Annotated in this window: 51 protein-coding genes, 1 tRNA gene and 2 pseudogenes; 26 read left to right on the top strand and 28 right to left on the bottom strand. The window is 44.1% G+C overall.

From position 1 onward, the window contains the following. From ACE1CD_RS27360 to ACE1CD_RS27350, 3 genes and pseudogenes are all read left to right on the top strand, one after another. Nucleotides 1-260 (top strand): annotated as a pseudogene (locus tag ACE1CD_RS27360) (hypothetical protein); the annotation flags it as partial. Between the two features lie 10 nt (nucleotides 261-270). Then, nucleotides 271-669: a hypothetical protein gene (locus tag ACE1CD_RS27355; RefSeq protein ID WP_374791186.1), complete on the top strand. Its 399-nt coding sequence runs from the start codon at nucleotides 271-273 to the stop codon at nucleotides 667-669. A 148-nt stretch (nucleotides 670-817) separates the two neighbouring features. Next, entirely contained in the window at nucleotides 818-1927 is a 1110-nt protein-coding gene (locus ACE1CD_RS27350; protein WP_374826864.1) for a radical SAM protein, read from the top strand. A gap of 103 nt (nucleotides 1928-2030) precedes the next feature. Here ACE1CD_RS27350 and ACE1CD_RS27345 read toward each other — a convergent pair whose 3' ends face one another. Continuing rightward, the gene (locus ACE1CD_RS27345) at nucleotides 2031-2165 is read right to left on the bottom strand and encodes a hypothetical protein (protein WP_374791190.1); all 135 of its coding nucleotides are present in this window, start codon (nucleotides 2163-2165) and stop codon (nucleotides 2031-2033) included. 12 nt (nucleotides 2166-2177) lie between these two features. Beyond that, nucleotides 2178-2441 carry a hypothetical protein gene (locus ACE1CD_RS27340; protein ID WP_374791192.1) on the bottom strand — a complete coding sequence of 88 codons (264 nt, stop codon included), beginning with the start codon at nucleotides 2439-2441 and terminating at the stop codon, nucleotides 2178-2180. Nucleotides 2442-2580: 139 nt separating this feature from the next. Here ACE1CD_RS27340 and ACE1CD_RS27335 point away from each other — a divergent pair, with 139 nt between their 5' ends. Further along, the gene (locus ACE1CD_RS27335) at nucleotides 2581-3195 is read left to right on the top strand and encodes a Uma2 family endonuclease (protein ID WP_374826863.1); all 615 of its coding nucleotides are present in this window, start codon (nucleotides 2581-2583) and stop codon (nucleotides 3193-3195) included. Nucleotides 3196-3593: 398 nt separating this feature from the next. Here ACE1CD_RS27335 and ACE1CD_RS27330 read toward each other — a convergent pair whose 3' ends face one another. Together ACE1CD_RS27330 and hpnH are read right to left on the bottom strand one after the other, a co-directional pair. Beyond that, complete coding sequence (locus tag ACE1CD_RS27330) at nucleotides 3594-4730, bottom strand: glycosyltransferase (protein WP_374826862.1); 1137 nt, start codon at nucleotides 4728-4730, stop codon at nucleotides 3594-3596. Between the two features lie 178 nt (nucleotides 4731-4908). Continuing rightward, nucleotides 4909-5931: an adenosyl-hopene transferase HpnH gene (gene hpnH, locus ACE1CD_RS27325; protein ID WP_374826861.1), complete on the bottom strand. Its 1023-nt coding sequence runs from the start codon at nucleotides 5929-5931 to the stop codon at nucleotides 4909-4911. 127 nt (nucleotides 5932-6058) lie between these two features. On the opposite strand from hpnH, the gene tgt reads away from it, so the two are divergent. From tgt to ACE1CD_RS27300, 5 genes are all read left to right on the top strand, one after another. Further along, nucleotides 6059-7195, top strand: coding sequence for a tRNA guanosine(34) transglycosylase Tgt (tgt, locus tag ACE1CD_RS27320; protein ID WP_374791200.1), 1137 nt, complete (start codon nucleotides 6059-6061; stop codon nucleotides 7193-7195). 46 nt (nucleotides 7196-7241) lie between these two features. Beyond that, complete coding sequence (locus ACE1CD_RS27315; RefSeq protein WP_190469060.1) at nucleotides 7242-7379, top strand: photosystem II reaction center protein K; 138 nt, start codon at nucleotides 7242-7244, stop codon at nucleotides 7377-7379. Nucleotides 7380-7614: 235 nt separating this feature from the next. Then, nucleotides 7615-7845, top strand: a complete 231-nt coding sequence (locus tag ACE1CD_RS27310; protein WP_374791203.1) for a DUF433 domain-containing protein — start codon at nucleotides 7615-7617, stop codon at nucleotides 7843-7845. Further along, nucleotides 7842-8222 (top strand): DUF5615 family PIN-like protein, encoded by a 381-nt coding sequence (locus ACE1CD_RS27305; RefSeq protein ID WP_374826860.1) that lies wholly within the window; start codon nucleotides 7842-7844, stop codon nucleotides 8220-8222. Before ACE1CD_RS27310 ends, ACE1CD_RS27305 begins: the two co-directional genes overlap by 4 nt. A gap of 138 nt (nucleotides 8223-8360) precedes the next feature. Next, nucleotides 8361-8762: a hypothetical protein gene (locus ACE1CD_RS27300; RefSeq protein ID WP_374826859.1), complete on the top strand. Its 402-nt coding sequence runs from the start codon at nucleotides 8361-8363 to the stop codon at nucleotides 8760-8762. A gap of 108 nt (nucleotides 8763-8870) precedes the next feature. On the opposite strand, the gene ACE1CD_RS27295 is transcribed toward ACE1CD_RS27300, so the two are convergent. Continuing rightward, nucleotides 8871-9359, bottom strand: a complete 489-nt coding sequence (locus tag ACE1CD_RS27295) for a helix-turn-helix transcriptional regulator (protein WP_374826858.1) — start codon at nucleotides 9357-9359, stop codon at nucleotides 8871-8873. A gap of 356 nt (nucleotides 9360-9715) precedes the next feature. Here ACE1CD_RS27295 and ACE1CD_RS27290 point away from each other — a divergent pair, with 356 nt between their 5' ends. Genes ACE1CD_RS27290 through ACE1CD_RS27275 form a run of 4 tightly spaced genes read left to right on the top strand, consistent with a single transcriptional unit; the run spans nucleotide 9716 to nucleotide 11781 of the window. After that, nucleotides 9716-10405, top strand: a complete 690-nt coding sequence (locus tag ACE1CD_RS27290) for a hypothetical protein (protein WP_374826857.1) — start codon at nucleotides 9716-9718, stop codon at nucleotides 10403-10405. 59 nt (nucleotides 10406-10464) lie between these two features. Beyond that, nucleotides 10465-10854 carry a hypothetical protein gene (locus ACE1CD_RS27285; protein WP_374826856.1) on the top strand — a complete coding sequence of 130 codons (390 nt, stop codon included), beginning with the start codon at nucleotides 10465-10467 and terminating at the stop codon, nucleotides 10852-10854. A gap of 3 nt (nucleotides 10855-10857) precedes the next feature. Next, nucleotides 10858-11208, top strand: coding sequence for a hypothetical protein (locus ACE1CD_RS27280; RefSeq protein WP_374826855.1), 351 nt, complete (start codon nucleotides 10858-10860; stop codon nucleotides 11206-11208). A gap of 30 nt (nucleotides 11209-11238) precedes the next feature. Continuing rightward, nucleotides 11239-11781 carry a hypothetical protein gene (locus tag ACE1CD_RS27275; RefSeq protein ID WP_374826854.1) on the top strand — a complete coding sequence of 181 codons (543 nt, stop codon included), beginning with the start codon at nucleotides 11239-11241 and terminating at the stop codon, nucleotides 11779-11781. Between the two features lie 200 nt (nucleotides 11782-11981). Here ACE1CD_RS27275 and ACE1CD_RS27270 read toward each other — a convergent pair whose 3' ends face one another. The 5 genes from ACE1CD_RS27270 to ACE1CD_RS27250 form a co-directional block, all read right to left on the bottom strand. Continuing rightward, on the bottom strand, nucleotides 11982-12275 hold the full coding sequence (locus tag ACE1CD_RS27270) for a hypothetical protein (RefSeq protein ID WP_374826853.1): 294 nt from the start codon (nucleotides 12273-12275) through the stop codon (nucleotides 11982-11984). A 14-nt stretch (nucleotides 12276-12289) separates the two neighbouring features. Then, nucleotides 12290-13090 carry a hypothetical protein gene (locus ACE1CD_RS27265; RefSeq protein WP_374826852.1) on the bottom strand — a complete coding sequence of 267 codons (801 nt, stop codon included), beginning with the start codon at nucleotides 13088-13090 and terminating at the stop codon, nucleotides 12290-12292. Between the two features lie 3 nt (nucleotides 13091-13093). Then, a complete protein-coding gene (locus tag ACE1CD_RS27260; protein WP_374826851.1) occupies nucleotides 13094-13480 on the bottom strand; it encodes a type II toxin-antitoxin system HicB family antitoxin in 387 nt (128 codons plus the stop codon). Between the two features lie 201 nt (nucleotides 13481-13681). Continuing rightward, nucleotides 13682-14245, bottom strand: coding sequence for a glutathione S-transferase family protein (locus ACE1CD_RS27255; RefSeq protein WP_374826850.1), 564 nt, complete (start codon nucleotides 14243-14245; stop codon nucleotides 13682-13684). A 16-nt stretch (nucleotides 14246-14261) separates the two neighbouring features. Beyond that, entirely contained in the window at nucleotides 14262-14726 is a 465-nt protein-coding gene (locus tag ACE1CD_RS27250) for a hypothetical protein (RefSeq protein WP_190469090.1), read from the bottom strand. A gap of 415 nt (nucleotides 14727-15141) precedes the next feature. On the opposite strand from ACE1CD_RS27250, the gene ACE1CD_RS27245 reads away from it, so the two are divergent. Beyond that, nucleotides 15142-15882 carry a tetratricopeptide repeat protein gene (locus ACE1CD_RS27245; RefSeq protein ID WP_374791223.1) on the top strand — a complete coding sequence of 247 codons (741 nt, stop codon included), beginning with the start codon at nucleotides 15142-15144 and terminating at the stop codon, nucleotides 15880-15882. A gap of 142 nt (nucleotides 15883-16024) precedes the next feature. On the opposite strand, the gene ACE1CD_RS27240 is transcribed toward ACE1CD_RS27245, so the two are convergent. Both ACE1CD_RS27240 and psaM read right to left on the bottom strand, forming a co-directional pair. Then, the gene (locus tag ACE1CD_RS27240; protein ID WP_190469097.1) at nucleotides 16025-16444 is read right to left on the bottom strand and encodes a hypothetical protein; all 420 of its coding nucleotides are present in this window, start codon (nucleotides 16442-16444) and stop codon (nucleotides 16025-16027) included. Between the two features lie 351 nt (nucleotides 16445-16795). Next, nucleotides 16796-16891: a photosystem I reaction center subunit XII gene (psaM, locus tag ACE1CD_RS27235; RefSeq protein ID WP_190469100.1), complete on the bottom strand. Its 96-nt coding sequence runs from the start codon at nucleotides 16889-16891 to the stop codon at nucleotides 16796-16798. A 269-nt stretch (nucleotides 16892-17160) separates the two neighbouring features. Here psaM and ACE1CD_RS27230 point away from each other — a divergent pair, with 269 nt between their 5' ends. The 4 genes from ACE1CD_RS27230 (at nucleotide 17161) to ACE1CD_RS27215 (ending at nucleotide 19327) form a co-directional block, all read left to right on the top strand. Further along, nucleotides 17161-17895 carry a TerC family protein gene (locus ACE1CD_RS27230; RefSeq protein WP_374791226.1) on the top strand — a complete coding sequence of 245 codons (735 nt, stop codon included), beginning with the start codon at nucleotides 17161-17163 and terminating at the stop codon, nucleotides 17893-17895. Between the two features lie 153 nt (nucleotides 17896-18048). Beyond that, the gene (locus ACE1CD_RS27225; protein ID WP_374826849.1) at nucleotides 18049-18366 is read left to right on the top strand and encodes a hypothetical protein; all 318 of its coding nucleotides are present in this window, start codon (nucleotides 18049-18051) and stop codon (nucleotides 18364-18366) included. After that, nucleotides 18363-18608 carry an aspartyl protease gene (locus ACE1CD_RS27220; RefSeq protein ID WP_374791230.1) on the top strand — a complete coding sequence of 82 codons (246 nt, stop codon included), beginning with the start codon at nucleotides 18363-18365 and terminating at the stop codon, nucleotides 18606-18608. The genes ACE1CD_RS27225 and ACE1CD_RS27220 overlap by 4 nt, the downstream gene beginning before the upstream one ends. Before the next feature lie 206 nt (nucleotides 18609-18814). Then, a complete protein-coding gene (locus ACE1CD_RS27215; protein ID WP_374791232.1) occupies nucleotides 18815-19327 on the top strand; it encodes a hypothetical protein in 513 nt (170 codons plus the stop codon). A 137-nt stretch (nucleotides 19328-19464) separates the two neighbouring features. Here ACE1CD_RS27215 and ACE1CD_RS27210 read toward each other — a convergent pair whose 3' ends face one another. Beyond that, nucleotides 19465-20541, bottom strand: a complete 1077-nt coding sequence (locus ACE1CD_RS27210) for a family 10 glycosylhydrolase (RefSeq protein ID WP_374791234.1) — start codon at nucleotides 20539-20541, stop codon at nucleotides 19465-19467. Between the two features lie 1072 nt (nucleotides 20542-21613). Between ACE1CD_RS27210 and ACE1CD_RS27205 the strand changes: the two genes are divergently transcribed. From ACE1CD_RS27205 to ACE1CD_RS27195, 3 genes are all read left to right on the top strand, one after another. Further along, on the top strand, nucleotides 21614-22909 hold the full coding sequence (locus tag ACE1CD_RS27205; protein WP_374826848.1) for a hypothetical protein: 1296 nt from the start codon (nucleotides 21614-21616) through the stop codon (nucleotides 22907-22909). A gap of 257 nt (nucleotides 22910-23166) precedes the next feature. Next, entirely contained in the window at nucleotides 23167-25605 is a 2439-nt protein-coding gene (locus ACE1CD_RS27200) for an AAA family ATPase (protein WP_374826847.1), read from the top strand. Between the two features lie 500 nt (nucleotides 25606-26105). After that, nucleotides 26106-26513 (top strand): hypothetical protein, encoded by a 408-nt coding sequence (locus ACE1CD_RS27195; protein ID WP_374826846.1) that lies wholly within the window; start codon nucleotides 26106-26108, stop codon nucleotides 26511-26513. Between the two features lie 513 nt (nucleotides 26514-27026). Here ACE1CD_RS27195 and ACE1CD_RS27190 read toward each other — a convergent pair. Then, a tRNA-Ser gene (locus ACE1CD_RS27190) sits at nucleotides 27027-27113 on the bottom strand. Nucleotides 27114-27139: 26 nt separating this feature from the next. After that, nucleotides 27140-28084, bottom strand: a complete 945-nt coding sequence (locus tag ACE1CD_RS27185) for a TIGR04168 family protein (RefSeq protein ID WP_374791236.1) — start codon at nucleotides 28082-28084, stop codon at nucleotides 27140-27142. 186 nt (nucleotides 28085-28270) lie between these two features. Between ACE1CD_RS27185 and nadA the strand changes: the two genes are divergently transcribed. From nadA to ACE1CD_RS27170, 3 genes are all read left to right on the top strand, one after another. Then, on the top strand, nucleotides 28271-29236 hold the full coding sequence (gene nadA, locus ACE1CD_RS27180; RefSeq protein WP_374791238.1) for a quinolinate synthase NadA: 966 nt from the start codon (nucleotides 28271-28273) through the stop codon (nucleotides 29234-29236). An 82-nt stretch (nucleotides 29237-29318) separates the two neighbouring features. Further along, entirely contained in the window at nucleotides 29319-29921 is a 603-nt protein-coding gene (locus ACE1CD_RS27175; protein ID WP_374791240.1) for a TIGR04282 family arsenosugar biosynthesis glycosyltransferase, read from the top strand. A 19-nt stretch (nucleotides 29922-29940) separates the two neighbouring features. Continuing rightward, the gene (locus tag ACE1CD_RS27170) at nucleotides 29941-30636 is read left to right on the top strand and encodes a TIGR04283 family arsenosugar biosynthesis glycosyltransferase (protein WP_374826845.1); all 696 of its coding nucleotides are present in this window, start codon (nucleotides 29941-29943) and stop codon (nucleotides 30634-30636) included. A gap of 21 nt (nucleotides 30637-30657) precedes the next feature. Here ACE1CD_RS27170 and ACE1CD_RS27165 read toward each other — a convergent pair whose 3' ends face one another. From ACE1CD_RS27165 to ACE1CD_RS27145, 5 genes are all read right to left on the bottom strand, one after another. Then, a complete protein-coding gene (locus ACE1CD_RS27165; RefSeq protein ID WP_374791244.1) occupies nucleotides 30658-31389 on the bottom strand; it encodes a Uma2 family endonuclease in 732 nt (243 codons plus the stop codon). A 200-nt stretch (nucleotides 31390-31589) separates the two neighbouring features. Then, nucleotides 31590-33377: a M61 family metallopeptidase gene (locus ACE1CD_RS27160; RefSeq protein ID WP_374826844.1), complete on the bottom strand. Its 1788-nt coding sequence runs from the start codon at nucleotides 33375-33377 to the stop codon at nucleotides 31590-31592. A 43-nt stretch (nucleotides 33378-33420) separates the two neighbouring features. Then, nucleotides 33421-34104: a Crp/Fnr family transcriptional regulator gene (locus ACE1CD_RS27155; protein WP_374791246.1), complete on the bottom strand. Its 684-nt coding sequence runs from the start codon at nucleotides 34102-34104 to the stop codon at nucleotides 33421-33423. 286 nt (nucleotides 34105-34390) lie between these two features. Then, entirely contained in the window at nucleotides 34391-35638 is a 1248-nt protein-coding gene (locus ACE1CD_RS27150; protein WP_374826843.1) for a hypothetical protein, read from the bottom strand. Nucleotides 35639-36246: 608 nt separating this feature from the next. Then, nucleotides 36247-37377 (bottom strand): HetZ-related protein 2, encoded by a 1131-nt coding sequence (locus ACE1CD_RS27145; protein WP_374791249.1) that lies wholly within the window; start codon nucleotides 37375-37377, stop codon nucleotides 36247-36249. A 35-nt stretch (nucleotides 37378-37412) separates the two neighbouring features. Between ACE1CD_RS27145 and ACE1CD_RS27140 the strand changes: the two genes are divergently transcribed. Further along, complete coding sequence (locus tag ACE1CD_RS27140; RefSeq protein ID WP_374791251.1) at nucleotides 37413-37628, top strand: hypothetical protein; 216 nt, start codon at nucleotides 37413-37415, stop codon at nucleotides 37626-37628. 178 nt (nucleotides 37629-37806) lie between these two features. Continuing rightward, complete coding sequence (locus ACE1CD_RS27135; protein ID WP_374826865.1) at nucleotides 37807-40026, top strand: ATP-binding protein; 2220 nt, start codon at nucleotides 37807-37809, stop codon at nucleotides 40024-40026. Between the two features lie 13 nt (nucleotides 40027-40039). Here ACE1CD_RS27135 and ACE1CD_RS27130 read toward each other — a convergent pair whose 3' ends face one another. The 8 genes and pseudogenes from ACE1CD_RS27130 to ACE1CD_RS27095 all read right to left on the bottom strand — a co-directional run. Further along, entirely contained in the window at nucleotides 40040-41443 is a 1404-nt protein-coding gene (locus ACE1CD_RS27130) for a serine/threonine protein kinase (protein WP_374826842.1), read from the bottom strand. 14 nt (nucleotides 41444-41457) lie between these two features. Next, complete coding sequence (locus ACE1CD_RS27125) at nucleotides 41458-42774, bottom strand: protein kinase (protein WP_374826841.1); 1317 nt, start codon at nucleotides 42772-42774, stop codon at nucleotides 41458-41460. Between the two features lie 100 nt (nucleotides 42775-42874). After that, nucleotides 42875-43747, bottom strand: coding sequence for a 6-carboxytetrahydropterin synthase (locus ACE1CD_RS27120; protein WP_374826840.1), 873 nt, complete (start codon nucleotides 43745-43747; stop codon nucleotides 42875-42877). Between the two features lie 173 nt (nucleotides 43748-43920). Continuing rightward, complete coding sequence (locus tag ACE1CD_RS27115; RefSeq protein WP_374791270.1) at nucleotides 43921-44622, bottom strand: DnaJ domain-containing protein; 702 nt, start codon at nucleotides 44620-44622, stop codon at nucleotides 43921-43923. A gap of 121 nt (nucleotides 44623-44743) precedes the next feature. Beyond that, entirely contained in the window at nucleotides 44744-45712 is a 969-nt protein-coding gene (gene cysK, locus ACE1CD_RS27110) for a cysteine synthase A (protein ID WP_374826839.1), read from the bottom strand. Between the two features lie 108 nt (nucleotides 45713-45820). Then, a complete protein-coding gene (locus ACE1CD_RS27105) occupies nucleotides 45821-46258 on the bottom strand; it encodes an Rrf2 family transcriptional regulator (protein ID WP_190475414.1) in 438 nt (145 codons plus the stop codon). Nucleotides 46259-46686: 428 nt separating this feature from the next. Further along, complete coding sequence (locus ACE1CD_RS27100; protein WP_374826838.1) at nucleotides 46687-48840, bottom strand: iron uptake porin; 2154 nt, start codon at nucleotides 48838-48840, stop codon at nucleotides 46687-46689. Nucleotides 48841-50237: 1397 nt separating this feature from the next. After that, nucleotides 50238-50475 (bottom strand): annotated as a pseudogene (locus ACE1CD_RS27095) (photosystem II D2 protein (photosystem q(a) protein)); the annotation flags it as partial.

Raw genomic sequence — 50475 nt, 5'->3', positions numbered from 1 at the left:
ATCACGATAGGGATGGGAATGCGACGAAAAATTTGAGGGAAGAGGGGATTAGGATTCTATCAACATATACCGATGGGCAATCGGAATTTCAAGCTTGTGGAGAGCAAGTAAGTCTCGTTAGTAATTCTGCTAAAAAGCGTTTCTCTGTGAAACAAGAATCCCCCGTTATAGTGTTAGCGAGAGCGGGGGAGTGTCAACAATCCGCTACTGCAATTGCTGGCAAAATTCAAGGGAAAGAAAAAGGGTTGTCCTTTAGTTAAGGATTCTGCTTTGCAGCAGCAACGCTATCCGCTCAAGCTTTTGTTAGGAGCATTAGGTTTTGTAGTGCTGCGAGGCGCGGGATTTTTGCTCACATTTATGGCTCTGCACCCAGTTAGTCCCAGTCAAATACCAATGCTAATCAATACTTTTAGTTTAGCTTGGTTGGCGGCTCTAGTTCTACCGGGAGCACCGGGGGGAGTGGGAGTGTTTGAAGCTACAGCGATCGCACTCCTCGATCGATCGTATTCTACCGGGCTGGTACTGAGTGTTGTCGCTGTTTTCCGTCTGGTTACTATCCTGGCTGAAGCGATCGGTGCTGGGTTATCTTGGGTAGACGATCGTCGCTTTTCGCACAAATACAATCTGGATAACACCGCTACAGCAGCAGAACTTGTTCGCATCGACTGAGTAAACGACTATACATTTTATTTGCAGAAACTAACATTAAAGTTTATGCTGATGGCGTCATTAGTCATTATTCTATTGTTCGTCGTAGTTCCTAGCAAAGAACTACGAACAATGAGCGATGCCCTATGCCCCATTCTCCATAAAATTTATGTCTGTTTTGTCACAAGCGATCGATACTATCAAACTGTTACCAACTGGTGGGCCTGGTGTATGCACGATTTTAATCACTAACGCCTGCAATGCTAATTGTGATTTTTGTAACTACGCACGGGAAAAAACCTTCGTTACAGAACACAAGTGGATCGATGCAGACAAATTGTGCGAAGCGATCGATATTTTGTACGATCGCAGCGTTCGCTACCTGACATTTGTGGGAGGGGAACCGACTTTGCACCCCAGGCTGAAGGATATTATCGCCTATGCCACCAAGAAGGGTATGCGTTCAACTGTGGTAACAAATGGCTCCAAACTTACACCGACGCTGTTAAAAGAACTCAAAAACAGCGGTCTGAAAAATTTGTCTATTTCTATCGATTCGCCATCAGCTGAAAAACACGAAAAAAATCGAGGTTTACCCAAAGTTTGGGAACGCATCAAAGCCGCCAATGAAGAATGCAAACGCTTATCAATAAAAACTGCGGCATCGGTAACAATCAACAAGCTGATCGGGGACTTTCGAGAACTTTTAGCTGTCGTCAAAGCACTTGGCTTTGAAAGTGTCACTTTCGCTTATCCAAAAACTTCATCGGGTGCGACTACATCCCTCAGTTTTTCTGAGACTTCGCCACTAATTGACTACACGCCAGACGAGTTAATCGCCGCACTGGAAACAGTGAAATCGCTCAAAGGAGAATTTGGCATTCTCAATCCAGGCGAATCTTTAACAGAATTGGTGCGTTTTCTCAAACAAGAGAAGCAGATGTATCCCTGTTATGGTGGATACAAATATTTTTATTTAGATTACAATTTCGATGTGTACAGGTGCGATCGCTGGCCAACAAAGATGAGTTCGATTTTTGATTTCCGCGACCAACCTTTTATCCGCGATAACTGCACCCAATGTATGAGTCAATGCTATCGAGATTCTAGCGTTTTATTGCACACTTCGGTGTCGGTTGGCGATGCGATCGAACATTTGCGCGAAGGTAAGATTTTAAGTGCTGTACAGGATATAGCGAAACCGAGCAATTTCTCTTCGCTGAAAACTTTGATTGAGGATTGGGGTACGCTTAAGAAGCTGGCAAAAATTGAGAAATGAACCCCACCCCCAACCCCTCCCCGTCCACGGGGAGGGGAGCGAAACTCCCCTAACTTTTGACAAGTTTTTGTGGCGATAATAAAAGGTCTAATCGTAGGGTGGGTTAGGCACGGGCGACAATTTCAGCACTTTCGATCGATAATTTAGTTGCCGTGCCGTAACCCACCAGCGCACACATCTGTAAGATATACAAACATTTTCTACCATAAACCCAAAACACCCGATTTTCTTTCATCATATCTCCGTATTTTTAACTTGAAATGTCATATTTCTGCTGCATTTCTTGGATAAAATCCCCGATGGGGCGAGTTTGTCCGGCGTTAAGTTCCTCGAAGCCTTGTTGGATACCTGCGATCGTTTCCAATTTGTCGATCAGTTCGCGCACTTTGGTAGGATCGACTTTGCCCGGTTCAAGAAAGGTGACGAGAACTTGGGCGCGATCGCTAATATTTTGCGGTAGTTCATTTAGCTCGATTTGCCCATTCTGATAAATACCTTCAACAGTTGTTAGCATAGGTTGTATTCGATCGGTTAGCGTTACTCACCTAATTTAATGATATGCGATCGCATCCTGTTTGCTCACTGGACAAGAGGGTGCGATCGCTCCTCTGCTGTCCCAATCTGCTATCTTTGAAGAAAACTCGGTATAAATTATGCTTCAATCCTTACAAAAACCAATAACATTTGCTGAATTTATTAAATGGAAGCCGGATAACAAACGCTACGAGCTGCATGATGGAGCAATTATTGAAATGCCACAGCCTACAGGCGAACATGAAGATATTGTCGGATTTTTATCCGAAAAACTCACTTTAGAATACGTCCGCATCAATCAACCCTATTCTATCCCTAAAACGGCGCTGGTTAAATCAGCCGAAAGTGAATCGGCTTATTCGCCAGATATCTTGTTGCTGAACCGTTCTAATTTGCTAAATGAACCACTTTGGCAAAAAGAATCTACTGTGACTATGGGTGCATCAATTCCCTTAGTTATTGAAGTGGTTAGCACTAACTGGCGCGACGATTACTACAAAAAATATGGAGAATACGAAGGCATAGGAATCCCAGAGTATTGGATAGTAGATTATCTGGCTCTTGGCCCTCGTAAGTTTGTTGGAAGTCCCAAGCAACCGACTATTTCTATCTACTATTTAGTCGATGGAGAATACCAAGTCAGCCAATTTAGAGAAACAGATTGCATCCAGTCGTTAATTTTTCCAGAGTTAAGTTTAACTGCCGAAGAAATATTTCAAGCTGTCAGCATTTGAATTATCCTAACGCAAGTTCCTAATTAGATTAAGTAGGTGTGTCATATCATATCCCGTACCATCGATTGCCTAAAAAATGCCTTCTTATCCAATTTCTTATCTGCGTTAATCTGCGTTAATCTGCCTACATCTGCGGTAAAAATTTAACCCCCGATCTCCACAGATAATCTTTCGCATCAGTCTTACATTAGAGCGCCAGTCCAGTAAAATGGTTTTACAAAATAAATGGGTCTTTCGGGTTTATGGTGGAAAATGTTTGTTTATGTTACAGATATGATGGTGGGTTACGGCACGGGAACTAAATTATTGCTTGAAAGTACTGAAATTATCGCCCGTGCCTAACCCACCCTACAATTAAATAAGTTTTTATTATCACCACAAAACGGAGATTCTTTTCCCTAATCAGTCAGTATTCCACCAGATTGAATTCGCAGTCGTCGTCCGCGCCAATATACGCTTTGCCCGAAAGCACCACCTACCCAAATAACAAAATTCATCAAATCGCGAATAGGTAGCGCCCAAACCCACCACAAAAGTTGAGGACGACCCATACTATAAATAGCTGTTAGCGCTTGCACAAATCGGATTATAAATGTGGCAATGCTTACCATTATTGCCCAACTTTGAAAACTGGATAACAAAAGTAGAGCAATACAATAAATTGTGCCGTAAGATAATCCCATACCGTAATAGTCAGAGCCACGGTTGATCCGAATTGTTCTCGCCCAACGCAATTCCCGCATAAAAACTTGCTTGACTGTTTCGCGTCCGCAATCATTATCGAGGATGTATTTAGAGAGTTCGACTCGATAGCCTACTTCGGTTGCCATTTTACCGATATGGTAATCCGAACCGATGCGATTGACTACTTTTTGTAAGCCGCCGAATTTTTCTAGAACAGATTTGCGGGTGGCAATAGTTGGGCCTAAAGAAAATTTTAAACCACCATCCATACTTCGCGCTACTAACACGCTGGGTATGAAGTCGGTACACCTCCCCAAAGACGCCAAAGCTGCACCGAGAAATTTGGGAGCGCGATCGCAATATCCGCAAGTTACCACGCCGATGGCCGGATCTGCAAGCGGGGAAGTCACATTGCGGAGGTAATCTGGGGTAACGCGAATATCGCTATCGGCGAAAATGACGATTTCGTTGTTTGCTTTTTCTAGTAAGTGCCACAAATTGCTGATTTGATGATTAATCCCACGCGCTTCTAAGCCGTAAAATAGTTTAGCGCGATCGGGAAATTTTGCTACCACTTCTTTTAATACTGGTATCGCCGGATCTGACGGACTCATCACACCGAACAGCACTTCGTATTGTTCGTAGTCTTGGGTGCAAAAAGATGTCCAGTTTTCTCTTGCGCCTTCATCTACTCCGCAAACTGGAATTAAGATTGATACCCCTTGCTTATTAACACCAGTTTCTCCTTTGCGATCGGAGAAAAAGCGAATGGTGCAGAAAGCGCAAATTGCGTAAAAAATCAGCGCTATCGCAATGAGAAACAAGAAAGTTAGTTCTACCGCAATAATCATTTATAATAATCTCTGAGCGTAAATTTTTACTTGGGTATTCCAAATGAAAAATTTCAAATTTCAATTCTAAATCTAAAATTTGAAATTTGAAATCTTCAATCAGGATAATAAACCGGGTTTCTTTCGCTTAAAGCAACGAATATCGACTTTTACAGCCAAAGAAACCCGGTTTCTGGGATTAACTAACCATTCCGAATACGCTGCCGATCGCACGCACCACATTACTCGGCTGCATCGCATCCGTTGCTGCTGTCGGTTCGTAGCCGCAATGTACCATACAATCCGCACACTTGGGATTGCCGCTATTGCGACCGTAGTTACTCCAGTCTGTATTTTCCAGCAATTCTTGGAAGCTGGAATAATGACCTTCATTGAGAAGATAGCAGGGTTTTTGCCATCCTAAAACGCTGTAGCTGGGACTACCCCAAGGCGTACAATCGTAATCTTTTTCGCCGATGAGAAAGTCCAAAAACAACGGGTTGTGGTTGAAGTTCCAATTTTTCTTCCCTGCTTTGTAGGGCGCTAGAATTTCTCGGAATAGCGCTTTTGTCTGTTCTCGTTTGAGAAAATGTTCTCGATCGGGTGCCCATTCATAACTGTAGCCGGGGGAAATCATCATGCCATCGATATCTAATGTGGCGAGAAAATCAAAGAAATCTTGCATTTCTTTGGGGTCTGTGCCGTCAAACACGGTAGTATTGGTGGTGACGCGAAATCCTTTCGCTTTGGCGGCGCGAATCGCTTTCACGGCAGTATCGAAAACGCCTTTGCGATCGACACATTTGTCGTGCAGTTCTCGCAAGCCATCCAGGTGTACGCTGAATGTGAGGTAAGGCGAAGGTTCAAATTTATCCAGGCTTTTTTCTAGCAACAAGCCATTCGTACACAGATAAACAAACTTTTTCCGCTCTACCAAACCCTTGACAATTTCATCAATTTGTGGGTGAAGCAGCGGTTCTCCGCCTGGAATGGAGACGATCGGTGCGCCGCACTCTTCCGCAGCGGTAAAGCACTGTTCCGGGGTGAGATTTTGCTTGAGAATTTCTGTTGGGTGCTGGATTTTACCGCAACCGGCACAAGCAAGATTGCAGCGGAATAAGGGTTCCAACATCAAGACTAAGGGATATTTTTTGCGACCGGCAAGACGTTGGGCAACTATATACTTGCCCACTTCCAGCGCTTGTAGTAAGTTGATTGCCATTAATTTCCGGTCCTCTCACCAAAGAAATTCTACATTCGGAATTTTGCATAGTTTAACTCAACTGACAAGGCGATCGCTAAAGCATCATCATGGTATAGGGCCTTTTAGCGTTTAGGTTGAATTAGTTTTGAGTTCTAATTTTAAATTTGAATGTCAGGCTTGCTGCTCTCATACTCAAGCGCGAGCGGGAGTATTTTATACACCTCACGGCTTGGTAGAAACACCTCGTTTTATGCCGGTGGGAACGTTAGCGACTGTGAAAACTTTAACCACGGCTCAGTTGCAAGCTACAGGCGCACAAATGATTCTAGCGAATACCTATCACCTGCATCTCCAACCCGGAGAAGGAATTGTCGCAGGTGCTGGCGGTCTGCATAAGTTTATGGTTTGGGATGGGCCAATGCTGACCGATTCGGGTGGCTTCCAGGTCTTCAGTTTGAGTCAATTGCGTAAAATAACGGAAGCAGGTGTAACTTTTCGTTCGCCTCGCGATGGCAGAATAATTGAGTTGACGCCGGAGCGATCGATCCAAATTCAAAACACCCTCGGCGCTGATGTGATTATGGCGTTTGATGAGTGTCCGCCTTATCCAGCGGAATGGCAATATGTGGCGGCTTCTTGCGATCGCACTTATCGCTGGTTGGAAAGATGTATAAAAGCGCACGAACGTAAGGATCAAGCGCTGTTCGGGATCGTTCAGGGAGGAGTCTATTTAGATTTGCGGCAGAAAGCAGCCGCATCTCTGGCAGAATTAGATTTGCCTGGATATGCGATCGGCGGAGTGAGTGTGGGGGAACCGCCAGAATTGATCGAAAAAATCGTCAAAGCTACCGCACCTTTGCTACCGCGAGAAAAGCCGCGTTATTTGATGGGGGTGGGTACGTATCGGGAAATGGCGCGGGCGATCGCAGGGGGTGTGGATTTGTTTGACTGCGTGATTCCGACGCGGTTCGCCCGTCACGGTACGGCGATGGTGCAGGGGGAAAGGTGGAACCTGAAAAACGCGCAATTTCGAGAAGATTTCACAGCTTTGGACGATAGTTGTCCGTGTTATACCTGTCAGAACTTCAGCCGCGCTTATTTGTGCCATTTGGTGCGATCGCGGGAAATTCTGGCTTACACTCTGCTATCGATACACAACGTCACCGAACTGGTTCGCTTTACCCAGAGAATAAGGGAGGCGATTTTGAGCGATCGTTTTGCTACGGAATTTGCCCGTTGGCTCGATCCCGCACCCAGTAGCGATGCGATCGGCTCATGTTAAGATACTATACGATTCTGAAAACTGTGTTGAAGAGGAAGGTTAAATCATGGAAGCGGCGCTCTTGCTAGCAAAACTGCCCGAAGCTTTTTCCGCGTTCGATCCCCTGGTAGACGTTCTACCCGTAATCCCCGTCTTTTTCTTGCTGCTGGCTTTTGTTTGGCAAGCAGCCATCGGTTTCAAATAAACTGATAAATAGCGTTATCCAAAAATTAAAAAGGTGGCTACTTGGTAAATTGGGTAGCTATCTTTTTTTTTGACGATCGCAACTCAATATTGTTAGCTAAGAAACCCGCTTTCGCAGGTGGCGATCGAATATATTAGGTGGTAGAGCGATCGCACTGGGATCGAAGCGTGGGTAAAAAGTGCGATCGAACTTTTGAGCAGCGATGATACAATGCAATTACAGGATATATAAAATTATGAAACAACTAACTAGAATCACCATGAATCCCGAAGTAATGGGAGGAAAACCTTGTATACGAGGTTTACGAGTAACTGTCGGAACAATTGTTGGCTTAGTCGCCTCTGGACACTTGCCAGATACAATATTGCAGGCATATCCCTATCTGGAAGAAGCAGATATTTATGAAGCGCTTGCTTATGCAGCATGGCGAGTTGAAGAAATAGAAGTACCTCTAACTTCAGTATGAAAATACTAATTGACATGAACCTTTCACCCGACTGGGTTCAAGTCTTCGCCAAATACGAAATTGAGTCTGTTCATTGGTCAAATATTGGCGATCCAAGAGCAACAGATCGCGTCATAATGAACTGGGCAAGCATTAATGGTTATGTTGTCTTCACCAACGACCTAGATTTTGGCATCCTGTTAGCAGCTACCCAAGCAGAAGCACCCAGCACGATCCAAATTCGGATTCAAGATATTCTACCTGCCAGCATAGAAAATTTAGTAATAGAAGCATTACGTCGGTTTGAATCAGAACTTGAATCGGGTGCTTTGATTACCATCGACCTCACCCGTTCCAGAGTAAGAATTCTTCCCATAAATCCACCTACAAAAGGATAAATTTAATTCGTTTTCGGATATTTTTGCTGCGGTAATGATGTCATCGGGTATGGTGAGTATCATAGTGTACATACCTGTTGCCGCATTTGAATTTTAGCATTTTTGCATAATGGGTGCGATCGCTAAGGAGGCATAATAATGGAATACCTAATAACACCGCCAGAAGAAACAGATTGGAAAATAGATCGGTCAGATTTTGTTAACAATCTTTTCAGGCAATGGGCAGATATTAAAATTCGGCATCTGACCAACCCGGATGATTATTATGATTTTGAATGGTTTACAAAAGTGTCTGGAAAGGCAGTAAGATTAGATGGAGCTTTACACAGAGATGCAAGGGGAGTAAGTTTACAGGGCTATTTAGAAGATTGTGCTAAATTTGCAATTTGGTTTCGTTCTTTCGTTCCGAAAAGCCAGAAGCTAATTTTTTATGACCAAGGATACAATTACTACATTGAATTAGAAGAAGGAATCACAGAGACAGAAATTTTAGCAGCGTTTGAAAGTAGCAATTTAGAGAGAGTTGGTGGGGCAAAGTAAGGTGAGGCTGAAAGCAAGCGATCGCACTTAGATTAAAGGATAGAAAAGGAAGTGCGATCGGACTTTTCAGCGACCTCACCTTATACACATTTCAACTGTAGCCAAAATCTAGTTAGTAGTATTATCGTCAAGCTTTAGGTCTTTTATTGATATATCTGAAACTTTTGATGTTGGTATTCTTAGGTTAATCAGAAATACTATTTGATCTTTTTCAATATTTATATTAGTTATATTTACCACACTATTTCCAGGTAGCAAACTATTAACTGGCACTTGAGCATTTGACTGAGATTTATATCCTGCATCCTCAAGCCATTCAGCAATCTTTCTCCAGTTTTCTATCTTTTCATTACATTTATCTAGCAAACTCTTAACATACCTATACACAGTGGCACAAAGATCGGTTTCCACTCCCTTAGCATTCTTACCCAGCCTTTCCGCTATTTCACCAGGACTGTAACCACAAAGCAACCCCCGCAGATGTAGCTTTTCCACAGGGGTAAGGCGCTTTCCCTTCACAGATGCCAAGTCCGTATAAAGGGTTTCCAAGTCCCAATGGTTTGCGGCTTGGGCAAACTGCTCGTCAGTAGATGCCATGCTGTCAGCCTCAACAATTCCTGATGTAATCCTAACATAAATCCTGATGTTTATCAGAGAATAGCTGAGTTTGGCTAGCTTAAAATCAGTTTAATACCTAAAAGCTTATAAACTGAGTTTGACAGAAGATACAAGGCATTAACAAGCTAAAAGTAGCAATTGTTACATTTTAGTGAAGGAGCAATCACCAAAAGCCTGTTATTTAGACAGGTAACTTCAGCGTCTAGCAAGTACAAGGGGATGACTAACTCTTTTGCTATTTGCCAAGATAGAATCCAGACGCTTACAGGGAGACTTGCTCGCAAAAAGCAGCTAATTTCTAGGTGATTTAAAAGTCTCGAAAATGCAGGTGATTTATGGGTTTATTCGATAGGCTAAAACCTAAACAAAAAACACCAGATGATATAGAAGACGAAGTTATTAAAGTTGCTGATGATATTCAATTAACAGTGAGAGGTATTCCTTCAGACTTAGCGCCAGAAAAGCGTAAGGCAATATTTGAGAGCTTAATACGCAATACGATGTCACGTCTTCCCGAACGTGCATATAATCCTGGTGAAAATATATATCAAGGTAAAGCACGTTTACGAATTAATGATGAGATGTGCGACATAGTTTATTCAATAGACGCCCTTCGCGTGTTAACTGCCTTAAAAATCTACAAAGATGCTTTCGACCATATAAATGCAGGAGCAAGAGAAGGAATTTACGATCGCGATTTGGCTGAATTAACAGCCGACTATATCAAACAATCAGCTTGGGAGGAAGTGGAGTCAGTAAAAGGCCATAATCAGCATTCGACTTTAATAGTACAGCAAGTTGACGAAAACACGGAGGTTGCGATTGAAGGACTTCCTACATCGATAATAACGCCAATAATTCGCACAGAGGTAGTTTCAAAATTAGTCAAAGATAACATTCGAGCAGGAGCTAGTAGTTTACCTTCGGCAATCATAGATCATCCAAAAACTACTACATTAAAAATAGGTGGCAAATTTTATGAAGTTGATTATGTATTTCGCACTAAACGGGACCCTTCAACTTGACTAATGCAGTTGATAATTCAAAATAAGCTAACATCATACTTAATTAAGGATTAAGCAAAATGGATAACTCTGTTGTTAGAGAGCAAATTGGCACTGGTCTTGAAGTCATAATTGAAGGACTACCTCAATCTGTAATGACACCAGCAGTTCAGGCACAAGCAGCTTTAGCATTAGTTAAGCATGGCATTCCGGCAATGGGTAGTTATACTGCCGGAGTTATAGGGGGCATACGATACGCTACGTTAAAGGTTGGCAGTCAATACTATAAACTGAAATATTCATTTATTGCTATGCGTGCCATTACTGCTCTTGAAATTTTTAGTGAAGCTACTCAATGGATTGAGTTTCAGGAATCTCAGGGAAGGGTAGATTCAAAACTGGCAGACCTAACAAAAATATATCTCTATAAACAGCTAGAGAAAGAGCAAGAAAAGTGGTTAGGGAAGTAAAATATGGTAAAAATAAATATAAAATTAGGAAATGATGCTGAGTTAATTATTGATGAACCAAAATCAGCATCTTCCGGCGATCGTGCGATAATAATCACCTCAGCAATTGCCCAAGCTTTTTCAGATTCAACAAGCCTAAGCCCTTCTACACAAACTGGTTTCTTACCTATTACAATCGGAAGTACAGTTTTCCGTATTTATTATGAATTACGAGTCAAACGGATACTTAATGCTTTAACTGCATATTCTGAAGCAATTAGGCATATTCAACAAAATCCTCATCTTTACGACCAGCGTCTGGCTCGTAAAGCAATTGAAGTCTTGCGGGAGTGTTACAATGACCGTCTGAGATGATAATTTACGTAAGGCAAGAATTATAGCAGCATGAGCGATAGAGATAGAATAAATAAACTATTAAAAGTTCTTCGAGAGGGATCGGAAGCTGTTCGTCGTAATCCCAGCGAGAATAATTATAAGCGTTTTGAAAAGCAAATTGAAAGAGCAGGTCAAAGAACGAACCCTTGGCGTTGGGTTATAGGCTTGACTGTTTCCAGCATAGTTGCTTTATTATTTATTTATATAGTGAACCAATCTCATAAAAATTATTCGCAAAAAAATAATAAAAATTATTCTTTTAATTTCCCCATGATTGCTTGCGGAGATCAAACATCTGGCGGTACTAACAGATGGTATCCTATTTATATCAATTACAATCAACAAGATTTAATAAGAGTCCGTAAGTATTTTTGCTGTGATGCGTTTTACGATCATGGTGTTGGTAAAATTCAAATAGCTTCATTCTATAATCGTTCAAGAGCCGAGCAACTGGTAGCAGAACTGAAAGCTCAAAATTTCAAAAATGCCAAAGTTGGGGCTGGCGATGTCGTAAATACGTCCCCATCTTCCAATCAGAATAATTGCAAATAGTAATTGACCAAACTCAAAATTTCTTAGTTTCCATATTGAAAAAATGCGATCGCACCATCACCACCCTACCCAATACCACTAACTTTCTCTCTCCTACCTTCCCTAATTTCCCGCATCCGCTGTTGATATTTTAATGCGATCGCATCTCACTTCTGTAGCAAAATATAAGTGCGATCGCTTTTCCACACTCACCCTACCTTCTAAGTTGTCACCGAAGCTGACATTCTTACTTTAGCCATAATTTCAGCCTCCTTAATCGCTTCCAAATCATACTGACGATAAGGATCGAACTTCATCAAATCACTTAACGTCACAAAAGTTCGCTCTTTAGCAATATCATCCATTATCAGATTGTCTATCTTTTTTCTGACGACAGTCATAATCAAATCCCCATTATAACTGCCAACTGCCCAGACACTCGACTCGTTACTTCCAGTGCTGACTTTGATAATTTTATCAAAGAAAAAATCAACATTTTCCCTACGTACTGGCATACTTTACTCCTTACTTAAGATTCATTCAAGTTAACTACAGAGATCGCGATACCTCTCTCAAGAGCCAACTGAGCGATCGAATCACTTGGAATATCTTCAATATAGATAATCTCATCAATATCCTCAATTGTAACTCCAGCGTGAATTTGAGCTTCAAAATAAAAGTGTTGCTCCTTAGCCTCCATTAAATCTGCTAAACTCGTAGAAGATGCGATAGTTTCTAGCCGCCACCGAAGATTCTCAGCATTACCTGCAATATCTTCCCACGAAACGAAAGAGGCAATGTTAGCCGCCTCAAACATAGAAGGTTGTCTAGTCATCTTTTCAAAACTTTCTCGATAAGATTGCGGTCTAAAAAGACTGTCATCTCCAGTAAAAGTAGTTCTATTTTTTAGAGGTTGTTTCAGTTTAATTCCAATTTCTCCGTAATAGGGTATTACATCACCACATTCCATTGCATTAACTGAGCTTGCCACATATCCATAGATCGGTCTTAATGCTGGCGGTAAATCTTGTGAGTAGCCAAATAATTTTTCTTCCGCTAATCGTCTTTCTATTATTCTAACATCCATTAGTTCTTCAGTGTCAACAATAGTTGACTCTACTTTAATTTCAAATATAGATTTAAATCTTCCATCTCGAAGCACTCTTTCTAAATTGTCAGCATCAAGTCTAATGAAAATCTCAGCTTCCTTCAGCAAAGACTGTAAACAACTTTCCGCTTTTAAAACTAATGTTTCTCCACATTTTTCTATTGCTTGCTCTCGGCGTAATTCTAATTCACTTACCCTAATGTAAGATTGTTCCCTGTCCACTACTTACTTTCCTAATTTTTTATCCTCCGCATCCATTTTACGGTAATACTCTTCCATTTCCGCATCAACTTCGCGCCGATAAGCTTCCATCTCAGAAATCATCTCATTAAAAAGAGGATTATCTTTATACATTCCCGCAAACTTTATCCAAGGATTTTCCGATTTAGGTAAAGCTATTTCTTGCACGACAACTTCAGCATTTTCTAACCGCGCTGTTAAAAGCTGGTTAATACTTTTTAACGCAGCTTCGCGTGTATCTCCAGTCACTTGACAATCCGGCAACCCCCACACTGTAGCTTTATATTTTCCTTCTTTTTCCATCTCAACTATTACTGAGTAAGTTAATTGAGCCAAGTTTTGCTCTGATTCATCTAATAAAGTAGTTTTCACGATCCGATTCCTCTTATTCTATCTTATAATTATAACCTATATCTCAATAATATATGTGAACGAACCTGCATCTCATCCATCCTACTCAATCCAGCTAAAAATGTTGCTTAAATAGACCGACTATTTCGGCCAAACCATAATAAAAAAAAGAGACTTCTTGGCTAGCAAGAAATCTCTTTTTTCAACCTAAAACGATCGCACTCAGGCTGTAGCGCGTGCGCCAAACACCTTTTGGAAAGCAGGTCGTTCGGAAATACGCTTCATGTAATCCAAAACGGCTGGATAAGCACTCAAATCGAGTTTCAGCATGATGGGAATGTAAGCTAAAATAGAACCGACTGCCACATCTGCAACGCTGAACTCTTGTCCGAGTACAAAAGGTTGTTGCTCAAACAATTGATTTAGTGGCCCTAACAAGCGCGGCATTTCCCGATCGCGATTCGCTTCGATAAAAATGCCATTCCCCAATGTAGAATTGGCAAACAGCACCCACTGAGCGATCGCACCCTTCTGTTCTGGGTCAGCTGACAGATTGCCATACTTCTCTGCCAAATAAAGCAGAATCGCCCCAGACTCCCAAAGCTTAAAATCCCCATCCACTATGCTGGGAACCTTCCCCATCGGGTTAATCGCTAGATATTCCGGCTGGCGGTGTTCCCCATTTTGCAAATCCAGTGTGACAAATTCGTAGGGAACGCCCAGTTCTTCCAGATACCACTGGGGAATTGTGGCCCGACTGCGACCACCACCATATAGTTTCAACATCTTTCTTAAAATTTGGTTAAAGAACTTTATGAGTGTATTCGTGCTGCTTTACATTATCCTCAGTTCTGACAATGCGCTGAGAGTTCAGCACGCGCTTGCGTTCTGTAGAGTAGTTAAAGTCCCGGCGGATCGTACCCTGGGGAATCAGAGACTGAGCCACCGGACGACGCTTGTAAGTGCGGACTGCGGCGATCGCCCGTTCGGCAAATTCATCGCAGAACTGCGCCGACTGTGGGAACTCTACTGGCTTCTGGGGTGTATCGCCCGCTAGTACCGCTCCCAAGGTTGTCGCACAAGCAATTTGGTAAGAAGTAGGAATGCCCTTGACAAGGGCTTCCAAAGCTGCTGAAGGGATAGGTTCCACAACAGGAACCTGATGAACTTCTCCGTCTTCTTTAATAAAGCAGGTTGCCAAGCCGAGTACCAGATAGTCTTCCGCCGATACATCAGGGGCATTGGGATGCAGGAAAGCAGTAGTCATGGGTGTTTCGATTTAATCGTTCAAAAGATCGACAGTCTCTATAACGTTGGATTTTACCGCTCAAAAGGGTACACTCCAACTTTCCGGATCGGCTGTGCAAAGTCGCGATAGAGATTGCTGAGGAGTTTGTTGGCGTCGAAGCGCAGTTTCGGGAATGCTCAACTTGGAGACTGTAGTTTTTACTCAGTAGACAATTTTGAAATTGACCACCCCCGCATTGCCGCTGATGAGGGGAGACGATCCAGGACTAAGCTCTGATTTGCTGTTATCTTTCCTCGAACAGATTAGCTGCAACGTCCGTTTATCTTACCTAAGACACATAAGCAAGTGACACAACAGACAGATCGACTTTGGACGAAAAATTCATAAAGTGATGGTGTAGAGCCAAACGTACCGTTAAGGATTGCAAGGTCGCATGAAAGCTCGCTCTTTTCTCAACAATCAAGACTGTTCCAAAGATGGGTGTCGCTCTTTTGTTGCGCCAGGATCGGCGGCGTCTCGCTCTAACTGCCGCGATTCCCAAAAGCCTCAAGCGAAGAAACGGCAAAAGATTGCTTCATCAGAACCTACCCGGACAGAATTAGACTGCAACCTCCTACGCCAGATGGCTCGCGCTAGGGCGCAACAAGGCGATTACGCTCACGCTATTGAAATTCTAAACTCTTTGATTGAAAGCCGTCCCAGCGATGCCAACGATTATAACAATCGAGGATTAATTTATTTCCAAAGCGGTCAGCTGGTAAATGCGATCGCAGATTACAACAAAGCGATTCAACTCAATCCCGATTTGGCAGCTGCATACAACAACCGCGCCAATTACTATGCCGATCGCGGACAATTAATGGAAGCGATCGCAGACTACGACAAAGCTCTAGACCTCAATCCCGTTCACGTCCGCGCTTGGATTAACCAAGGCATCACCTTTCGAGACCTCAAATTATACGAACGGGCGATCGACAATTTCGATTTTGCCCTACGATTGGGGCAATTAAAAAGTTATATTTGGGCCGAACGCGGTAGAACCTACCATTTGATGGGCGACTGGAATTATGCAGTCTCCGACTACCGACGCGCCTTAGAAGAATTACCAGTCGGTCGTCGCCGTCAACAAGTAGAAACCTGGTTAGCCGATCTGCTCAGTCCTTTACAACCGTAATCGCATCGATAAATTCATCAAATTATAATAGTACCAAACTTTACAAATCCCTAGCTTTATGAGGGTCAGAAAAGAGAAGATAATGCTTCCCTTTTCCAATTTGTCAGATGCAGACATAGGGGTAGTTTTTTATTGTCAAGCCTCAAGGAGATGAAGCTGCCTGCTCTGCTTCTTCAGGTTCTTGGGTATCTTTGTCTAACAGAACAATCTTGCGCCGTGCTGGATCGACTCGACTGCTGAGATCTTGCATATTAGTTTTTGCTTGCTTGGGATCGAACAAATTACCAAAGTCGGTTTGCAAGCGATTCACACGTTCTTCTTTTTGCTGTACTTGCCCTCTGATTTCCTGCAATTTGGTTTGCACAGATTTGTGATAGGGCAGCAGTTGTACCAGAGCTACAATAGCCGCTGATGAAAGCAAGATATTGACCGTCAACTTGGCGGTTGTTTCCAGAGCGATCGCAGTATTGGCCCGATTTCGCTTCTGTCGATGACGACTTTGTGCGACACGACGAGATTCTACAGGTTGCAGGGGTGGTCTTGACGGTTGAATGGCGTTCATGATCCTGAAAAGCTTTCGTCCTAAACTACAACCGGGTGCTTGTACCGGACGGGAAGTGGAAATTTGCCCTCTTCTCTGTGGCTAAGGTTTTTTAGCTCAAAGTTTGGGCAAAAAGCACACTTGCCGATCGGCAGCACCGCGCTCAGGTGGTAGCCGCGTCCATCCTAGCAGTTGAACGCGGCTCCTTCCAGACTGTTTACAACCTACTTAGGCGATCGCCTGGAAACTTTACACTTTGCTATCCAAATTAACTAGCTGCCCCATCTTGGCAGTGCCAAAAACGCACTTCCGCTTTGGAAAGGAAATGAGAGTCAAATGAGAGTCAATCGCCCCCATTCCCTTCGCAGCTGCCTATTTGTAAAGTTCTGTGGCCAAACGGAAAGCCAGGATGCCTGGAATCAGCGCCACAACAAGAGCTACTAAAACTTGGGTATCGGATAAGGACATTTGCTTGCCTCCTAGATCTAGGGCTTGTTCGTTCACCAATTTCGACCAAAGATGCCCCTTGATGGAATACCTTGTAACAAGTTGCAACAAAAGAGGAGCGGGGGGGCGGGGGAATGCGGGAGTGGGGGAATTTTTTACAACTCCTGATTCGTTTTACGATACAATAACTGTTTAACCTAAATTTTGGTTAAGATAACCGGGTTTGGCCTGGACTAGAACCATAGGTTCGTTGGTATTGTTTAATAACCGTCAGGTTCAAAAAATAGTTAATGCTCGATCAAATACTAAACTCTCCGTTCGATCGGGGAATTGAAACGCTGCTGCTACTCGTGATTTTAGTAGCTTTAGAGGCAGTGCTATCGGCGGATAACGCGATCGCGCTTGCCGCCATTTCCCAAGGTTTGCCAGATAGCAAAATGCAGCGTCAAGCCCTCAATTTTGGCTTGGTGGTGGCTTACGTGCTGCGAATGGCTCTGATTTTGACGGCAACCTGGGTCACTAAGTTCTGGCAGTTTGAATTGTTGGGCGCTGCCTACCTACTGTGGCTAGTCTTCCAATATTTTACATCGGATGAAGATGCGGAAGGAGAACACCACGGGCCTCGCTTTGCTTCGTTGTGGCAAGCTATTCCGATGATAGCTTTGACCGATTTGGCGTTTTCTCTCGATAGCGTCACAACTGCGATCGCAGTTTCTCAAGAAACTTGGTTGGTTTTGACTGGTGCAACTATCGGTATTATCGCCTTGCGTTTTATGGCAGGATTATTTATCCGCTGGCTAGATGAATTTTTGCATCTGGAAAATGCAGGTTATTTGACAGTCGGTATAGTAGGATTGCGCCTGCTTGCTAAAGCGATTAACGAAAACTTAGTACCGCCAGAGTGGTTGATGATAAGTACGATCGCCTTGATATTTGTCTGGGGATTTTCTAAACGCACTCCCATTGACTCGGAACTAAAAAAAGATTCTGTTGTTGAGGTGCAAAAGGAAGAGTCGCTTCGCTAAATCAGTAGAATTAGCGCTAAACCCGGTTTTTCTGCAAAACCGGGTTTTTTATTACTTTAATGCCGCGTAACGATATTTCAATTAATTGCTACCATCTTTACCTCGAAATTAAGTATAATTTAAAAATAAAAGTTTGAAAAACACGTAAAACTAATGACAGAAACAAAAGCTACTCGCACCGTGCGACGCGGCAGAGTATTTCCAGAAATTCAGTGGTCAGAAGAGAAAAAAGCGCAGTGGAAAACCGAAAGAGAAGCATTTCATAAGCGCTGTAGAGTAATATTCGATCGCGTTCAACCCGAACTGATTAAAACTCACTATAACTGGTACATGGCAGTTGAGCCTGATACCGGCGATTATTTTATTGATAAAGATAACATAGTAGTCGCAAAAATAGCGCATCAAAAGTACCCAAATGCTAGGCTGTTCGTTTTCCGAATCAATGAAACAGGAGTGTGCGGTACGATATGATTCAAGGCAGCTTTGGCGATAAAGACGAGCTATTCTTTGAAATTGAGTTGATTGCTGAAAACGGGTTGGAATTACCAGTAGATGCTATGTTAGATACGGGTTTTTCCGGTTGGGTAGCAATAAATCAACAGGATTTAGAGGGACTTAATTGGACTTATTTAGATGAGCAAATTATGGGGACAGCACAAGGAGATTTTGTATTTGAGATTTATGTGGGGAAAGTACGAATAGATGGAGAATAATTTGATATTCCCGTTCATGTTGGGGAGGGAGTTCCCGAAATTTTAATCGGTCGTCAGTGGTTGAAAAGTCGGCGGTTGGTCGTGGATATGCAGTCGGGAGTGTTGACTTTGGGAGGAAGTTGAAAGAAGGCGATCGCATACAATAGAAACATATTTGTTATTAAGTCGAGCGCGATCTATCTAGATAACAGATAAACTATAAATATATGAAATATACAATTTATGATTTTATCGGCATATTTCTAGAAACTTCGGCAATGGATAAATGGATGCGATCGAGCGATGAATATGGCGCTAAATATGAGTTTGATATTGATTTGCACGTTATCTATATTTTCTCACCCGCAGAAAGTAATTTGTTACCGGATAAACAACATTTAGCATATTACCACCTGCTGAAAGAAAGACAAGATTATCGGGAAGGTTGGGGATATAATTGGATTTTTGAGGAAGGTTTTGTACGCATAGCCGATAATGATAGCAAAGCGATCGAGTTTTATGTGGAAGCAGAAAACGAATCTGGTATGGTACGAGGCTACGATCCAACTTCCTATTCTCAGTACAAAATTATCAAACGCAAAGAAGTTTACTTCAAAAATGATAAATTTACCTTTAAACCGATAATGGGTATAGAAGATCGCACTTGGTATTTTGGTAAAAATCAGCAAGAAATTCTCGCAAAAATACACGATATCGCCAAAAATTTATCTGCGAACTAAACTGCTCTCCCCTTGTTATGGTAATAATAAAAACTAATTTAATCGTAGGGTGGGTTAGTAACCCACCATCCCGCCTATCTGTAACATAGACAAACATTTTCCACCATCAACCCGAAAGACCCAAAATCTTAAAGCTGCTATTCATTTATTTCAGTAAGCTGTTTGACACGAGCAGCAGTCTCTTCTGGTTTTCCCGAAGAGGGAAACACTAAAACACTCTTGATTTTGGTGTTATTAATCAGTTCTTTTAAACGAGACAACTGATTATCGGAAATGGCTACTCCCTCATACTTTTCGGCATAACCTAACTCTTCGTTAAAATTAGCGTCGTTATAAGTTTGAATAAAAACGCGATCGACATTCCAATTTGACCAATCAGCCGCAAAATAACGCTTACCCCAATAAGGATTATGATGGCAAATATCGAAACTAACATTCGGGTTAGCTTTCTTAATCTCATCTCTCATTTGCCGCACAAAATTAGTTAAACGAGTCGTGCGATCGACTTTGCCGGGTAAATCGGCATGATAACCTAAATAATCATCCCATTGAACTGCATCAATGGTGGGATACTTTTTGACAAACTCTACTGATATCTTTTTGAAAAGATTGGCAACTTCTGGAAGTTCGACATCTAGTACGTAATGTTCGATACCTGGATAGGTTTTATCGACCCCAGGCACAATCCATCTTCTAGCAATTGCCTCGTCAAATATGGGGCTATTTTTATCAATTTTAATCCCTTTTTCAAAATAAGCGTGGACTTGCATTCCCTGCTTGTGCGCCTCATCAATTAACCAATCTAACCATCGCTCTTGAAATTGGTTGGGGCAACTTTTGTATCCAAATGTTTGCTGCATAACATCGCTGTTATACATCGTGCAACCATTCCCCCATACTCCATGAATAATTGTATTTATTCCTTGAGAGCGATAATAACGAACTCGTTTGCGAATTGTTTGTTCGTCAGCATTATTAGTTGCTTGATACCGACTTAAATAAATTCCCCTGATGTGCTTCTTTTCCCAAGCAGTTTGAATTGTTGGTGATGGCTTGGGTGTTACGGGTGATGATGAAACTTGTGGATTGGTTGTTGGTGTCGGAGTCGGAATAAGTCGCGAGATAGGAGAATTGGCAACAGGTACGCGCTGCGTCGGCGCAGGAGTCACATTAGGAGTTCTTGGCTGTTGATTATTTTGTTGATTATTAGGCAAAAATTTTTCGATACCTAGATTATCGGGGAGAAATTGGCTGATATTTACATTTTTTAGCTGGCTAAAGCCCCAATAACCAAGACCTAACAAAACTATGATTAATGAAATTGGAATACTCCCACATCCACATCCATTGTTTTCTTTTTTAGCTGGCATGGTAACAAAGCATAATTTTTTAACGATGAGAGTAACTTTGCTTACTCAGTTGGCGCTTACCTGTAGTAACCGATACAAGGAAGTACACAAGGAATAATTGAGGGCAAATGATACTATATTAAGGTACTTCATTTTGCGATCGCTCTATTCCGCATCATGGCAGCGCCGACAAAGAGCAACAACTTTTCGCTGCATATTGCGAAGTAATATCATGTCCGGTATCATCGGTAGTCTAACAATAATGTTGAGGTTGTCTGCATCGAATCGTTGGTTAAAATTTAACCACAGATGAACACAGATAAACACAGATAAACACAGATGAACACAGATGCGATCGCGAAGCGTGTGCGAAGCACGTATCGCAAATTTTTTTCGTTACCGATACAACCGGATATGATATAATTTGACGATTCACGAAGACTAAAGCGTTCGAGTTAGGTCATCCCTGCTTGAAACGATATTAATTAGTCAGTGTACAGCTTTTTTGTACTTCACTTCATTCTACTTCACTTCAACGGAGAGGGTGGGATTTGAACCAACTGCCACAATCCCAATCTTCCTATTGAAAAGGCTTCTAACCGTTACGCAGTACCGTTCGCAGTCCTTTAGTGCGGATTTTGAACGGAAAATGAACGGACAGTTTCACGTTGACGAAAAAGCGTTGTTCCAACAAGCCATAGAGGATATTAATCAGTGGGCTAACAAAAATAAGTGCGACTTATCTAAACTGGTCGATTTTGAGTTGGTACAGATGTACTTAAAGGCAGTCCAGAAACTTAGCCCTAAAGGTATATCGATTACAGTAGATGGCCAAAGGTTAGCACTGTTCTTTACACCAGCGGAGAAGCGAGTCAAAAAAGCTTGTGACGAAATCCTGAGTAAAGACGGCTGTATTAACGCTTTAATCAAAGCTCGGATGGTTGACAAAGCTTTAGGGCAATTCGCCAAGAACGACAAAGGTCTGAAAGAGTTTTGGAATTGGTACGAATCTACGGTCTTGCAAGAGCAAAGCCTTAAGGACAACATAGTGACCGTAGCGAAAGCAATTGAAAAAGTGAAAGAGAATTACTTCAAAGGGACTGATAAGTGTGGCAGAGAGCGCAATTCCGAAAGCCTTGCAATGAACTCGCTCGCGAATTACCAAACTACCTATCAAACGTTCTACAACAAAATACCAACTCGTTACCTAAGCAAACAGGTAACAGCTAAATTACTGATTGAGATTCTAGAGTCTCAGTGGGGTGATTTGATGGCTAAGAAAACCAAGGGCTTCAAAAACGCGCACGCTGCAATTCAAAAGCTTTTGATTGAAACTAAACTCTTAGAGGAGTTAAAAATATTCAAGGAACACTTTGGGCGAATCGAAGTTAAAAAGACGCAAGAAATTCAAGAGGTTTCATTGGAGATATTTCTTGAATTCAGAAAGCGAATATTGGGTATTCCGCCGTACACATTGACTAAGGCACAAGAGAATCAATTGGAAAACCGCCAGTCTTGGCTTAAAGCGCTTTCCATTAATCTTGTGTACGGGTTTCGAGGTAGCGAATTCAAAGCAATTGCAAATCTTGATGAATCAGTAAAAATTGGAAATCGAACCTTTAAGGCACTGCATGACCCAACTAACACTGAAAACCTTATCGTACTGAATGACAGATTCATCGTAATTGATAGCAAGGAACGCGAACACGAAGTAACGATCAAAACAGGAGGAAGAATTTGTAGGCCGATGATTCACCCAGACTATCCCAACTTAATAGATGAGTTGGAAATTAAAAACTCAGATATCAAGCTGCCTGTAGTAACCCCAAAAACAGGAGATAATCCGAGAACAATAAAAGATTGTCATATAAGGGCGCTTTCTACGCATTTAGCAAAGTATGCGAAACAATGCGGCATGGGATTCACTCAAACTCACGCCTTACGCCATCTTTGTAACTTTCACGGCAAACTGATTGGGTTAACAGACGAACAACGGGCAGAATCGTTAGGGCACAGTGAAATGATGAACAAAAAGTACAAAAAACATCTAGACACTGCATCAAAGGCAGATTTCTTGTTGAGAACAATAGAAACTCCAGAAGCGGAAAACATCAGGTTAAAACAGGAAATTCAACACTTGAAAGAACAAATTGAATTTTTGAAGCCACTAAATTCATCGCCTCATTCCGACCCTCCCTGGTATGTCAGCCAGGGAGGGTTTTTTTACAGTTAAGCGGGACTTATCAATCGAGCTTTTAGGGCTGTCTACCTTACGTGGATTTTGACAATTCATTAAATGAGTCATTTAATCACGCTCATTCATTTAATGGCTCATTTAATCAACTTCCAAAATACGCAAGACAGGGAAGAGTGCAGCCAAATTAGGGAACAAAACAGGTAGACAATTTTCGCAAAAATCAGAGTAGTATATCAGTACTAATATCGCCAAACTAAAAGCCCCTCAGCCTTAGTTAAAGCAGGGGGCAAAGAATGACTAGAAAAGCACGACAGGAGAATGATAACATGGCTATTTGTGAATTGGTAAACCCAAAGAACCACATCGAAGTAACAAAAACTAATCCCTGCCCTATCTGCGGAAAACCTGACTGGTGTCACACATTGAACGACAGCAAATTAGTTGGTTGTCAAAGGCCGGAATTGGTAACGACTCAAGCGCTGAGAGATTACGTTAAAACCAGTAAATCGTTTGGGACAGAAGAGAAGTTTTACTGGGGCCTAAAATCCAGCCAGGATGAATACACAGAAAACAAGAAAGCAGAGAAAAAGCAACAGCAACAGAAAAGGGTCATCAACGAAAAAACTTGGAAGTATCCGGTTTTAACAATTGGTGACGACGGCACTTACAGAAAGAGCGATGAACACTCGTGGTACAAGACCAGAAAGACCTATGAAGACGGCAAGGACTACTTTCAGTACGGTTTTAGAAACGGCAAGAAAGGAAGCATCAAAAAGCACGAGTTGAACAAGGGAGAGTTTGTCGGTCTACATAGCAACACGTCGCCAGAATTTCTCATCCGTATTCTGAACCAAAAGATACCTCTAAGCATCTTTGATTACCTCGTTATCTTGGAAGGAGAAAGATGTGTTGATTGCTTCAATAGGGACTCTGCAATAGAGTTCAAAAATGACACAGACCCGTCTAGCACATTACTGACGCTTACTTCCATAGGAGGCGCTGAGAACCTATCAAAGGAAGACATGGAGATGTTCAGGAGAATAGCTCAAAGTAGCCCAGACACCCCCATCATTTTGTCTCCTGATTTCGACCGAAAAGGATATGGACATATCAAAAAAATTTATGAGTCTCTAAAAGACCTGAAAAACCCAATACTGATAGTAGACTGGGAAAACAAGCTACCAGAAACACCTAGAGACAAATTTGATATGGCAGACTACCTTGACAACTCCAGAGAGAGCTTGAGGACTAAGACTGTCCAAGAGTTCATTGAATCTTTGACCGTTACCCCTGACGAGTTCAACTGGGGGAAGTTCAACGGTGTTGACGCCAAAGTAAGTGCTGGTAAGTATGAACTCGAAACCTTAGCGACTCTATTAGAAACCTTGAATGCCGATGGCGATATCGAGTTTCTAATCGATGACTTGTTACCCAGTGGTAGCAGTGTTCTGATAACTGCTAAACCCAAGACAGGTAAAACAATTTTCTGCCTGGATATGCTGGCTTCTGTGACTCTAGGGGAAGCCTTTCTGGGTAAAAAGTGCGCTCAGCAGAAAGTCCTCTACCTAAACAACGACCAGTCTAGGAAAGGTTTCGCCCTACAAGCTAAAAACAGATGGGAAGGGATTGAGAATAAACTCTTCAACTGCCAAGGGTGGAGTGCAGACGATGACGGGATTGAGTTCTTGATTGAGTGGTGCAAGGCTAACCCTAGCTCACTAATCGTCATGGACAGTATCAGAGCTTGTATCTGTCAACCTTTGGGGGTGTCTCAGAATGAGGAAGGCACAGGATACAAAATTAAGGAGATTATCGACAAAGTATCGGCGTTTGGCTGTTCTATTATCTTCGTTCACCACGACTCTAAGAACAAAGACAATAACGGTACTCACAAGGCGTCTGGACACTCTTCTATCACTTCGATGGTTGACATCATTTGGCACTTAGATAGGGACAGAGGGGTCAACCGAAAGCTGAGTGTTCTAGGATCTCGCTTGACGGATGAGGTTACAATCCCTTATCTGCTTGACGATTCTGGTAAGTGCCAACCGATAGCTGCTGAGTCTGTCGATGACGAGTATGAGTGCCAGGAAGAGTCCGGCAGCATTGCCGATACCCTGGCGGGGAAAATCAAAGCTTTGCTTACCGCGAAGGGTGAGCGGCTGACAACGAAGGAAATCGCAGACTTGGTAGGTGTGTCTAGGCAGTCCGTGAACAAGACACTTAAAAACGCTACATGGGTACACAGCGAACTAGAGGCCAAGAGTCGTGTCTACTGGGTAGAAGATCCTGACCGTCAACCGTCAACTATCAACCGTCACCCTATGGGGGAGTTAGTTGACGATGCAGTTGACGATGATGTAAATCCAGTGCTGGAGCCGATTGTTGACGATGCGGTTGACGATGCGGTTGACGACGCGGTTGACGATGCCGTAATCAAACTCTGTTCCCAACCTGCTGACGCCCAAGCGCCTGATTATACTCAGTTGACATTGTTTGAGGTGTCGTCACAGGAAGCACACGTAGAATTGGACGCGCTAGATGAAGCTATTCTGAATGCCTTCAGGGAGTTACCGCTCAAGCCTCAGTCGTTGATGAAGGTCTGGTTCACGGTTCGATTGATAGATCCCGATGAGTGGGAAAACCTTTTACCTGAAGATGTCGCTCAGTCGCTTACCAAAATGACCCCTCTCTACTTACAGCGAGAGGGCGAGAGTTGGAGACTTGGGTAAGTGCCTCACCGCAATTCTGGGAATGGTGTCAAAGCTTTTGAGGGGTGTAAACCCAGAAGATTTTAAGACGATTCGTCTCATGTTTTTCTGGGTTTAACTGTTGCGCCTATCCGACCGAACAGCGGCCAGGGAGTTAGACGCGGGTGTCCGCCTGATAAACTGCCACCCCGTCAGTATACGCACATAACGAATTGCTTGGTGGAAACCTATAGGTTTCTTAACAAGGACGATCGCGATGGGATGGTAGTACAAGTGAACTATCGCAATAATGGTTATCGTTTTCATTGTGCTGCCATTGACGCCTATAAGGGCTTGTGGCGTGTAGTATCCCTCAAATGACCTATCACCCAGAGACGGTTATTGGCACGTCTAATCGCTGTAACCCTTATACGGCAAGGGTTTTGCGCTAGTACACATGAACTGCACTAAAGGTGTATACAGGTATTGACGCTAAAGATGTATACAGGTATATTGAGGGGGTAATAGTTGTATACAGGTTTATGACAGACATCAGAAAGGGTGGTAGAGGTAACGTAGCGCCTTACAAGACTGTAATGGTTAGAACGCCAGAGCCGTTGCTGGATTTAGCTAAACAGCTTACGGAAGGTTACAGGCAGGTATTGGGCACTCACAGGGAGGAAACTTACCTGAATGGCGTACAGGATGCGATTGCAGGTAATGCGGGATTTGAACTCGGAAATTACAGCGCTCAGAGTGAAATGGAGGTGACTGGACAGGTAAGAAGTCTCAATGAGGAGTTAGAGGCGGTGCGAGCTAACGTAAGTGCCCTAGAGAAGAAGTTGGCTGCTATTGACGGGATTATTGGCACTTACCGAGGGCAAAGTAAGGACACTAGGGATTGGACTAAGGCGAAGCAACTGATGGCCGAACTGGAAAGAGTCACTTAATTCGGGTCGTCTATATCATGCGTATTTTAGAAGTTAATTAAATAGTTTATTTAATTAAACGAGCTAATTAAATAGCTTATTTAATTAAGTGTCGAAATACGTATGACGCAATCCTTGGAAAGAGCTCCCACCCCGTAAATCACGCCCTCTTGCATCAGGGCATCAGCGAAAGTCCTCCTCTGATAGGGACAAAAGCGGTTGGGAAGGGTGTAGGGAGGGATGTCAGGGTCGGAACGCAGTGAAGCCGGAGGGAAACCTTGACAAACCGAGCGCTCCCTGTACAATCTGCTGGCCCTATCAGAGGGGCTTGAGCGATTGCACTCACTTACTCGTTTCTACCCTGCCTCATTTCACCTTGTCCCGCGCCATCCCATTTCATCCCATTACCCACCCACTTGACATTTGTCCCCAAATCGTGTAGCTATAGAAATTGAACGGTATCTGAACGGTTCCAAAGCTAGCGAGCGCCAGGAGATATTCTGCAACCCTTGCTACATAAGAGCTTCACTTCAACGGAGAGGGTGGGATTTGAACCCACGGTGACATCACTGCCACACTCGATTTCAAGTCGAGCGCATTCGACCACTCTGCCACCTCTCCAGGTGCATTTCTTATTCTACCTGTAGTTATCGCAACTGACTATAGGCAGATTGCACCATTGACTCAGAAAGCCGATAAAAAATTTCTTCGGAGACAACAGTATAGTCTTTGCCAACCCAAACTAGGGAAGCTTGGGAGACAACACCGTCTTGCAGGGATACCAGGGAGAAGTTACGCAGGCGATCGCTCCCATTATCCACAATCCGAGGTACGCTGGCTGAATTCAAATACACTGTCCCATCCGGACTGGTAACAACTGGGGTACGCAGCACTTCGCGGGTGTGGCGCAGATGATGGTGCATATGCCCAAATGTTACCAGCGGAATTGTTTTACCGAGTTGCTTGGTTTTGGCGATCGCTTTGGCAAAGTCCGGATCTCCGAAATCTCCTCCCACAGTTTCCCAATCTTTACCGCAGGGATCTTCGGGACGCCCGCCTAACCCAAAAGGGCCATTGTGACCGAGAAAGATAATTGTATCATAAGCAGCGTTGCTTGCTGCCTGCACAATCCGGCTGGTAGACTCGTGAAAACCGGTCACATTATACCGCTCTTTGTAAAAATCGGCATTTTTCCAAGTATCGCCACCCCAGCTAAACGGACGACTTCCCACCACAGTTAAATTCAACTTTGGAAAGTCCAATTTGCCGTAACCTACATGAGTTTCACCCAACAGATCGAGCTGATCCTGCACCCAGTCTTCCTCCAAACGGTTGTAGGGACAGCGCCTGCGTCCCCACTCGGAGGCGGTGTACCAGGCATCGTGGTTGCCCAAAATTGTTGCTTTGGGAAGGTCGAGAGATGCGATCGCCTCGACCACATCCACCGATTCGTTGCCAAAATCCCCCACAAACAGCACTAAATCTGCACCCAAGCTATGTAAAGCTTCTCCATCCTCCGTTTCCCATTGGTTGTGAACATCCCCGACCACTGCTATTTTGATGGATTGATTTTGATTCCCCTGAGTCCCCATGCCTGCTTTTTCCTACAATCTTTTTCCAGGATAGGCAAGCATCGCCTATTTTTGCAGCAAACTCCAGACATCGGGGATATTTCCGTAATTTTTACCGATACTATCACCATCAATTTTTAGTAAAATCAACTATAATTATGGAAAGAATCCCGGCCATGTTTTCCCTACCCCAAATCAATAATTGCTGTGCTTATTACTACACGACCCCCGATAACCACTGCCCCAAAAACACCCGACGATTTGTTTGAGGCCATTCAAGGTCTGAAAAAAAAGCTAAACGCCGTTATTCTCGCTCACTATTACCAAGACCCGGATATTCAAGATGTAGCGGATTATATCGGTGATTCCCTGGAGCTATCTCGCCGAGCGGCCAGCACCAATGCCGATGCGATCGTCTTTGCAGGCGTTCACTTTATGGCGGAAACCGCCAAAATTCTCAACCCCGATAAATTGGTACTTTTACCAGATTTAACCGCCGGTTGCTCTTTGGCAGATAGCTGTCCCCCCGATGCCTTTGCCGCCTTCAAAGCCGCACACCCCGGACATCTCGTAATTTCTTATATCAACTGCTCTGCCGCGATTAAGGCAATGAGCGATATTATCTGCACAAGTTCCAACGCCGTCAAGATAGTAAATCAAATTCCCAAAGACCAACCGATTATTTTTGGGCCCGATCGCAATCTCGGTCGCTACGTTATGCAGCAAACTGGACGAGATATGGTATTGTGGCAAGGAGCTTGTATTGTACATGAAAACTTCTCAGAAAAGAAGATAGTTCAGTTGAAAATTGCTCACCCGGAAGCGGAAGTAATCGCACACCCGGAATGCGAACCGCCGGTATTGCGCCACGCTAACTACATCGGTTCTACTTCTGCTTTGTTGAAATATTCTCAAGCTAGTTCCAGTCAAGCTTTTATTGTCGCTACGGAACCGGGAATTATTCACCAAATGCAGAAAATGGAACCGAAAAAACGCTTCATTCCCGCGCCACCTACAAATAATTGTGCCTGCAACGAATGTCCGTTTATGCGGTTAAATACTTTGGAAAAGCTGTATTTGGCGATGGAAAACCGCACGCCAGAAATTAGTTTGTCTGAAGAAACCCGATTGGCAGCTTTGCGACCGATTCAGCGGATGTTGGCAATGAGTTAATGAAAAATTTTAGATGGCAAATTTTAGATAGAAAATTTAAAATAATTTGATTAAATTTGCCATCTGCAATCTAAAATCTGCAATGAAACAATGCCTCATCCTTTTCACGCGCTATCCAGAACCGGGAAAAGCCAAAACGCGACTTATTCCGGTTCTTGGTGCTGAAGGTGCAGCTAACCTCCATCGCCAAATGACGGAAAATGCGATCGCGCAAATCAAAAAACTCCAATCCTCCGATTTTTTATCTGTAGAAGTGCATTTTACAGGTGGAAATTTCCCATTAATGCAAGAATGGTTAGGAAATGAGATTACATATCGCCAACAAGCAGAAGGCGATATCGGTTTTCGCATGGCGTCCGCATTTCAAACCGCATTTAGTAATAATATAGATAATGTTATTATCATCGGTTCTGATTGTCCGGCGCTTAACGATCAAATTCTCGCACAAGCATTTCAAGCACTTCAGCAGCACGATTTAGTACTTGGCCCAGCTACCGATGGCGGTTATTATTTAATTGGATTGCGTCATTTTATTCCCCAACTATTCACCGACATTAGCTGGAGTACATCTGAAGTTTTTCGACAAACTGTAGAAATTGCCGATCGACTTAATTTGGCAGCTGCTTATTTGACCGAGCTTTCTGATGTCGATCGACCTGAAGACCTCTCAATTTTAGATTTTTGATTAGTTATTTGTCAATTTGATGGAAACGAACAAAATTTCGATTATTATGCCTGTGTTAAATGAGGCACAGAATATTACTAAATCTGTTTTATTAGCTCAAAACGCTACAAATGTGGAAGTGATTGTTGTTGATGGTGGCAGTCAAGATGAAACTGTTGCTATCGCTAAATCATTGGGTGTGAAAGTTTTATCTTCTCCTCCCGGACGCGCCTTGCAAATGAACAGTGGTGCAGCAGTTGCTAGCGGAAATATCTTGCTTTTTTTACACGCCGATACCATTTTACCTGAAGGTTTCGACAGCATAATTCGTCAAACTTTAGAAGCAAAAAAACAAATCCAAAATCCCATCGCGGGTGCGTTTGAATTAAAAATTGATGCTCAAATACGAGGAATTCGTTTAGTAGAAAAGATGGTAAATGTGCGATCGCACATTTTTTCCCTACCCTATGGCGACCAAGCCATCTTTATCAAAGCCGATGTATTTCGCGATATTGGCGGTTTTCCAGAACTGCCAATCATGGAAGATTTTGTTTTTATCCGCAATTTAAATAAAGTCGGAAAAATTGCGATCGTACCAGTACCAGTCATCACATCAGGTCGTCGCTGGCAGAAACTGGGAGTGTTGAAAACTACCTCGATCAACCAAATTATCATTATCGGTTATTTTCTCGGCATTTCCCCACAAAAACTCGCTCGTTTTTATCGTCGAAAATAAGGTGGGCCATGCCCACCCTACTTATTCAACAAATTGCCTCACCTCTTCCACAGACAAACTCAAAGCTGACGCCACCTGTTCCACAGTCAATCCCAGCCCCAATAAACGGGGAATGGCATCTCTTCGCGCTTGTTCTGCTTGCTGTCTGGCTTGTTCCGTTTCTTTATGACTCAACAACTTCTCCCCAGTTTGAGGGTCATAAAATCTTAACTCGCCTCCTATTAATCGCAAATCCAAACCCAAAACTTCGCTGTAAATTGATAAAACACCATCCGGTAAAAGATTACCACCAATAGATTCGTAACTGCCATCGATAAGTCGAGAACCTTTCAGTTGCGTAGTTAGGTAATCTCCAATCGGATCGTACTGAAAATACTCCTGTATTCCCAATTGCGCGTACTTCCGTGGTTTTTCTTCCTCGTCGTTTTCCTGAGTTGTCGCTGAAGTAATTTCCAAAACAAAATTCGGAACTTTATCTTCTTCTTCCCACACTTTATAACTCAGACGTTTTTTCTTTGTAACTCCAAAAACGACAAACACATCTGGTGCAACTACCGCACTAGGCACGCCTTTTTTATAGTAAATAAACAGATTGCCAGATACGTAGACATCTTCTCTATTTTGGAAATAAATGTCTAGCGCTTCCACACAATAAATCAAATAATCGCGTGCTGGATCGCTCTCTGCCATCGGCGCACCATCTGAAATGGGATAAATTATTTCTGTTTTGAGTTGATTGGATGCGAGAGTCATACAGAAAGACCTCAACTCAACTGGCATTTGTTGAATTATAGCATTTTATATCATGTCCTTACACATCGGTTGCATAAAAAAATGCGTTCTTATCTGCGTTTATCTGCGTTTATCTGCGGTAAAGATTTAACCCCCGACTCCCACAGATAATCCTCAACATCAGTCTTACATTAAGGTGGGCAATGCCCACCCTACAAATACTACGAAATGGTTGATATTGGCACCCCCAACCAACCAGCAAAGTTTTCTTTTTGCGCTGAGGAAGGGTTACTAACCGCGACAACCTGGTAAGAATTCGGTTTTGGCGCTGCTAGGGTCACTGGCAAAGTCCGCAATTCCTCTTGATGGAAAACAGTTACTTGGATGGTATCGCCCGGTTGATAATCCTTGAGACGATCGCTCAATTTTTCCCCCGTCACCCGTATCCCGTTTATTGCCAGCAACTCATCGCCAGCATCCACACCCGCGATTTGTGCTGGGGAATCGATTTCCACAAAATTGATTGCTTCTTTACCATTTTGTGACTTTGCTGTCAAGCCTATAAATGGTGGTTGTTCCGCTTCCGAGTCAGGTAGCAATTGCAAACCGAATAGTTCTAGGTACTCATCAAACGGCAGTTCATCCGTACCATCAACGTAGCTGGCAAAGAAGTCGCTCAAATCCGTTCCAGCGACAGACTCGATCGCTTCTTGCAACTGTTCTGGAGTAAAGCCGATTTCTTCCTTACCGAACTGTTCCCACATTTGCCGCATCACATCATCGAGCGATCGCTGATTTTGATGTCGCGATCGAATCAGCAAATCCAGCAACAGCGATACCAATTCTCCCTTCAGATAATAAGAAATCTGCGAATTATCGCTATTGGCATCCCGTCGATAAAGCTTAATCCAGGCATCAAAACTCGACTCGCTGGCCGGCTGCACCTTTCGCCCAGGTATAGTTTGCAACCGCGTAATTTCCTTACTCAAATTCTGCAAAAACGACTTAGCATCGTAAATGCCCGCCCGCAGGGGAATCAGCAAATCGTAGTAACTTGTCGTCCCCTCGCTAAACCACAAAGACGGTGTATAATTTTCACCATCGTAATCAAACTGTTCCAGCGCTTTCGGGCGAATCCGCTTCACATTCCACAGGTGGAAAAACTCGTGCGCCACCAACTGCATAAAGCGATCGTACTTATCCTTAGCGCGAAAACCAAAGCGAGCATAATTTAAAGTACAGGAATTCTTATGTTCCAAACCGCCAGCATTTTGAGCAGCCAGATGTAGCAAAAACACATAGCGATCGTAGGGAAGTCCCCCAAACATTTGGGCTTCTATCTCTATGATTTTCTGGATATCCGGAATTATCCGATTTGGCTGGGCATTTCCCTGTCCCCAAATTGCTAATTCGTGAGGTTTACCCAACACCTCAAACTCATATAAATGGTGGCTACCAATTTCAAACGGACTATCCACCAAAGTGTCAAAATCCACTGCCTCAAAAGTATTGACTTCATCTGCAACTGGCGGCAAAGGTGTTGCGATGCGCCATTCTTTAAAAGGTGGCAGAATTTGGATGCGGATTTTTTCCCGTTCCCATCCAGGAATGTAAAAACATAACGCCGCCGGATTAAAATAACCGTGACTACCATCTAAATGATTAGTCCGCACTGACAGGTCATTGGCAAACACCCGATAAAAAACTTCTATTTCAGAAGCAGAATTTATATCTATTTGCCAATGATTTTTTCCCTGCTTACACCAAGGTAAAATAGTGTCCCCTGCTTGGGCAGAAAAATCTTGTAAATGCTTGGCATACTCGCGCACCAAGTAAGAACCAGGAGTCCAAACCGGTAGTTTCAAATCTAAAACCGATCCAGCCAGACCTGCAACAGCCAACCTCACCTCAAACAAGTGAGAATTTGGCTGTGGCATAGCGATCGTATATTTAATTGTCGGTGCGCTGCGTTTTTGAGTGCTGGGTCGAACAGTTGTTGCTTCCGTCATTAATCCACTCATCCACTCATCCAAAATCTAAAATCTAAAATTGTTAGACTCGTCCTGCTAGGTGCGTCAACTGCCTCAAATTGATCATGTGAATAACTTGACGACCGGAATCGATTTTGAGCCAGCCCTTGCTATCCAGTTTTTCCATAATTTTAGTAGTTTCCTCCACACCTATATCGGACACATCAGCCAAATCTTTGAAAGGAATGTTATAGATTTCCATTCCCTTTTCCGTTGATTGACCGTAGTTTTCTCCCATTGCAACCAAAGTGTTGGCTAATTTGACGGCGGGAGGCTGATGGCGCAGATGAAAGCGATGGTTCATTTGGCGCAGCCGCCGTACCATTACTTGCAGCATCCGATGGTGTAGCTGGGGGTCTTTAAATAACGTTTGAATAAAGCGCTGCGCGTGGACGCTCAGCAAGCGTACCGAAGAGAGGGCAATCACATCGGTAGAACGGGGTGATTCATCTAGAATCGCCATTTCCCCAAAAAAATCGCCCTGCCCCAAAATTGCCAGAGTCACACCGTCATCCCCAGTGATGCGCCGGACTTTTACCCAGCCAGATACAAGGAAGTAAACCGCATTACCCCAGGCATCTTCCATAAGAACCGCTCTGCCTGCTGGGTATTCGTGTTCGTCAGCAACCGACAAGAGCCATTCTAAGGTTTCTGGGTTGACAGTGTTGAAAAGCGGGAAAAGTTCACTAAAATCTTCAGTTTGCATGAAAGATCTTAAAAGTAGTAGACCAAAACATTGGCAGCAGTAATATCATCCCCCTTGCTAATGCAAGGATCTGCCATTGTGGCAGCAAAGAGTAGCTGATATTTTCCCAGTCTAACGATAGCTGGTTTAGAATCAAAGCCAAATTAGGCTTATACGTACACTGCCAATCATGTTTCTGGTGTCCGCTTTACTATTGTACTCTCATTGACACTCACCGCCCGTCATAGCGGTGATTCTTGGGCTGAATCTTGCCTCTACCAAGTGAACTTGACTTTGTGTCAACCCCTCAACTGGTGCGATTTTCGTCGCTGTGTGACTCAGCTTGCAGCAGCTTTAGGGCTTCCAGCTGTTTGTTCAGGCTCTTGACTAGCTCATCCAGAGCAGGCAAAGCTTCTAATTGTCCTGCTGTCAGAGTAGGATCGATGCGCGTGCGCTTTTGAATTTCATTGATTTTGGTTTGCAGTTGCTGGGCCATCGTCAAAGCATCGCGACTGAGGTTTTCCAGTTGCTGCTGTTGGTAAAACTTCAACGCAGCTCCGCGCAGAACTTGAAGGGTTCCTTCCTCGCCGTGAGTACCGGGCATCACCCGCAAGCGCAATAGCAAACGGTTTTGTTGATAAATCCTCTCTATTTCTACCTGTTTCGGGTGTTCTACCGGAATTAAAGACAAGTGAGTTAAGCGCTTGAGTTCGTTAATGACTCCCTGAAAAACAGCTGTATCCAGTCCTTCCAACACCGACTGCAAGACACCGTTCTGGCTCCACAGAATGCGACCGCTATTTTGATGTCGCTCGAAATAAAGCCGACCGATACCGCCTGCAAGCACTCTTGCGAGCAATTCGTGGAGCAACTTTTTTGGCGGTAGCGTTGCCAGAACTTCCACCGGACTTGAAATGCGGTCTGCTTGTACTTCCAATACAGGCAGGCTGTACCCAGAAGGTAGTTCCACAGACATTTGAGCGGGTTTTACTCCGCTCGGCTGTCGCTTTGCAGTCGTCTGATTTGGGATTTGGGCAGGAGCGGGATGTGAATGGCTCGAAGTTATCGATGGCGGTACAACGTGCGATGAACTTGACACAAAGTCCGATTTGTCTAACTCTTCTGGACTGTCCACAATCAGTGTCGGTCGATCGTGTCGATCTAAGCGATTGTCTGATGCTGAGTTTTGTTGTTTGGCACTGGCTTGCTTCAGCTGTCCCATGTGGTTTAAGTACGCCGATAGCACCGCTTGATGCTGTGTGGCTGTAATTGACTGGGGCACCAACGAGCAATTCATATAGGCTAAAATGCGGCGCACGTAATCTAGAGCCGCAGTATCATCTGGATTCACCATACCTAAATTTAGGTGGGTTCCTTCCAAAGAAATTGGTAGGACTTGATGATACAGACAAGCTTCAAAGGGAAGGATAGTGTCTATTAACCGGAATGTTACTTCATATTTTTCCCTATCCATCCCTTTATCCGATCCAGGTGCCGAAAATTGCTGATAACTGGTGCGCTTTTGACTAACAGTGTTATGTGCCAAGGGTGCCATAGGTGTTTATTTAAGCTTACTACCATTTCTCTCAATCCCAAGGCCGATCGAAAGTTTTGTGCTTTGAGCTTTGAATTGTTGGAGGTGGGTTTAATCACCTTATCTGTTTTTTTGACGAGTTCACTTTGCCAAACTCGTCTATTTTTATACAGATACTTTCTTCACTTCAAAACCTTATACTTATAACTTGGGACTTTCTTCAGGAGCGGTGTTGAAGACTGCGATGCAAAAATAGGGCTCAACAGAGCTACTCTAACTGTCGCCGCCGACAACTGTGTCAGTTTGACCTTTTCACCTAGAAGGTTTGACCCAACCAAGGATTTGTGGTTAGAACACCCTACCCTTCTCTGTTGTTAAATGTCTCTTCTAATACCAAATTGCCACCATTTAGTCAATAGGGTTTATCTCTTTAGAGATATTTCTTTATCTATATGACTCGAATGAAAGCGCGATCGGTATTAGCCAGCAATAGCACCCTTTTGGATCAGGAGTATATTCTAACTTTTGTTTTATTGCACAGTAAAGCCTTGATAGGAGGCAAACAATACACCCTCTATCATATCTTTTAGCTTTTAAATTTAAAAAAAGCTTTAATTTTTTGTGATGAATTAGGAAGCGCTTCGCTTTTCTTGGGCTGCTAAGTACAGCTTGCTCCATTCGCCCATGACCTGATTGGTTTTCAGGTTCAAGTCTTGGGCGATCGCTTCTAAGGTTTTGCCAGTCGCCAGTTTGTCTAGCAGTCGGCGTTGTTCGTCTGTAAGGCTTTCCTTATATTCCTGCCACTGCGTTGGCGTCAAACCCAGTCTGTGTTCCTGTAAGGAAGTTTCCAGCCAGTTGGCGACTAACTCCGGTTCGACTTTGAGGCCAAATACTCTGATCGCGTGATAGCTAATTTTTTCGCGCAGCCGATAGATTTCTTTGATCGGCTTGTTCAAGGCGCGGGCAATCTCTTCCTGAGAGCGACCTTGGAGATAAAGCTTGAGCCAATCTGTCGCCACTTGGCCCAGGTTCTGAGTCAAATAATGCTCAAATTCTTGTTTGACCGCCGATCGCGCTGCCATTTTTTCTTCCAAGGCTTGCTTTTCTTGATGCACAGCGATCGCCTGCGCGTCTAGCAAACTGACCGGGTTTTCTGCATCGTCTGGCATCACTTCTTCCGACACCAAACGCACCAAGTCACCTGTAGGCACTTGGGTAATACCTCCGCGTCCCGATCGGCGCAAATAGTTGACAAAACGATAAAGCAGGAGCGGTTGATTGCGTATCGGTCGCAGACAGTATTCTTCCGTACTGGCTAGCAGTAGGGCGTTTCGCAACCGGGAATCTGAGGTGGAGGAGGCAATCCAGGCAATTTGCTCCTGCAAGTAGCGATCGCTGTTTAACAATTCTTGAATCACTTCTTGCAGAACGTCTACCACAGCTCGCTGACGATCGCGAGAGAGCGCCACCCAGGTCTTGATTTTATTTCGCAGCATCACCAGAGAACCCAGCCGACTTATCAGGTTCCGATAAGCTCGCTCTGGCCCCACTTCCAAATAGCGATGCCGTAAAATGCGGTAACGGTAGTCCATCGCTTGCTCGGCAATTACTAACTGGGCCGGGGTTAGTGTCTCATAACGCTCCAAATCTTTTCCCAATAGCCAGCTAACGATACTCTCATAAGTTGCCGAGTCGTGGTTCGGACAGTCTAGCTGGAGCCGCGATCGCCAACTATCAGCGAGGTTTTCAGCTATTTGCATGGAATCTAGCTCCTCAAGTCCTTATAATCGAGAGTTTGCCTCACAACCTTGTCGATGTATTCACCCACCTGGGTAGTGTTGACTTTTTCGGTCGTCGGTTTTTGGGTGTTTGTATACCGATTACCAATAGTCGTTTACCGATCGCAAACGCCATATCCTGGCAAAATCCCACAATACACTGGGATTTTATCGAGGCCACTTCTTGTTTATATCGTCGTCCTCCCATGAGAGGTGTTTTAGATCACAACTAACCGGAGAGCGGCCTCACCTGGCCGCTATTTTAATATTTGTTAATTTTAATTAAGGGTTTTAAGATTATCTAACTTAGCTTTTTTGACATACTCTTACCGTGAAGCTGACGCTGTAACGGGAGATTCTCAAAAGACTTTCCCTTACTGGCTGTGTCAAGCAGACCTTATACAGGAAACTATGTACTCCGAACCGATAGAATTGCGTTTGCAAAAACTAAAGCAAGAGCAGGAACTCATATTAGATCGAGTGGACAACGCGATCGCCCTGTTCGATTACTCCCACAAACTCGTCTTATTTAATCAGAAGCTTTCTCAGATTTGGGGTTTTTCCCCAGAGTGGCTGCAAAGCAAACCCACCTATGAAACTGTTTTTGCCGAGCTGGTAACGCAAGGCTTTTGGTCTGAGGTACAGAAAAAACAGCTCGCTTCTACGATCGAGCAAGCAGAGGTGGAAAACGTCTCCTACTACATAGAGCAAAGTAACGGAGTTTGCCTGGAGGTTTACGTCACAGTCACATCCGATGGCGGACGCCTGTGTACTTTCCGAGATGTCACCACCTACCAGCAGACGCTTAAGGAAGCAGCTCTGACACAGGCAAACTTAAATGCGGAAGTGCGACGTTTGGCCTTTTTGCTGAGCTTGACAGAACGACTGCAACCGGCTACAGAACTGCGCGAAATAGGACAATTTGCCCTCAGCTACCTGGTAGAGGTGATGGGTGCAGCTTTTGGCGATGTCAAAGTGATTGCCGGAAAAGGAACCGATCGCCAAGCGGCTATCTTCACCAATCAGATTTCCGGACAATTTATCGCCACTTACGGTGAAGTAGCTGTGGCCCAAATGCAAGCTTTACTCAATCAAGGCGTTCCCTACGGTCAAGGACTGCTTTGGGAAGTGGTGGAAACTGGGAAACCCATTTTTGTAGAAGATTATTACAAAAACCCAAAAGCGCTGGCGGGATTTCGCCACCCAGCGATCGGTCAGTTGGGCATTTTTCCTATTCCAGCCGCCGATGGTACTATTATCGGTGTCCTGACTCTGGAATCTCGCAGTTTGCAAAAATTGCAAGAAGCTCCTCAACAAGATATGCTGATGGCTGCTTGTCGCACTTTGGGTGTAGCGATCGAACGCGCTCAAGCAGAAGAACGTCTGCGTCAGATTAACGAAGATTTAGAACGCGCATCCCAGATGAAGTCTGAGTTTCTCGCCTCTATGTCCCACGAACTGCGGACACCCCTCAACAGCATACTCGGATTTTCAGATTTGTTAATGCGGCAAAGCGCCGGTTCGTTAAGCGATCGCCAAATCGGTTACGTTCAAACTATCGAAAAAAGCGGTCAGCACCTGTTGCAGCTGATTAACGATATTCTCGATTTATCTAAGATTGAAGCTGGCAAGACAGAACTATATCCACAGCCTGTTTCAATTCAGTATCTCTGTACAGAATGCCTGAAAATGATTCAGCCGCGTGCGGATAAAAAGCGACTGGCGCTTTCTTTGGAAATCGATTATCGGCTCAAAAATGCGAATTTGGATGAGCGTCGAGTCAGCCAGATTTTGATTAATTTATTATCTAATGCTGTGAAGTTTACCCCAGAAGGAGGACAAATTAAGCTAGCCAGTAAACTCGCTTATGGCAGCGACTTGGCAAAAGAATATCGTCTCGATCGCAGTCCCATAAATCCTACTACACCTTACCTTTGTTTGGAAGTAAAAGATAGCGGTATCGGCATTCCTAGAGAAAAATGGCATTTGCTATTTCGTCCTTTCCAGCAGGTAGATGCTTCCTTAACGCGCCGTCACGAAGGCACCGGTTTGGGTCTGGCTTTAACAAAGCGATTGGCAGAATTGCACGGCGGTACGGTTTCCCTGGAATCTGTAGAAAATCAAGGCTCCGTATTCAGGATATGGCTACCTCTGACGGAAATGTGGCAGGAGTCAATCATCAACGGTCAGTTATCAAGTGTTAGCGACAAACAACAAATAACTGACAAACAACAATTAACCGATCGCAAACGGGTGTTGGTCGTCGAAGATCAGGTTTATAATCAGGCGTTGATTTCTGAAGTGCTGGAACTGGAAGGCTACGCCGTTGAATTAATTTACGATGGTAGCACAATGATCGATCTGGTTTATTCGGCGCTGGTGACGTCTGAATCATTGCCGGATTTGATTTTGATGGATATTCAATTGCCAGAAGTAGATGGTTTTGAGATTATTCGTCACCTGAAGGCGCATCCTTTGTGGCAAAAGGTGCCGGTAGTTGCAGTTACAGCGATCGCAATGGCAGGCGATCGCGATCGCTGTCTGGCTGCCGGTGCTAATGGTTACCTCAGCAAACCTTTGAATTTGGATGAGTTGATTTCGACGGTGCGATCTTTTGTCAATAAAAATTAGACCTAACCTTTTTTTATTTGTAAGTAATTGGTAATCCTAACCAATCGCTCAATTCGTGCGTCAGCCAGTATATCTCTTCTTCTGTAAGGGAATTTATTTTACTGAGCCTATATTTTTGCTTTCCTGCCTGAATAATCAGTAAAGGTCTAAGCCCCACCTCTTCTCTGCCCTCGTCTTCTCTGCCCTCGAAGTACCCGAAGTACTCGAAGTGTACGCTACTTCCTTTACTAAACAATACTATCTCAGAGATATCTTCACGTTTCGATGGACGAGTACTTTTCCATGTAAATCCCAGCAAATCATTAGTGATAGCAATTTTCCATGCGTCAATTCGCAGATGAACTTTCCTAAATAGAAAAAATAGGCTCGCCATCGCCAAGAAAACCCAAACAGACCCGATCGCAATCAAACTTATTAAGATACTACCGTCATAGCTATATAAAACATTTCCCGCCCAAAAAGATAGAGGTATTATGCAACTAACCAAACTAATTAAGACAAAATTCAATCCTTTTGATGGAAGCGTAATTTCTATATAATCTGAATTTTTAGTCAAAATAACATCGCTGTCTTCTGGTTTTTTTACAGCTAAAGTCGCCTTGCTTTTAATGCGAGGATTTTCCAATGCTGACAGAGCATAAATTGCCGAATTTAAACGTTTATCCAAACTTGGCTCTGTCATCCATTCCAACCAATCAACTAAAGCCGAACTGAGATTAACCACCTCTTGGAATTGAATCCGAAAATCTTTTTGCGGTAATTCAGTTGGATGTCTACCTGTTACCAAATAAATCAAAGTTGCGCCCAAACTGTAAAGGTCAGAAGCAGGAGTAGCGCGTCCGCCAAATTGTTCTGGTGGCATATAGCCATAAGTTCCCACAACAGTAATCGTACCGCCAAATTTGGCAGCTTGGTTCTGTACGGAACCGAAATCAACTAAATAAACTTGACCGACACTATGACCGGAACGATTATTTAAAATAATATTACTCGGTTTGATATCCCGATGAATTATAGTTGGTTTTTGTTCGTGCAAGTAAATCAAAATTTTTAATAGATTTTTAGCTAATCTCTTAACTTCATCTTCACTAAAAGTACGACCTAGTTTTAGATGTTCTTCCAATGATTTACCCTCAACATAACTTTGCACCAATGCAAATCCCTTATTGTCAGGCAAATCTATTTCTATGTAGTCGAGGTAGCGGGGAATAGCAGGATGAGAAAGCGCTTTTAAAGTTTCGGCTTCTCGTTCAAACAACTTTAAATCTTGCCATTCAAAATCATTACCAAGGAATAACAGTTTGATGACCGCCAAATCTTTAGTTTGCAGGTCGCGAGCTAATATTGTTTGTCTTCCTGGCTGTTTCCCCAATAGTCGCATAACTTCATACCGTCCTGCCAATATTTGCCCTGTCATTTTTTATCCCTCATTCAACTATCTTTTGCTTTAAATCGTCTATTTTCGCGTTCGTACCATCGAGCAATTGACTTACTAACGACTCCCATCGATAATCCTGTAATCACCGAAGGCGCAATTATCCAAAAAATGTCTAAGTAAGAAAATCTAGTGAAGACAGGACTAAGCATAATTGCAAGAATCTTAGAAAAGCTGGCTACAGTAACAGCTGTGCAGACCAAGCTGCTGACTGCACTCATAACTTGCCTATGCAGTTTTGGATTTGCCAGCGGGAAGAAAAATAAGCGCGTTAAAATTCCTACTAATATTCCATTTGTAAATCCCACAAACAAGCCAGTCAAAGCACCAATTATTCCTCCCAAAAATGTTCCATAACCAGGTATTATCCAAGTGCTATAAATTGCAGCTTGTACTGCTACTGCTAGCGTTCCCATTACAGTACTGCGCCAGATAGAATTCCAGAATAAATTAATTGTTGATACTGGTTTTCTCTGTTTGATTTCGAGTGAGTAAGGCTTTCTGGGTTTTTGCTCCTCTAATGCTGACAAAGCTGACTGTGCAGAATTGAAACGACGTTCCAAACTCGGTTCTGTCATCCACTTTAGCCAATCGGCAAAAGCAGGACTGAGATTGCAGTTTTGCTCAAATTCAATCCGCATATCTTTCTGCGGTAAATCGGCTGGATGTAACCGCGTTAACAAAGCTATTAATGTTGCTCCCAAGCTGTAGATATCGGAAGCAGGAACCGCACGTCCGCCAAATTGTTCTGGTGGCATATAGCCGTAGGTTCCTACTACGGTGACAGTTCTCCCTTCTTGAGTTGCCAGTGTTTGTACGGAACCGAAATCTACTAAATAAACTTGACCGATACTGTTACTAGAACTATCGCCCAATAAAATATTGCTAGGTTTAATATCCCGATGAATAACAGGTGGTTGCCGTCTGTGCAGATAAGTTAAAATTTCTAACAAAGCCTTGGCTAATTGTTTAACTTCTGCTTCGCTGAAAGTTCTTCCATTTGATAGATGTTCTTCCAGCGATGTTGCTTCAATGTAACTCTGCACCAAAGCGAAACTTTTGCCCGATGCGGTATCGAGTTCAAAAGAATCTAAATAGCGAGGAATGGCGGGATAGGAAAGGCTTTGTAGAGTTTCGGCTTCCCGTTCAAATAGTTTGAGGTCATCCCATTCAAAGTCTTTGCTAAAGGTGAGGAGTTTGACAACAACTAACTCTTGAGTGTGTTTGTCACGCGCCAACAAAGTTCGTCGTCCCGCTTGCTTTCCCAGTTGTCGATCGATAATATAGCGATCGGCCAGTATTCGATCGGCCATGCTTCCATTCCCACCAGTAGCCTTTGCTAGGTTTTAGCACAAGTGCTAGCGATCGGCCACCGATTTCTAGTTCCCAGGTTGAACCTGGGAACTAGGTAAGTTACACTCTTACCAAAACAGGCTCCTTCATCTTGCCATTAACTGCACCTGACTCGGATTCAGTAGCATAAACCTCGCAAGAATTATTGGGGCTTTCCACCAACTTAACCTTGTAAAGCTGAGCGCCCAATTCCCGAATCGGTTCTTGCAGTAAATCGCGGATGCGAATAGCAATATTTTCTGCTGTAGGAACGACTTCTGCAAAGTAAGGAATATCTTTATTTAAGAAAGTGTGATCGAAAGGCTCAACCACATAATCGTCAATAACTTTTTGTAAGGCTCCTGAATCGACACACATCCCAGTACGCGGGTCAATTTCTCCTTTTACCGTCACTTCTAAATGATAATTGTGACCGTGCCCGTTGGGGCGAGCGCACTTACCGTAAATCTCGCAGTTTTTTTCGTAGCTGAGGTCAGGACGAGCGAGCCGATGAGCGGCGCTAAAATGAGTGGCAATGCTGAGATAAGCTTCCATTCCGTTTCCTAGATAATCTGCCCAAAGTTCCGGATGTTCAAACAATTGAATTCGCACTAAAGGTAAGTGAGGAGCCAACCGCTGCCAAATTACCCGCGCTATGCTTTCTGTAGTCGGTAGAGTCTGTTGAAATTCTGGCCAGACTTCGTTGAGATAGGAAAAGTCCAGTTGACCGGTAACTTCTCGCTTGATTACGTGCTTCACATCAGATAAGTTCAGCACCATACCGTATTCATCCAGTTCGCCCGCCATATAAACAAACAGGACATAATTATGTCCGTGTCCGGGTGCGCGGCTGCAAGCGCCAAAGCGTTTAATGTTTTCGGCGTCACTCAATTCTGGCAACCAGTACCTGTGGCTGGCTGAAAACTGAGCGCGACGATTGATAATACATTTCATGAATCGAATTGGGAGGAGCGAGAGGAAAATTGTAAAGTTTCGTAAAACTCTTCTAGTTTTAGAATATCTTAATTTCTGGAAAGGGGCTAGGGGTTGGGGCGTCGGGAATCGGGAAAAGGAAAAATTTTAACTTTTGACTGAGTGACTTTTGACTGAGTGACTTTTCTTCTTCACTAAGCTGCAACGCTTCTTAAGGCAGCTTGGGCTTCACGTCGCAATCTAGCGGCAATTCTAAACATTTCGTGACCCGCGTGCAGATAGCTCTCATCGTAGTTGAAAGTGAAGAACTCTAATTCGTTAATACCATCCCCAACTCGATCGAGACAGTAATAAAGGCTCGCCGCTGCGCCAGCTACTTGAGCGGGATTGGGCATAGAACGAAAATAACGTTGAGCTTTCTCTAAAAAGTCGCGGCACTCTTTGAGATAATCTTGAAAAGCTTCCAGAAGTCGATCGTCAAACGGGTCAGCCGAAAGCTCTTCTATCCTATCCTCCAGAGGATTGAGAATCTCACAAAGCAGCCGATTTACAGGCTGATAAACTTGGTGCAACCATAGCTCAATTTGCTCGTCAGTATCTCTTGCATTTTGTCGCTGTTTTTGGTATTGTTTTTGCGCTGCTTTAGTACGCTGTTGCCAATCGCCAGTAGCAGTAGCAGATGGATTGCGTAATTGTCGATCGTATGACTGTCGCTTATGAGGATCGCTAAGCACTTCATAGGCAGCGTTAAGCTCAACGATATGTTCGTGATTGGCTTCTTCGTGCTGACTATCTGGATGATAAAGCTTTGCCAAACGGCGATAAGATTGCTTAATTTCAGATTGAGTTGCCTGCGGATTGACTTGCAGGGTTTGATAGTGATTGGTATCCGTCATAAAAGTGGTTCGGTAGTGGAAAATTCGATCTTGATAGGTGGATAGCAGTAGCATTGGGAAAGCCGATCGCCTTTGTGCAGGTTCGATCGAGTACCCTACTTATCAAGATCGGATTTAAGAACTACCAAGGTAGCCCAAGAGAAGATAACTTGGGTTCCGGATCTTGGAACAAAGGCGTACTCAAATAGCGCTCTCCAAAGCTGGGTTGAATCATCACGATCAGGCGTCCCTCATTTTCCTTTCGCTGAGCTACGCGAATTGCCGCGCATAGCGCTGCACCGCTGGAAATCCCGGATAGCAGACCTTCTTCGCGAGCTAGACGACGCCCGTAGGCGATCGCATCTTCATCGGTGACAGCGATCGTCTCGTCAATTAAGTCTACCTTAAGTACTTGGGGAATAAAGCCAGCCCCAATCCCCTGAATTTTGTGCGGCCCTGGTTTTCCACCAGAAAGAACCGGACTGTTAGCAGGTTCGACGGCAATGGCACGAAACGAAGGTTTCCGCTGTTTGATGATTTCCGCCACGCCAGTAATTGTACCGCCCGTACCCACACCAGCTACCAGAAAATCGACTTGTCCATCTGTATCTTGCCAAATTTCTTCTGCTGTCGTTTCCCGATGAATTTGCGGGTTAGCCGGATTGCGAAATTGTTGCAGCATATAAGCATTCGGAGTTGTGTCCACAATCTCCTGCGCTTTCCGAATTGCACCGCTCATCCCTTCGATTCCAGGAGTCAGTTGCAATTCGGCTCCGTAAGCTCGCAACATTGCCCGTCGTTCGTTGCTCATCGTTTCAGGCATCGCTAATACTAGCCGATAACCCCTAGCCGCAGCAACCATTGCCAGCGCAATTCCTGTATTCCCAGAAGTAGGTTCCACCAAAATCGTTTTACCGGGTGTGATTCGCCCTTCTTCTTCTGCTTTATCGATCATACTGACGCCAATCCGGTCTTTGACGGAAGCTGCTGGGTTCATTCCCTCCAACTTCACCACAATTTGCGCCACACAGCCTTCTGCTTGTGGAATGCGATTTAACTGTACCAGGGGTGTACGACCGACTAACTCGGTGATGTCATGGGCAATCCGCATATTTTTTAATTACTCGTAAACTGTTTGTGCTTAGCGATCGGTTGTCAGTTGTCAGAGGATTTTATTTTTTTCCCTGACTCCCGACGCCCCAGCCTCTAGCCCTTTTTTTCAGATGTAATACATAATATCTAGCTGACGCCTAGCATCTCGCTTTTCGCGCAGATCTTGGAGTGTATATTTTTGCAAAACGGAATTAGCCGCTTGCAGCCCTTCCTGCCATATTTCTCGCACCACAGCACTTTCTAGGGTTTTGGGCGCAGAATCGCGCTCAGATGGTTGAGAATCCTGTCCTTCCAAACAATACACGACATCTAACAGCGTAATTTTCCACGGTTCTCGACCCAAAACGTAGCCTCCCTTCGCTCCCCGTTGGCTACGCACCAAACCGCAGCGCCTCAAAGTAGCCAGCAGCTGTTCTAAATAGCGATCGGGTATATTTTGTTGCGCCGCAATCTGCCGAATTTGCAGAGGTTCGCCACTTTGGTAGTGAATTGTCAGCTCCAAAAGAGCTAGTAGCGCGTATTCACTTTTACACGAGAGTTCCACAGTATATATGTTTCCGATACTTTTTCGCTAACATTCATTAACAAATACGCTCACGAAGTGAGGGCGTATCAACCAATGCACGAAGGAAAATCCCTCGCGCACCATTGCAGTCTTTCAGCATCACGTTTTTATTCCAACTTAGTATCGCTTTTTCTAGTATACCCCGGTTCTACACTGGAGTTTATCGGTTTACAGACAAATCTATTTTCCTTCGATCCCTACAGATATAAGTAGGGGTGAGGGGCTAGGGCGTCGGGAAGAGGGAAGAGGGAGAGGGAAAAGGGGAAAGGGAAAGGGAAGAGGGAAAATTTTGACTTTTGACTTTTGACTTTTGACTTTTGACTTTTGGCTCCCCCACTCCCCCTCTCAATAAAAAAGCCCCATCTCAAGCGGGGCTGTAGTTTTGTTCTAAGTTAGTTCTAAATCGCCTAGAAGGTGAAGGTCGTCCTCAGCGTACCGATGAAAATATCATCGTTATTCTTGTTCTGGTCGGGAGCCATTAACCAAATCACACCAGGGGTGACCGAGATATTATCCGACACTTGGAACTTGTAGAATCCTTCCAAGTGCCAGGGGATATCCCGGTTAAACTGAGGATCTGGCCCTGCAACTTCTATGCCTGTCATGTAAGGTTCAGCGCCGGCAAACAGACCCAAAACGTTACCTTCTTTACCCAAGTTGGGAAGGGCAATCCCAAGTCCGTAACTCCATATTTGTGCCGTACCGCGACGGATGAGGGTAGCGTCGGTCAGCGAAGCCCAGCCGCTGATGGAGAAATTCTTGCTGAGTCGCAACGCAGCTTGGGCTCCGTAGGAATTCGTCACCACAGGAGTTGTGGTGCCATTGGTAGACGTGCCCAAAAGTGTAGATGGTAAGTTAGCCAGAGTTGTACCTACAAGGCGACCCCCCGCACCTGCACCGCTCTCGAAGATGTCGCTACCGGTGTTGTGGTAACCGTGGACGTAGGTTAAAGCAAAGCCCAAGCGATCGCTTACACTAAAGTTCAACTGCGCCAAAGCCGCGTAGTTACCGTCAAACAAGCCGTTCGTATCGAGTGGGCTATTGGCACTGGTGGGAGCGTTACCGGGGCGATTCACACCCGAACCGCCTGCCAGGTATCCTACTGTGAGCGAACTTGGTTTGAAGAAGCTACCGCCGCGTCCAAAAGCAAGGCTGATACCACCACCTGCACCACCACCAATCCGATAGATCGGGCTCATTTGTGCAAAGGTGGAAATAGCGCCGTTACCGCCATCCCCATCATAAAAGTACGGATTGGAAACGTCCGCGTAGTCGTTGTGAAGTCCCCCAACAGCAGCTACGTAAGCTCGCGAGTTGCCAAATATAGGGAATTCGTAAGCCAACCAATCTAAAACGATATTGTTGTTGCCAGTGCTACCAGCTAAAAATTGCAGAGTGCCTTCAGCGCTATTCCGAGAGTACGCTGCGTCCGAACCGATAAAATCCCGGCTCGGTAAACTGTTAAACGTGACGGCGTTACCTGCTGCCAAACGGGTATGCAGGATATCTTTACCTGTGAAGCTGGTTTGAAATTCTAAACGTACCCTGTCTTGAAAGACTGTATTATTCGCGTCGTCAACACCCTCACCGATATTGCCACCGCCAAAAATATCCGATATGGCAAAAATCGCTTCTCCTTTCAGCTTTGTGGTGGTGGAGAACTGCTGAGCTTCCAGTTTCGCCGTGCGTGCTTCCAGAGCATCTACGCGACCGCGCAAAGTAGCCAATTCTGCGGCAAACTCTTCTTGCAACCGTTGCAGAGCGGCTAAATCCTCTCTAGTCACGCCTTGAGGCAATGCGGCAATTAATTCTTGAATCCGATTCAAGCAGGCATTTAATCCGGCAGCAAACTCGTAGCGAGTCAGGGCGCGGTTGCCGCGATAAGTGCGATCGGGATAACCTTCAATACAGCCGTAGCGTTCTACCAGCGATTGCAAAGCTTGGAAAGCCCAATCAGTTGGTTGTACGTCCCGCAACTGGGAAACGGAAGTAACTTGACCTACTGTTTCTGCGTTACCTGTGCCTTCGCTACCGTATTGGATAATTTGGTCTAGCGTTCTCTCACTATTAGGTGCTGCTTGAGCTACTCTTATTTCCGATAAGCTCGCAGATGCTGGTGCAGGGGAAGATATTTTATCGGCAAGCGTTTTCTGCTGCGATTTAGTTGCTGGCTGCGTCGTCGCTTCTAGTTTGGACGCAACTGACTTCTGCTGCGAATTACTAGCTTCTACCAAAGTTTGCTCAGAAGGCTGTTCGACTTTAATAGAATTTGTCGATAATACGGCTGCCTCTTCTTCTACTGCCTGTGAAGCTATATGTTGCAGCCCATCTATTCCAAGCATTGCAGCGGCAACTGCCTGCGCTTCGGGGCTTTGAGTTACAGCAGCTGGAGTTTGAGCTACTTCTGGGGTTGTTTTGCTTTCAGTCGCCATTGCTGAAGAGCCAAGTAGGAGGCTTGCTCCCAAAATTGCCGGACTGAACAGCACAGACTTCCACAACGTGTTAGACATTTTTCCTCTTCTCACACCACTTAACAGAGAATCTACACATTCGTGTGACATACTTCCATCTCTTCACTCTGCTCCTTAGCAGACAGACAGCAAGCGGAAGTTTTGCGTAATTTAGATTTTACGTCGGCAGATACAACTCATTCGCTTGTGGCCATCATAGCGACAGCCTCTTTGCGTGTTCGTTGCATCAGTTTCACGCCTGCCCTGCCCGGACGACCGACGGGTCTTCCCAACACAATCGTACTACGCAATACCTTAATGCTGGGCTTTGATTCCCGATTCTACCCTTTGCATATAATGAATTTAACCAGTCGTCGGGTATACCCATACTTATGAGAACGGCGACTGGCAATTAAGTTAACTATAGATTAACAAAAGTGAAGTACCTACACTGACCTTCGGTAGAGTCTAGGCTTCCTGTCTCACTTGCCGTTGCCACGTTGGGAATATCACAAGGATATTCGGGACTTAACCCGATAATGGACTTACATAGCATCTCTGGTATGAACGACCTTTATCTAGTCAATGCTAGAACCCAGGCAGCCGCCCGCCTCCCGCAGGCAGTTAAATTGTGACTTTGAGAATTTACATGGAGTGTGCTTATGCGTCCCAGTGGCAAATTCCCTTTTACCTTACTCACGCTAGTTACTACGAGCAGCGTCGTACCGCTACTTCGTGTTGTTTACAGGCGTGTGGGTGGGTTAACAACCATTTATATATTAACATAAAAGACATACAATGTATGTCTTTTATGAAAACCGGAAGATTAAATCTCAGACTGTCCGAGAACAGATTGAGCAAGTTACGTTTGTATGCTCGGGGTAAGGAAAAGACAGTTACCCAACTCATTGAAGATTGGATCGATAGGTTGCCAAGTCCAAAAGTTGGCGACTCCTCCCCGACCTCATTCCCTAACCAAGCTGACCGTTGATATTGGTCGGGGGTCAACTCGTCGCCGCCCCGCCTTCATCCCACGCTTCCCTTCGGGTCAAATGTGGGGCTTCTGGAGAGATTACCTAAAAAACTATCCGCTCTCACCAATAGTGACGGATTAAAAATTTGCCACTATTTAGAGTGAGAGCGGTCTAGCGGGTCTTCAGATTGTAACTTGACTGCCGGGAGGAACTTTTTACCTGCCCAGCAGGTGCAGTCATCTTAGTTCGCTACGCAAACAAAGCTAACTGCTAGAGAACAGCCCCGGCGCACAGCCAGTTAACTACAACCTGATGACCCATGCGCTTACTACTATCTTGCATAGGCATCACCTCCTTGTTGCCTGAACGGTCTTTATTCAAACAGGCAGCTTTTTAGCTGTCGGTGTTGTTCACCTTTCCATAAGGTATCACACCTACAGAAAAAAATGTGGACTTCGATAAAAAAATCCCTGCCAGTAGATGGGCAGGGTTTTTTGATATACTTGCAGACCTAAGCGAATTTGCCGCTAGATACTACAGAGCGTTACCGCGAGGCAGTACTTCTTCAGGGAATACAAAGTGTTCGTGAGGTTGATCGGCAGGAGACATCCAAGCGCGAATCCCCTCGTTGAGCAGAATGTTCTTGGTATAGAAAGTTTCAAATTCTGGGTCTTCAGCCGCCCGCAATTCTTGGGATACGAAGTCGTATGCCCGCAGGTTAAGGGCTAAGCCGACAATGCCCACGGCGCTCATCCACAAGCCGGTCACGGGG

Origin of the sequence: Aerosakkonema sp. BLCC-F183, from assembly GCF_041929145.1 — a bacterium.
GTDB lineage: Bacteria > Cyanobacteriota > Cyanobacteriia > Cyanobacteriales > Aerosakkonemataceae > Aerosakkonema.
This window is presented reverse-complemented; position numbering and strand designations above follow the sequence as displayed.

Excerpts from the sequence above, each read along its gene's own strand:
- ACE1CD_RS27350 (WP_374826864.1), top strand. The coding sequence starts at position 818 with ATGTCTGTTTTGTCACAAGCGATCGATACTATCAAACTGTTACCAACT.
- ACE1CD_RS27345 (WP_374791190.1), bottom strand. The coding sequence starts at position 2,165 with ATGATGAAAGAAAATCGGGTGTTTTGGGTTTATGGTAGAAAATGTTTG.
- ACE1CD_RS27340 (WP_374791192.1), bottom strand. The coding sequence starts at position 2,441 with ATGCTAACAACTGTTGAAGGTATTTATCAGAATGGGCAAATCGAGCTA.
- ACE1CD_RS27335 (WP_374826863.1), top strand. The coding sequence starts at position 2,581 with ATGCTTCAATCCTTACAAAAACCAATAACATTTGCTGAATTTATTAAA.
- ACE1CD_RS27330 (WP_374826862.1), bottom strand. The coding sequence starts at position 4,730 with ATGATTATTGCGGTAGAACTAACTTTCTTGTTTCTCATTGCGATAGCG.
- hpnH (WP_374826861.1), bottom strand. The coding sequence starts at position 5,931 with ATGGCAATCAACTTACTACAAGCGCTGGAAGTGGGCAAGTATATAGTT.
- ACE1CD_RS27315 (WP_190469060.1), top strand. The coding sequence starts at position 7,242 with ATGGAAGCGGCGCTCTTGCTAGCAAAACTGCCCGAAGCTTTTTCCGCG.
- ACE1CD_RS27310 (WP_374791203.1), top strand. The coding sequence starts at position 7,615 with ATGAAACAACTAACTAGAATCACCATGAATCCCGAAGTAATGGGAGGA.
- ACE1CD_RS27305 (WP_374826860.1), top strand. The coding sequence starts at position 7,842 with ATGAAAATACTAATTGACATGAACCTTTCACCCGACTGGGTTCAAGTC.
- ACE1CD_RS27300 (WP_374826859.1), top strand. The coding sequence starts at position 8,361 with ATGGAATACCTAATAACACCGCCAGAAGAAACAGATTGGAAAATAGAT.
- ACE1CD_RS27295 (WP_374826858.1), bottom strand. The coding sequence starts at position 9,359 with ATGGCATCTACTGACGAGCAGTTTGCCCAAGCCGCAAACCATTGGGAC.
- ACE1CD_RS27290 (WP_374826857.1), top strand. The coding sequence starts at position 9,716 with ATGGGTTTATTCGATAGGCTAAAACCTAAACAAAAAACACCAGATGAT.
- ACE1CD_RS27285 (WP_374826856.1), top strand. The coding sequence starts at position 10,465 with ATGGATAACTCTGTTGTTAGAGAGCAAATTGGCACTGGTCTTGAAGTC.
- ACE1CD_RS27280 (WP_374826855.1), top strand. The coding sequence starts at position 10,858 with ATGGTAAAAATAAATATAAAATTAGGAAATGATGCTGAGTTAATTATT.
- ACE1CD_RS27275 (WP_374826854.1), top strand. The coding sequence starts at position 11,239 with ATGAGCGATAGAGATAGAATAAATAAACTATTAAAAGTTCTTCGAGAG.
- ACE1CD_RS27270 (WP_374826853.1), bottom strand. The coding sequence starts at position 12,275 with ATGCCAGTACGTAGGGAAAATGTTGATTTTTTCTTTGATAAAATTATC.
- ACE1CD_RS27255 (WP_374826850.1), bottom strand. The coding sequence starts at position 14,245 with ATGTTGAAACTATATGGTGGTGGTCGCAGTCGGGCCACAATTCCCCAG.
- ACE1CD_RS27250 (WP_190469090.1), bottom strand. The coding sequence starts at position 14,726 with ATGACTACTGCTTTCCTGCATCCCAATGCCCCTGATGTATCGGCGGAA.
- ACE1CD_RS27245 (WP_374791223.1), top strand. The coding sequence starts at position 15,142 with ATGAAAGCTCGCTCTTTTCTCAACAATCAAGACTGTTCCAAAGATGGG.
- ACE1CD_RS27240 (WP_190469097.1), bottom strand. The coding sequence starts at position 16,444 with ATGAACGCCATTCAACCGTCAAGACCACCCCTGCAACCTGTAGAATCT.
- psaM (WP_190469100.1), bottom strand. The coding sequence starts at position 16,891 with ATGTCCTTATCCGATACCCAAGTTTTAGTAGCTCTTGTTGTGGCGCTG.
- ACE1CD_RS27230 (WP_374791226.1), top strand. The coding sequence starts at position 17,161 with ATGCTCGATCAAATACTAAACTCTCCGTTCGATCGGGGAATTGAAACG.
- ACE1CD_RS27225 (WP_374826849.1), top strand. The coding sequence starts at position 18,049 with ATGACAGAAACAAAAGCTACTCGCACCGTGCGACGCGGCAGAGTATTT.
- ACE1CD_RS27220 (WP_374791230.1), top strand. The coding sequence starts at position 18,363 with ATGATTCAAGGCAGCTTTGGCGATAAAGACGAGCTATTCTTTGAAATT.
- ACE1CD_RS27215 (WP_374791232.1), top strand. The coding sequence starts at position 18,815 with ATGAAATATACAATTTATGATTTTATCGGCATATTTCTAGAAACTTCG.
- ACE1CD_RS27205 (WP_374826848.1), top strand. The coding sequence starts at position 21,614 with ATGGTTGACAAAGCTTTAGGGCAATTCGCCAAGAACGACAAAGGTCTG.
- ACE1CD_RS27200 (WP_374826847.1), top strand. The coding sequence starts at position 23,167 with ATGACTAGAAAAGCACGACAGGAGAATGATAACATGGCTATTTGTGAA.
- ACE1CD_RS27195 (WP_374826846.1), top strand. The coding sequence starts at position 26,106 with ATGACAGACATCAGAAAGGGTGGTAGAGGTAACGTAGCGCCTTACAAG.
- ACE1CD_RS27185 (WP_374791236.1), bottom strand. The coding sequence starts at position 28,084 with ATGGGGACTCAGGGGAATCAAAATCAATCCATCAAAATAGCAGTGGTC.
- ACE1CD_RS27175 (WP_374791240.1), top strand. The coding sequence starts at position 29,319 with ATGAAACAATGCCTCATCCTTTTCACGCGCTATCCAGAACCGGGAAAA.
- ACE1CD_RS27170 (WP_374826845.1), top strand. The coding sequence starts at position 29,941 with ATGGAAACGAACAAAATTTCGATTATTATGCCTGTGTTAAATGAGGCA.
- ACE1CD_RS27165 (WP_374791244.1), bottom strand. The coding sequence starts at position 31,389 with ATGACTCTCGCATCCAATCAACTCAAAACAGAAATAATTTATCCCATT.
- ACE1CD_RS27160 (WP_374826844.1), bottom strand. The coding sequence starts at position 33,377 with ATGACGGAAGCAACAACTGTTCGACCCAGCACTCAAAAACGCAGCGCA.
- ACE1CD_RS27155 (WP_374791246.1), bottom strand. The coding sequence starts at position 34,104 with ATGCAAACTGAAGATTTTAGTGAACTTTTCCCGCTTTTCAACACTGTC.
- ACE1CD_RS27150 (WP_374826843.1), bottom strand. The coding sequence starts at position 35,638 with ATGGCACCCTTGGCACATAACACTGTTAGTCAAAAGCGCACCAGTTAT.
- ACE1CD_RS27145 (WP_374791249.1), bottom strand. The coding sequence starts at position 37,377 with ATGCAAATAGCTGAAAACCTCGCTGATAGTTGGCGATCGCGGCTCCAG.
- ACE1CD_RS27135 (WP_374826865.1), top strand. The coding sequence starts at position 37,807 with ATGTACTCCGAACCGATAGAATTGCGTTTGCAAAAACTAAAGCAAGAG.
- ACE1CD_RS27130 (WP_374826842.1), bottom strand. The coding sequence starts at position 41,443 with ATGACAGGGCAAATATTGGCAGGACGGTATGAAGTTATGCGACTATTG.
- ACE1CD_RS27125 (WP_374826841.1), bottom strand. The coding sequence starts at position 42,774 with ATGGCCGATCGAATACTGGCCGATCGCTATATTATCGATCGACAACTG.
- ACE1CD_RS27120 (WP_374826840.1), bottom strand. The coding sequence starts at position 43,747 with ATGAAATGTATTATCAATCGTCGCGCTCAGTTTTCAGCCAGCCACAGG.
- ACE1CD_RS27115 (WP_374791270.1), bottom strand. The coding sequence starts at position 44,622 with ATGACGGATACCAATCACTATCAAACCCTGCAAGTCAATCCGCAGGCA.
- cysK (WP_374826839.1), bottom strand. The coding sequence starts at position 45,712 with ATGCGGATTGCCCATGACATCACCGAGTTAGTCGGTCGTACACCCCTG.
- ACE1CD_RS27100 (WP_374826838.1), bottom strand. The coding sequence starts at position 48,840 with ATGTCACACGAATGTGTAGATTCTCTGTTAAGTGGTGTGAGAAGAGGA.